General features: G+C 70.1%; 44 protein-coding genes and 1 pseudogene (1 of these 45 running past the window's edge). 39 read left to right on the top strand and 6 right to left on the bottom strand.

Going from position 1 to position 43,693, the window contains the following annotated elements:
- From L6E10_RS04035 to L6E10_RS04015, 5 genes and pseudogenes are all read left to right on the top strand, one after another.
- Positions 1 to 1,648, top strand: a pseudogene (locus L6E10_RS04035) (hypothetical protein); the annotation flags it as partial.
- Positions 1,648 to 2,067: a hypothetical protein gene (locus L6E10_RS04030; RefSeq protein WP_236216901.1), complete on the top strand. Its 420-nt coding sequence runs from the start codon at positions 1,648 to 1,650 to the stop codon at positions 2,065 to 2,067. The pseudogene L6E10_RS04035 and the gene L6E10_RS04030, both read left to right, overlap by 1 nt.
- Positions 2,064 to 3,047, top strand: coding sequence for a hypothetical protein (locus tag L6E10_RS04025; protein WP_236216899.1), 984 nt, complete (start codon positions 2,064 to 2,066; stop codon positions 3,045 to 3,047). The genes L6E10_RS04030 and L6E10_RS04025 overlap by 4 nt, the downstream gene beginning before the upstream one ends.
- Position 3,048: 1 nt before the next feature.
- Positions 3,049 to 3,501 (top strand): hypothetical protein, encoded by a 453-nt coding sequence (locus L6E10_RS04020; RefSeq protein WP_236216897.1) that lies wholly within the window; start codon positions 3,049 to 3,051, stop codon positions 3,499 to 3,501.
- Positions 3,501 to 3,902, top strand: a complete 402-nt coding sequence (locus L6E10_RS04015; protein WP_236216895.1) for a hypothetical protein — start codon at positions 3,501 to 3,503, stop codon at positions 3,900 to 3,902. Before L6E10_RS04020 ends, L6E10_RS04015 begins: the two co-directional genes overlap by 1 nt.
- Here the strand turns inward: L6E10_RS04015 and L6E10_RS04010 are convergent, their stop codons facing one another.
- Both L6E10_RS04010 and L6E10_RS04005 read right to left on the bottom strand, forming a co-directional pair.
- Positions 3,903 to 4,775 carry a 1,4-dihydroxy-2-naphthoate polyprenyltransferase gene (locus L6E10_RS04010; RefSeq protein WP_236216894.1) on the bottom strand — a complete coding sequence of 291 codons (873 nt, stop codon included), beginning with the start codon at positions 4,773 to 4,775 and terminating at the stop codon, positions 3,903 to 3,905.
- Positions 4,776 to 4,821: 46 nt separating this feature from the next.
- Positions 4,822 to 5,922, bottom strand: a complete 1,101-nt coding sequence (locus L6E10_RS04005) for a hypothetical protein (protein ID WP_236216892.1) — start codon at positions 5,920 to 5,922, stop codon at positions 4,822 to 4,824.
- Between the two features lie 150 nt (positions 5,923 to 6,072).
- Between L6E10_RS04005 and L6E10_RS04000 the strand changes: the two genes are divergently transcribed.
- The gene (locus L6E10_RS04000; RefSeq protein WP_236216890.1) at positions 6,073 to 7,296 is read left to right on the top strand and encodes a transposase; all 1,224 of its coding nucleotides are present in this window, start codon (positions 6,073 to 6,075) and stop codon (positions 7,294 to 7,296) included.
- 29 nt (positions 7,297 to 7,325) lie between these two features.
- On the opposite strand, the gene menE is transcribed toward L6E10_RS04000, so the two are convergent.
- Both menE and L6E10_RS03990 read right to left on the bottom strand, forming a co-directional pair.
- The gene (gene menE / locus L6E10_RS03995; RefSeq protein ID WP_236216888.1) at positions 7,326 to 8,360 is read right to left on the bottom strand and encodes an o-succinylbenzoate--CoA ligase; all 1,035 of its coding nucleotides are present in this window, start codon (positions 8,358 to 8,360) and stop codon (positions 7,326 to 7,328) included.
- A gap of 27 nt (positions 8,361 to 8,387) precedes the next feature.
- Positions 8,388 to 9,311, bottom strand: a complete 924-nt coding sequence (locus L6E10_RS03990; RefSeq protein WP_236216886.1) for a 1,4-dihydroxy-2-naphthoyl-CoA synthase — start codon at positions 9,309 to 9,311, stop codon at positions 8,388 to 8,390.
- Here L6E10_RS03990 and menD point away from each other — a divergent pair.
- The 6 genes from menD (at position 9,310) to L6E10_RS03960 (ending at position 14,844) form a co-directional block, all read left to right on the top strand.
- A complete protein-coding gene (gene menD / locus L6E10_RS03985) occupies positions 9,310 to 10,884 on the top strand; it encodes a 2-succinyl-5-enolpyruvyl-6-hydroxy-3-cyclohexene-1-carboxylic-acid synthase (RefSeq protein WP_236216884.1) in 1,575 nt (524 codons plus the stop codon). The two genes, L6E10_RS03990 and menD, sit on opposite strands and share 2 nt — an antisense overlap.
- A gap of 54 nt (positions 10,885 to 10,938) precedes the next feature.
- Complete coding sequence (locus L6E10_RS03980; RefSeq protein ID WP_236216882.1) at positions 10,939 to 12,438, top strand: M1 family metallopeptidase; 1,500 nt, start codon at positions 10,939 to 10,941, stop codon at positions 12,436 to 12,438.
- Between the two features lie 42 nt (positions 12,439 to 12,480).
- Positions 12,481 to 13,230, top strand: a complete 750-nt coding sequence (locus tag L6E10_RS03975; protein ID WP_236216880.1) for an SDR family NAD(P)-dependent oxidoreductase — start codon at positions 12,481 to 12,483, stop codon at positions 13,228 to 13,230.
- Positions 13,231 to 13,299: 69 nt separating this feature from the next.
- Entirely contained in the window at positions 13,300 to 14,148 is an 849-nt protein-coding gene (locus L6E10_RS03970; RefSeq protein WP_236216878.1) for a helix-turn-helix transcriptional regulator, read from the top strand.
- Entirely contained in the window at positions 14,123 to 14,299 is a 177-nt protein-coding gene (locus L6E10_RS03965; RefSeq protein ID WP_236216877.1) for a DUF397 domain-containing protein, read from the top strand. The genes L6E10_RS03970 and L6E10_RS03965 overlap by 26 nt, the downstream gene beginning before the upstream one ends.
- The gene (locus L6E10_RS03960) at positions 14,296 to 14,844 is read left to right on the top strand and encodes a GrpB family protein (RefSeq protein WP_236216875.1); all 549 of its coding nucleotides are present in this window, start codon (positions 14,296 to 14,298) and stop codon (positions 14,842 to 14,844) included. The genes L6E10_RS03965 and L6E10_RS03960 overlap by 4 nt, the downstream gene beginning before the upstream one ends.
- Here the strand turns inward: L6E10_RS03960 and L6E10_RS03955 are convergent.
- Complete coding sequence (locus tag L6E10_RS03955; protein ID WP_236216873.1) at positions 14,816 to 16,048, bottom strand: isochorismate synthase MenF; 1,233 nt, start codon at positions 16,046 to 16,048, stop codon at positions 14,816 to 14,818. The genes L6E10_RS03960 and L6E10_RS03955 overlap by 29 nt on opposite strands.
- Positions 16,049 to 16,111: 63 nt before the next feature.
- Here L6E10_RS03955 and L6E10_RS03950 point away from each other — a divergent pair, with 63 nt between their 5' ends.
- The 8 genes from L6E10_RS03950 (at position 16,112) to L6E10_RS03915 (ending at position 21,569) form a co-directional block, all read left to right on the top strand.
- Complete coding sequence (locus L6E10_RS03950) at positions 16,112 to 16,558, top strand: DUF3592 domain-containing protein (RefSeq protein ID WP_374235759.1); 447 nt, start codon at positions 16,112 to 16,114, stop codon at positions 16,556 to 16,558.
- A 9-nt stretch (positions 16,559 to 16,567) separates the two neighbouring features.
- Complete coding sequence (gene paaA, locus L6E10_RS03945; RefSeq protein ID WP_236216869.1) at positions 16,568 to 17,509, top strand: 1,2-phenylacetyl-CoA epoxidase subunit PaaA; 942 nt, start codon at positions 16,568 to 16,570, stop codon at positions 17,507 to 17,509.
- On the top strand, positions 17,506 to 17,790 hold the full coding sequence (gene paaB, locus L6E10_RS03940) for a 1,2-phenylacetyl-CoA epoxidase subunit PaaB (RefSeq protein WP_089915556.1): 285 nt from the start codon (positions 17,506 to 17,508) through the stop codon (positions 17,788 to 17,790). Before paaA ends, paaB begins: the two co-directional genes overlap by 4 nt.
- Positions 17,787 to 18,671: a 1,2-phenylacetyl-CoA epoxidase subunit PaaC gene (gene paaC / locus L6E10_RS03935; RefSeq protein ID WP_236216867.1), complete on the top strand. Its 885-nt coding sequence runs from the start codon at positions 17,787 to 17,789 to the stop codon at positions 18,669 to 18,671. Before paaB ends, paaC begins: the two co-directional genes overlap by 4 nt.
- Entirely contained in the window at positions 18,668 to 19,159 is a 492-nt protein-coding gene (gene paaD / locus L6E10_RS03930) for a 1,2-phenylacetyl-CoA epoxidase subunit PaaD (protein WP_236216865.1), read from the top strand. Before paaC ends, paaD begins: the two co-directional genes overlap by 4 nt.
- Position 19,160: 1 nt before the next feature.
- Positions 19,161 to 20,216, top strand: coding sequence for a 1,2-phenylacetyl-CoA epoxidase subunit PaaE (gene paaE / locus L6E10_RS03925; protein WP_236216864.1), 1,056 nt, complete (start codon positions 19,161 to 19,163; stop codon positions 20,214 to 20,216).
- 53 nt (positions 20,217 to 20,269) lie between these two features.
- A complete protein-coding gene (locus L6E10_RS03920) occupies positions 20,270 to 20,821 on the top strand; it encodes a hypothetical protein (RefSeq protein ID WP_236216862.1) in 552 nt (183 codons plus the stop codon).
- A 118-nt stretch (positions 20,822 to 20,939) separates the two neighbouring features.
- Positions 20,940 to 21,569, top strand: coding sequence for a hypothetical protein (locus tag L6E10_RS03915; RefSeq protein WP_236216860.1), 630 nt, complete (start codon positions 20,940 to 20,942; stop codon positions 21,567 to 21,569).
- Here L6E10_RS03915 and L6E10_RS03910 read toward each other — a convergent pair.
- Entirely contained in the window at positions 21,554 to 22,387 is an 834-nt protein-coding gene (locus L6E10_RS03910) for an inositol monophosphatase (RefSeq protein WP_236216858.1), read from the bottom strand. The genes L6E10_RS03915 and L6E10_RS03910 overlap by 16 nt on opposite strands.
- A gap of 144 nt (positions 22,388 to 22,531) precedes the next feature.
- On the opposite strand from L6E10_RS03910, the gene L6E10_RS03905 reads away from it, so the two are divergent.
- The 19 genes from L6E10_RS03905 to nuoN all read left to right on the top strand — a co-directional run.
- Positions 22,532 to 23,605, top strand: a complete 1,074-nt coding sequence (locus tag L6E10_RS03905) for a glycosyltransferase family 1 protein (protein ID WP_236216856.1) — start codon at positions 22,532 to 22,534, stop codon at positions 23,603 to 23,605.
- Complete coding sequence (locus L6E10_RS03900; protein ID WP_236216854.1) at positions 23,602 to 24,705, top strand: glycosyltransferase; 1,104 nt, start codon at positions 23,602 to 23,604, stop codon at positions 24,703 to 24,705. Before L6E10_RS03905 ends, L6E10_RS03900 begins: the two co-directional genes overlap by 4 nt.
- Before the next feature lie 29 nt (positions 24,706 to 24,734).
- The gene (locus tag L6E10_RS03895) at positions 24,735 to 25,442 is read left to right on the top strand and encodes a demethylmenaquinone methyltransferase (protein WP_236216852.1); all 708 of its coding nucleotides are present in this window, start codon (positions 24,735 to 24,737) and stop codon (positions 25,440 to 25,442) included.
- A gap of 32 nt (positions 25,443 to 25,474) precedes the next feature.
- A complete protein-coding gene (locus L6E10_RS03890) occupies positions 25,475 to 27,556 on the top strand; it encodes an AAA family ATPase (RefSeq protein WP_236216850.1) in 2,082 nt (693 codons plus the stop codon).
- Positions 27,557 to 27,594: 38 nt separating this feature from the next.
- The gene (locus tag L6E10_RS03885; RefSeq protein ID WP_090094636.1) at positions 27,595 to 28,860 is read left to right on the top strand and encodes a geranylgeranyl reductase family protein; all 1,266 of its coding nucleotides are present in this window, start codon (positions 27,595 to 27,597) and stop codon (positions 28,858 to 28,860) included.
- Between the two features lie 267 nt (positions 28,861 to 29,127).
- Entirely contained in the window at positions 29,128 to 29,493 is a 366-nt protein-coding gene (locus tag L6E10_RS03880; protein WP_030478224.1) for an NADH-quinone oxidoreductase subunit A, read from the top strand.
- A 7-nt stretch (positions 29,494 to 29,500) separates the two neighbouring features.
- Positions 29,501 to 30,052, top strand: coding sequence for an NADH-quinone oxidoreductase subunit B family protein (locus L6E10_RS03875; RefSeq protein ID WP_090094637.1), 552 nt, complete (start codon positions 29,501 to 29,503; stop codon positions 30,050 to 30,052).
- A complete protein-coding gene (locus tag L6E10_RS03870) occupies positions 30,049 to 30,801 on the top strand; it encodes an NADH-quinone oxidoreductase subunit C (protein WP_236216848.1) in 753 nt (250 codons plus the stop codon). Before L6E10_RS03875 ends, L6E10_RS03870 begins: the two co-directional genes overlap by 4 nt.
- Positions 30,798 to 32,240 (top strand): NADH-quinone oxidoreductase subunit D, encoded by a 1,443-nt coding sequence (locus tag L6E10_RS03865; protein WP_236216846.1) that lies wholly within the window; start codon positions 30,798 to 30,800, stop codon positions 32,238 to 32,240. The genes L6E10_RS03870 and L6E10_RS03865 overlap by 4 nt, the downstream gene beginning before the upstream one ends.
- A complete protein-coding gene (nuoE, locus tag L6E10_RS03860) occupies positions 32,237 to 32,956 on the top strand; it encodes an NADH-quinone oxidoreductase subunit NuoE (RefSeq protein WP_236216844.1) in 720 nt (239 codons plus the stop codon). The genes L6E10_RS03865 and nuoE overlap by 4 nt, the downstream gene beginning before the upstream one ends.
- Positions 32,957 to 32,966: 10 nt before the next feature.
- On the top strand, positions 32,967 to 34,247 hold the full coding sequence (gene nuoF, locus L6E10_RS03855) for an NADH-quinone oxidoreductase subunit NuoF (RefSeq protein WP_236216842.1): 1,281 nt from the start codon (positions 32,967 to 32,969) through the stop codon (positions 34,245 to 34,247).
- Positions 34,244 to 36,691, top strand: a complete 2,448-nt coding sequence (locus tag L6E10_RS03850) for an NADH-quinone oxidoreductase subunit G (RefSeq protein ID WP_236216840.1) — start codon at positions 34,244 to 34,246, stop codon at positions 36,689 to 36,691. The genes nuoF and L6E10_RS03850 overlap by 4 nt, the downstream gene beginning before the upstream one ends.
- Before the next feature lie 23 nt (positions 36,692 to 36,714).
- Complete coding sequence (nuoH, locus tag L6E10_RS03845; RefSeq protein ID WP_236216907.1) at positions 36,715 to 38,010, top strand: NADH-quinone oxidoreductase subunit NuoH; 1,296 nt, start codon at positions 36,715 to 36,717, stop codon at positions 38,008 to 38,010.
- A gap of 2 nt (positions 38,011 to 38,012) precedes the next feature.
- The gene (gene nuoI / locus L6E10_RS03840; RefSeq protein WP_090094643.1) at positions 38,013 to 38,528 is read left to right on the top strand and encodes an NADH-quinone oxidoreductase subunit NuoI; all 516 of its coding nucleotides are present in this window, start codon (positions 38,013 to 38,015) and stop codon (positions 38,526 to 38,528) included.
- Positions 38,525 to 39,373 carry an NADH-quinone oxidoreductase subunit J gene (locus L6E10_RS03835; RefSeq protein WP_236216838.1) on the top strand — a complete coding sequence of 283 codons (849 nt, stop codon included), beginning with the start codon at positions 38,525 to 38,527 and terminating at the stop codon, positions 39,371 to 39,373. Before nuoI ends, L6E10_RS03835 begins: the two co-directional genes overlap by 4 nt.
- Positions 39,370 to 39,669, top strand: a complete 300-nt coding sequence (gene nuoK, locus L6E10_RS03830) for an NADH-quinone oxidoreductase subunit NuoK (RefSeq protein WP_030473209.1) — start codon at positions 39,370 to 39,372, stop codon at positions 39,667 to 39,669. Before L6E10_RS03835 ends, nuoK begins: the two co-directional genes overlap by 4 nt.
- Positions 39,670 to 39,679: 10 nt before the next feature.
- Positions 39,680 to 41,617 (top strand): NADH-quinone oxidoreductase subunit L, encoded by a 1,938-nt coding sequence (gene nuoL, locus L6E10_RS03825; protein ID WP_236216836.1) that lies wholly within the window; start codon positions 39,680 to 39,682, stop codon positions 41,615 to 41,617.
- The gene (locus tag L6E10_RS03820; protein WP_236216834.1) at positions 41,614 to 43,182 is read left to right on the top strand and encodes an NADH-quinone oxidoreductase subunit M; all 1,569 of its coding nucleotides are present in this window, start codon (positions 41,614 to 41,616) and stop codon (positions 43,180 to 43,182) included. The genes nuoL and L6E10_RS03820 overlap by 4 nt, the downstream gene beginning before the upstream one ends.
- Before the next feature lies 1 nt (position 43,183).
- Positions 43,184 to 43,693 carry the 5' end (the start) of an NADH-quinone oxidoreductase subunit NuoN gene (gene nuoN / locus L6E10_RS03815; protein WP_236216832.1) on the top strand. 1,068 nt of this gene lie beyond the right edge of the window, so 510 of the gene's 1,578 nt are visible here — the first part of the coding sequence; its start codon is at positions 43,184 to 43,186; the stop codon falls past the right edge of the window.

The following is a 43,693-nucleotide window of genomic DNA, read 5'->3' as shown; positions in this document are numbered from 1 at the left end:
CTCCGGCGCGCACCCGTCAGGCACCGGCGGCACGCACCCGACGCCGCCGAACCCCGGTTCGCACCCGTCGCCCGGTTCGGGCTTGCCGACGCCGCCGAACCCCGGTTCGCACCCGTCGCCCGGGTCCGGCCTGCCCACGCCTCCCGACCACCCGAGCGCGAGCTCCGGAACGGCGACCGCCCCGGCCCCGTCCGGCGCGGGCGGTGGCCTGCCGTCGCCTCCCGGGCACCCGGCCCCGAGCGCGGGCGGCGGTCTGCCCTCGCCTCCCGGACACCCGAGCCCCGGCACGGACCACCCGGCCCCGTCCGGCAGCACGCCGCACGACGGCGGAACGCGCCCGCACGACCCGACCCCGTCCGGCACGACCCCGGGCGACCAGTCGGGCCCGCGTCCGCACGACACCACGCCTCACGACGGCGGCACCAAGTCCCACGACACGACGCCGTCCGACGGCGGCACGCGCCCGCACGACCCGACCCCGTCTGGCACGACCCCAGGCGACCAGTCGGGCCCGCGTCCGCACGACACCACCCCCGGCGGGACGACGGACACCAAGCCCCACGACACCGACCCGCGGCCCCACGACACCGACCCGCGGCCCCACGACACCGACACCAGGCCGCACGACGGCGACCCCAAGCCGCACGACACCGACACCCGTCCCGACGACGGCAAGCCCCACGACACCGACACCAGCGGTGCCGAGGACGCGAAGCCGCACGACCCCACCCCGGACACCGACCCGACCCCGCCGGTCGACCGCGACCCCGGCACCAGGCCGTCCGACGAGGTCACCACGGGCAACAACGGCGACGGCGACGGGGGCGGCACCCCGCCGCCCGCCGGGCCCGACCTCAAGGGCCACTTCGACGCGGCGGCGATGGCCGCGCAGGGCCAGGGCTACCAGCACCAGCTGGAGCAGATCCTGCCCAGTCAGGCCGACCGGGACCGCTACGTCGAGCTGAGCCAGAAGCTGTCCACCGACCTCAGCGCGGACGAGGCCCAGCACGTCGCCGACGTCCGCAACCAGATCAAGGTCGACACCGGCGACATCGTCACCAAGGCGCTCAGCCCGAGCGCGGTCAGCACCTACCTGCCCGACCAGCCGCACGCCCCGGGCAGCAAGGGGGAGACCTGGCAGAACCAGATGGCGGGCTCCGTCGCCCGCGGCCAGGACGTGGTGGACGTCAACACCCCGCAGGGCCTGCGTGACGGCCTCGCCCTCGACGACAAGGGCAAGGGCTGGACGCCGATCCCCGAGGGCGCGCCGTCGGCCATGCAGCTGCGGTACGAGCTGACCGACCAGAACGCCGGCGCGCACAACGTGCCGTTCGGCGGGCCGAAGATGGACACGCCGGACTTCACGCAGCCCGGGCCGTACCCGGAGGGCCACTACCAGTCGCCGCAGGAGAAGGCGCACTACGAGGCGTCGCAGAAGCAGATGGCGGCGGCCGGTGGCAGCGCGAAGGTCTACGACGGCTACGACCCGTTCACCGGTACGGGCTCCACGATGGGCGGCATGCCGGAGTGGCGCGTCGACGCCGGCACACCGTTGCCCGATCGTGCCGAGATCTGGCAGGTGAACGAGGACGGCTCTGAGAAACTGCACGCCGTGTACGACCGCAAGTTCGGCTGGACGAAGCTCTGATGACCCAGTACTCCCAGGAGATGGCCGAGTACCGGGGCGAGGTGTACTTCGCCGGTGCCGAGGACACCGACCACGTCTGGATCCGCAAGGTCCCGGGCGTGGCGTACGTCCACGCCGACGGTTTCCAGACGTACGGCAACCGCGAGTTCAAGACGGTCGCGGTCACCGAGCTCGACGCCTGGTACCGCGAGACCTGCACGGCGACGTGGCGCGGGCAGCCGTTCAACGTCGTCGCCGTCCACGACGGCAAGGCCGAGGCGGGGTACGCGGGCGGCGAGTACGGCTGGGCGGCGGACAACGGCCTCGAAGGTGACCAGTACAACGGCTACCGGGCCACGCTCGACGTCGGCGAGCTCGCGGACGTGCAGGTCGACCGCACCGACTTCCTGGCGCGGTGGAAGGAGAAGAACCCGGGATGAGCACCCCTCAGGCCGTGCGCAAGGCGGCCGGCATCGGGCCGGAGACGATCCTGCAGAAGATCGTCCACCCGGCGATCGCGCAGCTCTACCTGGGCAACGTCGTCGTGACGGGCAAGTTCGAGCCGCACCGCGCGGCCGGGTTCGTGACGCGCGGGCAGGACTTCCCGCAGGGCACGTCCGAGCAGTTCGCCGAGGCGTTCGGCGTCGACAGGGTCGCCGACTGGCCGCGGGGAACCCAGTACCTGCTGCGCTTCCTCGCGCACACCACGGAGCTGTTCGACACGAGCTTCGGCGGCCCGACGCTCGAGGGCGCGCGGAAGATGGGCACCTCGCGCGTCTACCCGGTCCCGTTCACCGGCACCGGCTACACGCCGAGCGCGAACCCGATCCCCGAGTACGTCATGGAGCTCGCCGAGCTCCCGGCGGGCACGGAGCTGTGGCGCTTCGAACCGGACGGCACCGGCCGCAGCGTCGGCAAGTACCTGAACCGCCAGGTCGGCTGGATCCCCACGGGTGACGTCGGCTTCGGGCCCGCGAGGTTCTGGCAGGCACCGGTTCCGCACCGGCCCACCGTCCGCCGCGGGCTGATCGGCCGGTACCGCGGTCAGGACTTCGACGTCGACTTCGGACCGGCGCCCGGCTCCGTCCTGCTGCACCCGCTCGCCGGGCAGCCCGCGCCGCCGGACTTCACCGTCGAGCACGGTGCCGCGTTCCTCGAGGTGCCGGACGCGCTCGTCGAGGACCTGCAGCTGGTCCGCACGGTCTGCACGTACCGGGGCGCGGAGTTCGAGATCGTCGGTGTGCTGGGCGACCAGGCCGTGCTGCACTTCCTCGGCGAGAACTACGAGGTCGCCCAAGAGCTCGGGTTGTCCGAAGTGGACTTCCGGCAGTGGCGCACGGTCGCGCGGCGCGACGAGGTGAGCGACATCCGCGGGGACGCGAGGCCGGTCCAGCGGGGTCTCTTCGCGAGGGAGAACTGAGATGACCACGCCGAACGACAGCTGGAAGTCACCGGAGCTGCGCGCCGCCGAGGCGCAGGTCGACGCGCGCTTCAAGGAGGCGCAGGACCTCGCGAACCGCCTCAAGGACACGCCGCTGCCGCCCGTGCCGCCGGTCGACTACAAGGCGATCGCGCAGCAGGTCGAGCGGGCCGCGCAGGAACGCGACGCGCCCGAGCAGCTCAAGGCGTTGAAGCGCAAGGTCGACGCGGGCCAGTTCACGTGGGAGGACGTCGTCGCGGGCAAGGCGGCGCAGGACCCCGACGTGCAGGCCATGCAGCAGGAGAACGTCAAGAAGATGAAGCAGGCGTTCCAGATGCTGCAGGAGGGCCTGACGCCGGAAGAGATCATGAACGCCCAGGACCCGCGCAGGAACCGCGGCGGCGACGACGGCGACGAGAACGCGCCCGACATCTTCACGGAGGACAAGTGGTGATGACGGCCTGGCGGACACCGGACATCCTCGCGGCGGAGGACTTCCTCACGAACGCCGTCGCCGAGGCGGACCGCGCGATGCGGACCGCCCAGCAGGGTCTCAGGGGCAGGGAACCGTCCACTGAGGACATCCGCAGGGTGATGCAGTTCGCGAAGTCCGGCGAGGCCTCACCGGCGATGCGGCAGCTCGCGGACCGCATCGCGCGGGGCGCCGGCCTGAGCTGGCGTCAGGTGCTCACCGGCGAGGCGGGCCACGACCCGCTGGTGCGCCAGGCGCTCGAAGCCGACCGGGCCCGCCTCGACGAGCTGATCCGGGGCGAGACGGCCCCTCCGCCGCCTCCCCGCAGGCCCGCGCGCATCGACGACGACGAGCCCGTGCAGTTCACCGAGGACGCCTGGTGATCAGTCCAGGACGAGGGCGACGCTGACCAGAACGGCCCAGGCCAGCATGGCGATCCCGGTGAACTGCAGCACCGGGATCAGGTCCTTGCCGCCGCGCCCGGCGGCCACCCGGCGCACGGCGGGCAGCAGGACCGGCGCCGCGAGGAACCCGAGCAGCGCGTACGGCACCCGCACGACCATGCCCAGCGCGATCAGGAACGGCACCACGACCAGCGCCAGGTAGAGGCGGCGGGTGTCCTTGTCGCCCAGCACCACGGCCACCGTGCGCTTGCCCGACACGGCGTCCGTCGGGATGTCCCGCAGGTTGTTGGCCACCAGCACCGCGGCTGAGATCGCTCCCATGGCGATGGACGCCCCGATGCCGATGCCGGTGATCTCACCGGTCTGCACGTACAGCGTGCCCAGCACCGCGGCCGGGCCGAAGAAGAGGAACACCGCGATCTCGCCGAGGCCCGCGTAGCCGTACGGACGCTTGCCGCCCGTGTAGAACCACGCCCCGAGAACGCACACCGCACCGAACGCGAGCAGCCACCAGTAGCCGGACAACGCCACCAGCACGAGCCCGGCGACCGCGCCGAGGCCGAGCGAGATGAACGCGGCCAGCCGCACCTTCGCGGGCTCGGCCGCACCCGAGCCGGTCAGGCGGAACGGCCCCACGCGGTTGTCGTCCGTGCCGCGGATGCCGTCCGAGTAGTCGTTGGCGTAGTTCACACCGATCTGGAACGCCACCGACACGACGAGCGCGAGCACGGTGTAGAGCGCGTTGAACTCGTCGATGTGGTGCGCCGCGGCCGCACCCACGACCACGGGCGCGATCGAGTTCGGCAGCGTGCGCGGGCGGGTCCCCTGGATCCACTGGACGACTGAGGCCATGCCTCCATCCTCCGGTATGCCCGCTGAGGACCCGCCGACGGGTGTATCAGCAGGCAGTGGCGCCGGAGACGCCTGCCACGTAGGCCTTCGCGACGTGCTTGCCGGACGCGATGCGGTACCAGACGTTCGACGTGCCCTGCGTGCCCGACACCGACTCACCTGTGAGCTGGCAGGTCACCCTGACCTGGGCGTAGTTCGCGGCCAGACCGACCTGCGCGCTGGAGGAGCTCGCCCCGCCGCGGACGTTCACGGTGCCGTTGGCCGCCGCCGTGCGGACCGTCCCCACAGGACCGGAGCCGGTCCACAGGTACGTGACGGTCACCCACGCGTTGTTGGTGAGCTTCAGGCCGTCCCAGAACGTGCCGTCGGCGAGGTCGATGCCCGCCGGGTTCGCGACCTCGCGCCCGAACTGGTCCTTGCCGCCGTTGTAGTTGTTCTCGTACGCGGCCTGCGCCTGCGGCTTGCCCTGCGGCAGGTCCTTCCACATCTCCCGGGTCGCGGACGGGTTCCAGTAGTCGTCCTTGGTGTTCCACGGGCCGACGTCCCACACCGGCGCCCACTCGCAGCGGCCGTTCGACGCGCACACCTGCACGCTGTAGTTGCCGGAGTTCCTGCCCGCCAGGCCACGCCGCGACGGCAGCGCGACGAAGTGGTCGCGCGACCGGATCACGTGCCCGTTCGCCGTCGTGCCGCCGACGAGACCCTCGCGCGTCGCGTAGACCCGGTACGAACGTCCCGCCGCCGCGGCGGTGACGTCGTCCGCGGACGGTCCGGCCGGCACCTGCCCCGCCGAGAGCTGGACCTTCTTCGCCTTGCCGCTGCTGAGAACCAGGCGCGTCTCGACCGTGGACGTGGTCACCGGCAACGTCGCCGGCGCCTCCAGCCACTCCGTCCACTGACCGTCCGGGCGCAGGCCGCGCACGTCGACCACGCCGTCGCCGGTCACCACCGCCGCGACCGCGTTGGCGGGCCGGGCGAGTCTGTGCGAGCCGAGCTCGACCAGGCCCAGGCGCGGGGAGCCACCCCACGAGGCGGAACGGCCGCTGACGTCCGCGGTCCACTCGTTCGACGCGGGAGCCGCCTGAGCGGGAGACGCGAGTCCGGCCACCAACGCGGCGCCGGTGACCAGCGGTAACAGGTAGCGCATGAGAAACCCCCATCGCTGACGCGCACGGCGAGGGTGCCGGGCGCTTCGCGGCGAGGGTTGTCCTCAGCGGTAAAGGTTCACCTAAATCAGCGATCGTCGGGAGCGTTCATCGCCCCTTTGGCAGCTTCGACCAATGCCATGCTTCACCCCGTGAAGCAGTCGGTGCAGGTCCGGCTATTGCCGACGTCCGCGCAAGCGGGTGCGCTGCTGGCGACGCTGCAGGCCTGCAACGCTGCTGCTTCGTGGTTGTCCGAGTGGATGCACGGCGCCCGTGTGTTCAAGAAATTCGATGTGCAGAAACAGTGCTACGCCGAGCTGCGGGAGCGGTTCGGGCTCGCGGCTCAGCCGACCATCAGAGTGATCAGCAAGACTGTTGACGCATATACGACGTTGCATTCCAACCTCGCTGCGGGGAACTACGGGCCTCCGAGGTCCAAGCGGCGTCGTGCGGTCGAGTCCAGGCCGATCAGGTTCCGCTCGACAGCGGCACAACCGTTCGACGCGCGCTGCCTGTCGTGGAAGATCGAAGTCGCCGGACGCGCGAGCTCCGTGTCGATCTGGAGTGTCGCCGGCCGGCTCCGTGACGTGCGAATGATCGGGAAGCCGGCACATCTCAAGGCGTTGAGCTCTCGACCTGTCAAGGAAACCGACCTGGTCCACCGTGACGGCATGTGGTTGTTGCACGTGGCTGTCGACGTTCCCGAAGCGCCCAGACGGGAACCCGTGAACGGTTTCCTCGGTGTCGACATGGGAATCGTGAACCTCGCCACCACTTCCGACGGCGTTCGGATGTCAGGGACCTGCCTCAACCGCTACCGCAAGCGCCAGCAGCGCCTTCGCGGGCGTCTGATGACCAGGAGAACCGCTTCCGCACGAAGGTTGCTGAAACGTCGTCGTCGCAAGGAGCAGCGGTTCGCCGCCGACCTGAACCACCGGATCAGCAAACGCATCGTGGCCGAGGCTGAACGCACCGGACGAGGCATCGCCGTCGAGGAGTTGACGGGGATCCGCGAGCGGGTACGGCTTCGCAAGCCCCAACGGGTCGTGATGCACTCGTGGGCATTCGCCCAACTCGGGCGGTTCCTCGCGTACAAGGCCGAACGGGCGGGCGTGGTTCTCCTGAGGGTCGATCCCGCTCACACCTCTCAGCGGTGCAGCGGTTGCGGTGAGATCGACAAGAAGAACCGGCGCTCGCAAGCACTGTACGTCTGTGCTCGGTGTTGCTTCGTTGGGCACGCCGACCACAACGCGGCACGCAACATCGCGGCACGCGGTGTTGCGTGCTGGGGCGAAGTCATGCGTCCGCACGCAGCGCCCACCCCGTCAGCCAGCCGGGGCGGCAGCGGCAAGCCTGGTGGCGTCCCTGAATTCTAACGATCGCGCGGCGATCGATCGAACAGGGCTCATGACCTAAATGCTGCGGCCACCGCGGCCCGGTCGACCTTGCCCGGCCCGCGCAACGGCAGCTCGGACACGAACCGCACGAGCTTCGGCGCCGCCGCCCGGCCCACGGCCTCGGTGACGACGGCCTTGAGCTCGTCGACCGACGGCTGGACGCCGCGCGCGACGACGGCGGCGGCCACGGCCTGGCCCCACTCGTCGTCCGGCACGCCGACGACGCACGCCTCCAGCACGCCCTCGACGGTCGCCAGAGCCCGCTCCACCAGCACCGGGGGCACCTTCTCGCCGCCGGTGACGATCACGTCGTCCGCGCGTCCCAGCACCTCCAGCTGCCCGTCGCGCAGCCGCCCGAGGTCACCGGTGCGGAACCACTCGCCGAACGGCTCCGCGCTGCCGCGGTACCCGAGCGCCAGCACCGGCCCGCTGATCTCGATCAGGTCGTCGGTGCGCAACGAGACCCCGCGCAACGGGGAGCCGTCGTACACACATCCGCCGGCGGTCTCGCTCATGCCGTACGTCGTAACGACCCGCACGCCCAGAGCGCGCGCCTGCTCCAGCAGCTTCGGCGGGGTCGCGGCCCCGCCGATCAGCACGCCGTCGAACTGCCGCAGCGCCTCGAGCCCCGGCCCCTCGCCCACGACGAGCCGGGACAGCTGCGTGGGCACCAGCGCGGTGTAGTGGCGGCCCGGCCGGCCCAGCACCGGCCGGGCGGCCTGCGCGAACCCCATGGCGCGGAAGCCGCCGGCGAGGTCGAGCACGCCGGGCGTGGTGCCCGCCACGATCGACCGCACCAGCACCTGCGCCCCGGCGATGTGGTTCGTGGGCAGCGCCAGCAGCCACGTGCCGGGGCCGCCCAGCCGTTCGTGCGTCGCCTCCGCGGACGTGGTCAGCGCGTCCGCGTCGAGCAGCACGGTCTTCGGCTCGCCCGTCGACCCGGAGGTCGGCACGCCGAGCACGGCGCGCTTCTCCCAGCCGTCGAGCGGTCCGTCCACCAGCGGGTCGCCGCCTCGCAGCGCGGCGCGCAGTTCGTCCAGCATGGCCACCTGCCCAGGAGGAGTGCGGGCTCAGAAGTAGTACGGGTAGTTCGACCAGTCGGGGTCGCGCTTCTCCAGGAAGCTGTCGCGGCCCTCGACGGCCTCGTCGGTCATGTACGCGAGGCGGGTCGTCTCACCGGCGAACAGCTGCTGGCCCACCAGGCCGTCGTCGATCAGGTTGAACGCGTACTTGAGCATCCGCTGCGCCGTCGGCGACTTGCCGTTGATCTCCCGCGCCCACTGCAGCGCCGTGGTCTCCAGGTCGGCGTGCGGCACGACCTCGTTGACCGCGCCCATCTTGTACATGTCCTCGGCGGAGTACGTGCGGCCGAGGAAGAAGATCTCGCGGGCGAACTTCTGCCCGACCTGCCGCGCGAGGTACGCCGACCCGTAGCCGCCGTCGAACGAGCCGACGTCCGCGTCGGTCTGCTTGAACTTCGCGTGCTCGGCGCTCGCGATCGTGAGGTCGCACACCACGTGCAGGCTGTGCCCGCCCCCGGCCGCCCAGCCGGGCACGACGGCGATGACGACCTTCGGCATGAACCGGATCAGCCGCTGGCACTCCAGGATGTGCAACCGCCCCGCGCGCGCCGGGTCCACGGTCTCCGCCGTCTCACCGGAGGCGTACTGGTAGCCGCTGCGCCCGCGGATCCGCTGGTCACCGCCACTGCAGAAGGCCCAGCCGCCGTCCTTGGGACTCGGGCCGTTGCCGGTCAGCAGCACGCAGCCGACGTCGGAGGACATCCGCGCGTGGTCGAGCGCCCGGTACAGCTCGTCCACCGTGTGCGGCCGGAACGCGTTGCGCACCTCGGGCCGGTTGAACGCGATGCGGACGGTGCCCTGGTCGAGCGCACGGTGGTAGGTGATGTCGGTGAAGTCGAAGCCCTCAATCGGCTTCCACAGCGACGGGTCGAAGAGCTCCTGGTCTGCCACGGTCTGAGACTCTAGGCGCATGAATCCGTCCACGGCGCAGGCGAGGGTGATCGTCGACGAACTGGTCCGCAACGGCGTCCGGCACGCCGTGCTGAGCCCCGGTTCGCGCAACGCCCCGTTGTCGTTCGCCCTGCACCAGGCAGAACAGAACGGCCTGCTCACGCTGCACGTGCGCATCGACGAGCGCAGCGCGGGGTTCCTCGCGCTCGGCCTCGCCAAGACGGGCACCCCGGCCGTGGTCACCTGCACGAGTGGCACCGCCGTGGCGAACCTCCACCCGTCCGTGATCGAGGCGCAGCTCACGGGTGTGCCGTTGATCGCCCTGACGGCCGACCGCCCGGTCGACCTCTACCGCACCGGCGCGAGCCAGACGATCGACCAGTACGACGTGCTCGGCCTCCCGACGCTGCACATGCCCGAGGGTGCCGACGAGGCCACCACGCGCTCGCTGGTCTGCCGTGCCGTCGCCGCGGACGGCCCGTCGCACGTGAACGTGCCGTTCCGCCCGCCGCTGACGCCCGCCGACGCCGCCTGGCCCTCGTCGGACCGCGCCGGGGCGTGGACGGAGACGGACCGCGCGTTCACCGTCGAGACCCGGCCGTCCTCCCTGCCCGCGCGCACGCTGGTGCTGCTCGGGGACGACCGCCCCGAGCGGCTGCGGGAGGCCTCGCGGCTCGGCTGGCCGGTGATCGCCGAGCCGACCGCGCCCGGAGGCCTGCGCCACGGGTCGTTGCTGCTCAACGCGGGCCTGCCGGAGCACCTGCGACCCGAGGCGGTGCTGGTCGTGGGCCGTGTGACGCTCTCGCGCGGTCAGCAGTCGTTGTTGAAGGACACGCCGGTCGTGCACGCCGTGGGCGACCGGGCGCAGTGGCCGGACGTGCCGTTCACGGCCTCGCGCGCGTCGACCTGGTTGCCCGAGCCCGCCGCGCTCGACGACGACTGGACGCGGGTGTGGCAGGACGCGGTGAAGAGCGTCAGCGCGGCCGTCGACGACCTGCTGGACGCCGAGCCGTGGCCGACGGGCCTGCACGTCGCGCGCGACCTGGTGCAGGCCGTGCCGTCGGGGTCGCTGCTGTTCGTGGGCTCGTCCAACCCGATCCGCGACGTCGACTTCGCGGCCGAACGGCGCCCGGACGTGGTGGTGCACGCCAACCGGGGCGCCGCGGGCATCGATGGGAACGTGTCCACGGCGATCGGGCTGGCGTTGCAGCACGACGGGCCGTCGTACGCGCTGATGGGCGACCTGACGTTCCTGCACGACAGCAACGGCCTGCTCGCCGACCACCGGCCGGACCTCACGATCGTCGTGCTGAACGATGACGGAGGCGGGATCTTCTCCCTGCTGGAGCAGGGCTCACCCGAGCACGCGGCGAGTTTCGAGCGCGTTTTCGGCACCCCGCACGGGACCGATCTGAGTGCTTTGTGCGCGGGCTACCGAATTTCTCACTCCACAGTGGACGGACGGGAGGAGTTCCGCGGCGCGCTCGCCTCGCCGAAGGGCCTCCAGGTGGTCGAGGTGCCGGCGAAGCGCGACGACCTGCGCTCGTTGCACCGACGTCTCAAGGCGGCGGTGTCAACCGTTTTCAGCAGATAGGAAACATACGTAAGTCGGTAGGCGGTCCAGGGTGGTCTGGATAGCGTCCGCCGCATGGCGATCAGATCCAAGGCAACGGCCGCGGTGGCGTCCGCGGCCGCGATGACGCTCTTCGCGGGGACGGCCCTGGCGGCGTCTCCCGGTGCTCCCGGAGCCGGCGACCCGTACTTCCCGTTCTACGGCAACGGCGGGTACGACGTCTCCCACTACGACATCAGGCTCAACTACACCCCGTCCGGCGACCAGCTTTCGGGCACGACGACGATCCTGGCGAAGGCCACCCAGGACCTCACCCAGTTCAACCTGGACTTCCTGCTCAAGGTGAAGTCGGTCAGGGTCAACAACGCGCCGGCGTCGTTCGTCTCGGACGGCGGCGAGCTCACGCTCACCCCGCGCGGCGGCGTGCGCAAGGGCCAGGACCTCACGATCGTCGTCACCTACGCGGACAGCCCGTCGACCGTGAAGGACCGCAACGGCTTCACGGCGTGGACGAAGACCGCCGACGGCGCCCTCGCCATCGGTGAGCCGGAGATCGCCTCCTGGTGGTTCCCGTCCAACGACCACCCGACCGACAAGGCCACCTTCGACGTCAACGTCGCCGTCCCGAACGGCGTCGAGGCGATCTCGAACGGCACCTTCCTCGGCACCACCCGCCAGATCAACGGCTACACCCGCTGGAACTGGCGCAGCGCCAAGCCGCAGGCGACCTACCTGACGTTCCTCACCATCGGCCAGTTCGAGGTCCGCCAGTCGACCGCGCCGAACGGCCAGCCGGTCGTGAACGCCTACTCGGACCGCCTCGGCGCCAACGCCGACTCCGCACGTGCCAGCGTCGAGCGCACGCCCGAGGTCACCGAGTTCCTGGCGGACAACTTGGGCCCGTACCCGTTCGAGGCGCAGGGCGGCGTCGTCACGCCGGACCTCGGCTACGCGCTCGAGAACCAGACCCGCTCCACCTACGACGGCGGCTTCTTCCGCCGCGGCGCCAACACCTACGTCGTGGCGCACGAGATCGCCCACCAGTGGTTCGGCGACTCGGTGTCGGTGCACCACTGGCGCGACATCTGGCTGAACGAGGGCTTCGCCTCCTACGCGGAGTTCCTGTGGTCCGAGCACGTGGGTGAGGGCACCGCCCAGGAGAACGCCGACTTCGTCTACGACTCGTACCCGGCGGACAGCGAGTTCTGGAACGTCCTGCCCGGCGACCCCGGCGCCTCCAACGTGTTCCACGGGGCCGTCTACGACCGCGGCGCCCTGGCCGTGCACGCGCTGCGCGTCGCCGTGGGTGACGAGAAGTTCTTCGAGGTCCTGCGCACCTGGGTCGCCGAGAAGAAGTACTCGGACGCGACGATCGAGGAGTTCACCGCACTCGCGGAGCGGATCTCGGGTCAGCAGCTGGACCAGCTCTTCCAGACCTGGCTGTTCACCAAGGGCAAGCCCGCGGAGGCTCCCGGCCGTGCGGCCGACGCGTCGAGGTCGCTCTCCGTCGCGGCCGAGCCGAAGTCGCGCGCCAAGATCCAGCTGACGCACGAGCTGCTGGCCGCGCACAGGTAAACCCGGTGGCGTTCCGGACCCGGTGACGAGCACGATCGAGCCATGACCCCTCGTGTCGCGCTCGTCACCGGCGCCGGTTCCGGAATCGGCGCCGGAACGGCGAAAGCCCTTGCCGCCCAAGGCCACCACGTCGCCGTCGTGGACGTGTCCGACCGCGCCCGCGCCGTGGCCGAGCAGATCACGTCGTCCGGCGGGACGGCGTTGCCCGTGCTCGCCGACATCAGCGACCCCGACGCCGTGGCCGCCGCCGTGACCGAGGTGGCGGCGCGGCTCGGCCCGGTCGGCATCCTGGTCAACAACGCCGGCTTCGCGAGGGACAACATGGTCCTCGACATGCCGCTGGCCGACTGGGACGCCGTGGTGAACACCCACCTGCGCGGCGCGTTCCTGATGCTCAAGGCCACGGCACCGGCCATGCGCGAAGCGGGGTGGGGCCGCGTCGTGAACATCTCCAGCATCTCCGCACTCGTCGACAGCGACCGCGCCAACTACGTCGCCGCCAAGGCGGGCGTCGAGGGCTTCACCCGGGCCACCGCCCTTGACCTCGCCCCGTTCGGCATCACCGTGAACGCCATCGGCCCCGGCGTCATCGTCACGGAGATGACCAAGGTCTCCGCGGCCCGCGCCGGCCGCACCCTCGACGAACACGTCGAGGTGCAACGCAACTCGATCCCACGGGGCCGCGTGGGCACACCGCACGACATCGCCCGCGCCGTCCTGTTCTTCACCGCCGAGGACGCCGACTACGTGACGGGCCAGGTCATCTACGTCAGCGGAGGCCCCCACGGCTGACCCCGGCGTCCGTTTTCACCCGAACGAGCCCGTATCGTGGAACAGGTCCAAGTCATAGCGTCGAAGGCTATGGCACCAAGCACCCCCTCCACCGCGTACAGCCGCGATCTGGGCGACGAACTGCGGCGGTTGCGCGAGACCTGCACGAACCTCAAAGGCCACGAGGTGGCCGCCCGCCTCGGCTGGGACCCGAGCAAGGTCTCGACGATCGAGCGCGGCAAGGCGCGGCCGAGCGAGATCGACCTCGTGCAGTTCCTGACGATGTGCGGCAAGGACCTCGACTTCTTCGAGGACTTCAAACGGCGCTACCGCAACGCATTCGACGAGTACATCGTTCAGGTCCCCGACAACGTGCGCACGCTAGCGATGGCCGAGTCCACGGCCCGAACAATGCTCAACTACGACACGCTCACGGTGCCTGGTTTGCTGCAGACCGAGCTGTACGCGGAGGCGTTGTTCCGAGCGGCCGGAATCGCCGTCGAGGAGCGGATTCCCGCGCTCGTGCGGTCGCGCATGGAACGTCAGGCGGTCCTGCGCCGCCACGACCGGCCGGACTGCCTCTTTTACATCCACGAGTTGGCTCTGCGGCAGCAGGTTGGCGACGCCCAGATCATGGAGGACCAGTACCTCCAATTGCTGTTCAACGCGCACATCGTCCGGGTCGTGCCGGAGAACATGATCGTCAACTCGGCCGGCGTGCGTTTGTGGGAGTACGAGAAGGCGATGCCGATCGCCTACACCGAGACCGACCTGACGCAAGTCTTCGTGCAGGACCGAGGAGCTATCGCGCGGACGCGGTTGATCTTCAACCGCTTGGCTGAAGTCGCTTTGGATGAGGAACAATCGCGGAGGAAGCTGGCGGAGTACGTCAGCCCTCTGCGAGAGGATCTCGATGGCCGAGGATCGCGTTTGGCATAAGAGCACCTACAGCAACGGCACGCCGGAAGGTGATTGCGTCGAGGTGTCGCTCCAGCACGACGCGCATGTCCGCGACTCGAAGAACGCGGCCGGAGAGGTGCTGATGTTCAGCACCTCGGCCTGGCGCGCGTTCGTCGGCCACGTGCGGTGAGCGGCGACACCCCTGTCTGGGCCCACGAACGAGCCGAGGTCCGTCCGCACGACCCGCAGTGGCAGGCGCGTGCGACGGCGGAGTCCGGCAGGCTGACCGAACTCCTGGCCCCCTGGCTGGTCGACGGCGTCGAACACGTCGGATCGACATCCGTCCCCGGCCTGGCCGCCAAACCGGTCGTCGACCTGATGGCGTCCGTGACCGACCTGGACACCGTCGTGGACCAGGCAGCGGACCGGCTGGCAGCGGACGGCTGGGCCTACGTGCCACCGGAGCTCGACAACCGCCCGTGGCGCCGCTTCTTCGTCAAGCCCGACGCCACGCGGCAGCACCGAGAAGCCCACCTGCACCTGATCGAAGCGGGCCACCACAGGTGGACCGACCAGCTCAGCTTCCGCGACGCGCTCAGGAACGACCCGGAACTCGCTCAGCGGTACGAAGACCTGAAGCGGGAACTGGCGGGCCGCGAGGGCCACGACCGTGAGGCCTACACGGAGGGCAAGGCGGCGTTCGTGGCTAAAGCCCTTCGAGGGCCTCGCGCATAGGCCGCATCTTGGCGTGCGCCTCCTGCACCTCGATGTCCGGATCGGAGTCGGCCACCAGCCCGCACCCCGCGAACAACCGCGCCGTCGACCCGGAGATCTGCGCGCACCGCAGCGCGATCCCCAGTTCGCCGTCACCGTTGCCGTCGATCCACCCGACGGGTCCGGCGTACCGCCCGCGGTCCATCCCCTCCAGCTGCGCGATCAGCTGGGTGGCGTCCAGCCGGGGCGTTCCGCCGACGGCGGCGGTCGGGTGCACCGCGGAGCCGAGGTGCAGCAACGACGTCGGCGACTCCAGGGTGCCGATGACGTCCGACGACAGGTGCGAGACGTTCGGCAGCCGCAGAACGGACGGTCCCTCGACGGACATGGTCGTGCAAAAAGGGCGCAACGTCTCCGCGAGAGAGGTGATCGCGTAGTCGTGCTCTTCGAGGTTCTTCTCCGACGACATCAACGCCGCGGCGAGCTCCTCGTCCGAAACGCCGTCGTGCGGCCAGGTGGTGCCGGCGAGCACCCGTGAGTCGACCACGGAACCGGTCCGCCGCAACAACAACTCGGGCGTGGCGCCCACGAGGCCGTCCACGGCGTAGGCCCAGCACTCGGGGTACCGGCGCGCGAGCCCCTGCAGGACGAAGCGCTGGTCCAGACGGCGGTCGGTAGTGGCGACCAAGTCGTGCGCGAGCACGACCTTGTCCAGTTCGCCGGACCGCATCCGCCGGACGGCCGATCGCACTGCCTCGCGGTACTGCGTGACCGGCAGCTGACCGTTCGAGTAGCGGACGGAGGAGGGCCGCGAGAGAGGTGCGACCAGAGGTGCGGGGTCCGAGGCGCCGATGGTGGTGATCCACTGCTCGCCGTTGCGGCGGCCGACGACGACCTCGGGGACGATCAGCACCGAGTCGCCGGGGTCGTCGGCGAAGGCCATCGAGACGAACGCCACAGGTCCGCTACCGGGCACGCCCAGCGAGTCCTCGACGTCGAGGTGCGACACGAACTCCTGCCACCACCTGTCCGCCTGCGCGAACCGGTCGGGGCCGCTGACCTCGAACCGAGCGGCCTCGCCCCAGCCGACCAGGCCGGAACCGTCGCGCACCCAGGCGAGCGCGCGCTCCGGGTCCGGCAACAGTCCGAGCAGGTCGCCGGCGGTGTCGCGCCTGGACCGGACGCGGATTCGCTGCCGTGCTCTCGATGTCGGTGCAGAGGTCACAGTCCGACTGTATGGACCTCAACCTGAAAGTGCGGCACCCGCCCGGCTCTAGACTTCTCAGTTGTGGTGGAGGACGCAGTGACCAAGACGCCCCGCGGTGTTCGCGTCCGCCGTGCGGTCTGCAGGGTTTTGTTCGTCGTCGGGGGCGTGACCACGCTCGTCTGCGTGCTGCTGCCCATCGCGTGCTGGCGCGACGACGCGGCCATCGAGCGGTCGATGGGGCAGGCGGTCGCGCAGGTCGACTCCGTCGCCTTCAACAGGACCGTTGTGCGGTACGCCACACCGGACGGGCGCGTGATCATCCCGTCGCAGGGGGTGCTGTACCCGCAGGGGCTCAACGTCGGGGACAACGTGCGCGTCGAGTACGACCAGACGAACCCGGAACTCACCCGCGTGGCCGGCCGGACGGCCGTGCTCAGCCTGCTCCCCGTCGGCACCTTCCTCATGTCCGTCTGGATCGTCATCGCCGCGGTTGTGACAGTTCTACGCAGATTCGGCACTCAGGTGTAACATCGGAGCATGGCGGATGACCTGGAGCTGCGTTTCGAGCGCACCGTGCAGGCCGAATCGCGCATCGAGCCGCGCGACTGGATGCCCGACGGCTACCGCAAGACCCTGATCAGGCAGATCGCCCAGCACGCGCACTCCGAGATCATCGGGATGCAGCCGGAGGGCAACTGGATCAGCCGCGCGCCCTCGCTGCGGCGCAAGGCGATCCTGCTGGCGAAGGTGCAGGACGAGGCCGGCCACGGCCTGTACCTGTACTCGGCGACGGAGACGCTCGGCGCCGACCGCGAGGACCTGACGACCAAGCTCATCGAGGGCCACCAGAAGTACTCCTCGATCTTCAACTACCCGACGCTCACGTTCGCCGACGTCGGTGTCATCGGCTGGCTGGTCGACGGCGCCGCGATCTGCAACCAGGTGCCGCTGTGCCGCACGTCCTATGGGCCGTATGCGCGCGCGATGATCCGCATCTGCAAGGAAGAGTCGTTCCACCAGCGTCAGGGCTACGAGCTGCTCATGACGATGATGCGCGGCACGCAGCAGCAGCGCGACATGGTGCAGGACTCGGTGAACCGCTGGTGGTGGCCGGCGCTGATGATGTTCGGCCCGCCGGACGCGGAGTCCACGAACACCGAGCAGTCGATGGCGTGGCGGATCAAGCGCGACACCAACGACGAGCTGCGGCAGAAGTTCGTGAACATGAGCGTGCCGCAGGCCGAGGCGCTCGGCGTGACGTTCCCCGACCCCGAGCTCAGGTGGAACGAGGAGCGCGGTCAGTACGACTTCGGCTCGCCGGACTGGGACGAGTTCTGGCAGGTGGTCAAGGGTGGCGGCGTCTGCAACGAGCAGCGCATCGCCCACCGCCGCAAGGCGCACGAGGACGGCGCGTGGGTCCGCGAAGCCGCGGCCACCCACGCCGCCAAGCACGCCCCGTCGAAGGAAGGTGCCGCGTGAGCACGTCTTGGCCCCTGTGGGAAGTGTTCGTGCGCGGCAAGCGCGGGCTGAACCACGTGCACGTCGGTTCGCTGCACGCGCCGGACGCCGAGATGGCGCTGCGCAACGCCCGTGACGTCTACACGCGCCGCAACGAGGGCGTGTCGATCTGGGTCGTGCCCGCCACGGAGATCACGGCTTCCTCGCCGGATGAGAAGGACCCGTTCTTCGCGCCGTCCGGGGACAAGGTCTACCGGCACCCGACGTTCTACGCGATTCCCGAGGACGTGCCGCACCTATGAGCTTCGACAATGCCTACGAGTCCCTGCTGGGTGGTGAGGACGCGCACTGGGCGTTCGGAACGGGCTTCTCCGAGGCCCTGTCCGGCGTCGACCGCGAGTTCCCGGCCGGTGTCGACCGCGACGCCCTCGCCGCGTACTGCCTGATGCTGGGCGACGACGCGCTGATCTTCTCGCAGCGGCTCGCGGAGTGGTGCTCGCGCGCCCCCGAGCTCGAAGAGGACATCGCGCTCGCCAACATCGCGCTGGACCTCCTCGGTCAGGCCAGGATGCTGCTCACGCGCGCCGGCGAGGTGCTCGGCAAGACCGAGGACGAGCTGGCGTACCTGCGTGACGAGCGCGAGTTCCGCAACGTGCACCTCGCCGAGATCGACTGCGGTCCCGGCCCCGGCGGTGACTTCGCGACGACCATCGCGCGCCTGCTGGTGTTCTCGTCGTGGCGTCTCGCGCTCTTCTCGCGGTTGCGCGGCTCGGCCGACCCGGTGCTCGCCGCGATCGCCGAGAAGGGCCTGAAGGAGCTGGCGTACCACCGCGACCACGCCGCGCAGTGGACCGTCCGCCTCGGTGACGGCACCGACGAGTCGCACCGCCGCATGCAGGCGGGGCTGGAGCGCGTGTGGCCGTTCGTGGACGAGCTGTTCGCGCCGCACGCCGTCGAGGCGCGCCTGAGCGGTGTCGCTGTCGATCCGGCGTCGCTTCGGTCCGAAGTGGACGGTGTGCTGGAGGCGGTGCTGTCCGCCGCGGGCCTGACGCGTCCCACCGACACGAAGGCCGCCCGCGTCGCGGGCATGGCGGGTCGCGACGGCGTGCACACCGAGGCCATGGGCTACCTGCTCGCCGAGATGCAGCACCTGCACCGTTCGCTGCCGGGAGCGGTCTGGTGACGACGGCGCTGGAGGTCGCGTCGGCCGTGCGGGACCCGGAGCTCCCGGTCCTCACGCTGGCGGACCTCGGCGTGCTCCGCGAAGTGTCCGAAGTGGACGGTCGCGTTGTCGTCACCATCACCCCGACCTACTCGGGCTGTCCCGCGATCGACGAGATGGGCGCGGACCTGCGCCGGTCGTTGCTCGGCGCGGGGTTCTCCGAGGTCGAGGTGCGCCTGTCGCTGTCCCCGGCCTGGACCACGGACTGGATCAGCGCCGAAGGCCGCGAGAAGCTCGCCGCCGCGGGCATCGCACCGCCCGCGCGCATCGGCCCGTCGGTCGCGGGCCCGGTACCGCTGAACCTCGTGCCGCCGTCGAGGCAGGTCGCCTGCCCGCTGTGCGGCTCGCCGAACACCTCGGAGATTTCGCGGTTCGGCTCCACGGCGTGCAAGGCCCTGCGCCGCTGCAACGCCTGCTCCGAACCGTTCGAGCACGTCAAGGAGATCTGAGTTGTCGTCCAAGACCGGAAAACGCGCGGCTGCCTTCCACAAGCTCACCGTCGCCCGCGTCGACCGCCTCTGCGACGACGCCGTGGCGGTCACCTTCGACGTCCCCGGCGACCTGGCGGACGAGTTCGCCTTCACCGCGGGCCAGTACCTGACCCTGCGCCAGGGCGACGAACGCCGCTCGTACTCGATCTGCGCCCCGGCCGGCGCCGCCCCGCGCATCGGCGTCCGCCGCGTCGACGGCGGCCAGTTCTCGACCTGGCTCGTGGACCGCCTCGTCCCGGGCGACGTGGTCGAGGTCCTGCCGCCGCTGGGCAGGTTCACCCCGTCCGGCACCGGCACCCACCACGGCCTGGTCGTCGCCGGCTCCGGCATCACCCCGGCCCTGTCGATCGCCGCCACGGTCCTCGCCACCGGCGCCCGCGTGACCCTGCTGTACGGCAACCGCAGCACCAACACGGTGATGTTCGCCGACGAGCTCGCCGACCTGAAGGACCGCTACCCGGCGACGTTCCAGCTGATCCACGTCCTGTCCCGCGAACCGCGCGACGTGGAGCTCTTCACCGGCCGCCTGACCGCCGAGAAGCTGACGGCGCTGTTCGGCAGCGTCGTCCCGTTCGACGCCATCGACGAATGGTGGCTCTGCGGCCCGTACGAGATGGTCCAGGACGCCACAGCCGTGCTGCGCGACCGCGGCGTAGCTCCCGAACGCGTGCACCACGAGCTCTTCTACGTCGACGCGCCCCCGCCCCCTCCGCGCCGCGCGGAGACCGTCGTCGACGCCGCCTCGTCGGTGACGGTCGTCCTCGACGGCAGGTCGACAACCCTGCCGCTCCCGGCCGACGAACCGATCCTGGACGCCGCCCAGCGCGTGCGCGCCGACCTGCCGTTCGCCTGCAAGGGCGGTGTGTGCGGCACCTGTCGTGCGCTGGTAACGGAGGGCACGGTCGAGATGCGGCGCAACTACGCGCTCGACGAGTCCGAGGTGGCGGCCGGGTTCGTGCTCACCTGCCAGGCGGTGCCGACCAGCGAGTGCGTGACGGTCGACTTCGACGCCTGAACGGAGTAGTCCGTTACTCCTTTGAGACCATATGGTTCATGTGGCATGGGTTCTTGGACGAGTCGCGTCGCGGCACGACCTATTTGATCGTCGCTGTCGTGGTGCGACCGCGTGAACTGGACGTACTCCGCTCGTCCCTGCGACGGCTCGTGAGGCCCGGTCAGCGCCGTGTCCACTTCAAGAAGGAGAGCGACCCGCGCAGGCGAGAACTCGTTTCGCGGTTGCGTGAGCTGGGCGTCCGAGCAGCGGTGTGGACGGTTCGCGACTCCGACGACATCCGTGCTCGCGGGCTATGCCTGTCGGCCGCCGCGACCTGGCTCCAGGAACTCGGTGTCACCCGGCTGGCGATCGAAAGCTGCGCGCATCAGGACGTGCGTGACAGGCAGACGCTCGCCGCCGTGCTGGCGAAGGTGGACGAGCCGTTCACCTACGAGCACCTGCGACCCGCGGAAGACCCGGTCCTGTGGGTGAGCGACGCTCTCGCCTGGTGCTTCGGGGCGGGAGGTGACTGGCGGCAACGCGTGCAGCCGATGCTCGACGCGGTGGTCAGGCTCGACCAGTGCCCGGAAAGCGCGAAACCCGGCAACCGACCGTCCGGACGGTGAACCGGGTCCACTTCCGGCTCCTATTGGAACCGGCAAGAAGAACTATAGCAGCAACAGGATGCAATCCGTGGACCAGATGGCCCACGAACGGTCGAAGAACATGGCACGATCACGTGGCATGGGGGTTGTGGCCCGTTCAGCGCTCTGGGGTGCCGGCATCGGCACCCTGCTGATGGGCGCGCTCACCCTGGCGATCGACCTGGCCGTGCCGAACACGAGTGGTAAGCCGCCCGCGTCCGCCCTGGTCACGTTCGTCGCGATCGTGATGGTCGCCCTGCTGTTCGGCGGCATTCCCGGCACGGTCATCGGCACCGGTGTCGGTTTTCTGCGCCGCTCGGTGCAGCGGCCGCGCGCCGCGCCGCGCCCGATGTACCCGCCGATCCCGCAGCAGCCCTACGACATGTGGTCCGACCTGGTCGAACGCTGTGCCGAGTCGACGCGCCGGGTGGCGGCCGCGGTGCAGACCGTGCCGGACTCGCCCGCCAAGGAGTGGCTGCGGCGGATCAGCGAGCAGCTGGCCGGGGAGCTCGACGACGTGCGCGGCATCGCGCAGCTCGGGCGGGCGCTGGGGGCCGTCGACCGGCAGCACCCCGTCTACCAGCGGTTGCTCAAGGCCACGCACGACTTCCACCAGTTCGAGAACGAGGTCGGGCGCGTCGCCCTGCAGATGTTCGACCACCCCGAGCTGGACGAGGCCCGCACTCACCTCGAGTTCCTGGAGAAGCAGCTGCCTCAGCTGTCGGCCTGAAGCGCCGACTGCCACCAGGCGAGCACCTCGTCGGCCGCGTCCGGGGCCGCCACCAGTAAGCCGTCAACGGGCAGTTGAGCACCCTCGCCTCGTCTGTCGAGCACGACCGCCCCTGACTCCACGGCCAGTGACACCGCACCGGCGACGTCCCACTCGTGGTAGCCGTGCAGCACGGCTGCGGCCACGTGACCCAGCGCCACTTGTGCGACGGCGAGGCACTTCGAGCCGAGGACGCGCACGCCCGTGCCGGCTATCGCGGCCGTGGAGATGAATTCGCCCATGCCCGGCCACGGACCGGTACGCGTCATCTCGGTGCACACGACAAGAGAGTCGCCTTGGCGTTCGGTGAGGCGGACCGGGGTGCCGTTCGCGCGCATGCCACGGCCGCGCGCGGCGGCGTAGATCTGCGAGCGGTACGGGTCGGCGACGACGCCCACGACGGGGCCCCAGCGGTCCACCAGGGCGAGGCTGTAGGCGCACCACGGCATGCCCGCCGTGTAGTTCGCGGTGCCGTCCACGGGGTCGACGACCCAGCGGAACTCCGAGTCACCGGGGACGTCGGCGTCGGTGTTCTCGCAGAACACGGGGATCGAGGGGAACTCCGCCGTGAGCACGCGGCGGGTGTGGCGTTCCAGGGTGCGGTCGGTGTCGGTGACCCAGTCGAACGGGGACTCGCCGGAGTCCGGACGCACGCCGCGGCCGGCGGTGGCCATGATGACGTCCGAGGCGTCGTTCGCCAGGCGACCGGCCACTTCCAGCGCGATGGACACCAGGCCGGGGTCTACCGGGTGCGCGGGGCGGGACGACAAGACGGTCATGCTGGCCTAGTTTCACCGCGTCGTGTGTCCGGAAACCGAAGCGCAGATGACCAATCGACGATCACCTGGCCACGACGTGAGGTGTTCCGTCCGCGTCAAATCCCGCGTCACGCGGACTTCATGCGGGCACCTCAGGGTGGCGGTGTGCGAGTAGCGATCGTGACCGAGAGCTTCCTGCCCCAGGTGAACGGCGTCACCAACTCCGTGCTCCGCGTGCTGGAGCACCTGCGCCGAGGCGGCCACCAGGCGCTCGTCGTGGCGCCCGGCGCCGGCGCGGACGACCACCACGGCACGCCCGTCGTCAGGGTCCCCTCCGTCGACGTGCCGCTGGTGACCAGCCTTCCCATCGGCGTGCCGGGCCCGAGAGTGCTGCACGCCCTCGCCGGCTTCCAGCCCGACGTCGTGCACCTCGCGTCGCCGTTCGTGCTGGGCGCCTACGGCCTCAGAGCCGCGCGCAAGCTCGACGTGCCGACCGTGGCGGTCTACCAGACCGACGTGGCCGGGTTCGCGGGCAACTACGGCCTCGGCCTCACCAAGCGCGCCGCGTGGCGGTGGACCAAGCGCCTGCACACCCTCGCCGACCGCACCCTGGCACCGTCCAGCTCGGCGGTCGAGGCGCTGGAGCGGCACGGCGTGCCGCGGGTGCACCGCTGGGGCCGCGGCGTCGACGTCGACCTCTTCCACCCGCGGCCGAGGCACAACGACGAGCTGACCATCGGCTACGTCGGCCGCCTGGCCCCGGAGAAGCAGGTCCACCGGCTCAAGGAGCTGCACGGGCTGCCCGACGTGAAGCTGCGGATCGTCGGCGACGGCCCGGACCGCGAGCAGCTCGAGGCGGACATGCCGGACGCCGAGTTCCTGGGCTTCCGCACCGGCCAGGAGCTGGCGGAGGCCTACGCGTCGTTGGACGTCTTCATCCACACCGGTCCGCACGAGACGTTCTGCCAAGCCGTCCAGGAGGCCCTGGCCACCGGTCTGCCGGTGCTGGCCCCGAACGCGGGCGGCCCGCGCGACCTGGTGCGCCACGGCCGCACGGGGTACCTGTTCGAGGACGACATCGTCCGGTACGTCGACCTGCTGCGCGACCCGCTGCTGCGCAGGCGGTTCGGCGCCGCCGCCCGCAGGTCGGTGCTCACCCGCACGTGGCCCGCGGTCTGCGAGCAGCTGATGGGCCACTACGCGGCGGTCATGGGACTCACCCACCAGGCGGCCGCTTGAGGATCGTCCAGCTCGCCAACTTCTACGGACCGAAGTCCGGCGGCCTCCGCACAGCGCTGCACCACCTCGGCACCGGCTACGCGCAGCTGGGCCACGAGGTGGTGCTGGTCGTACCGGGTTCGCGCCACGCGGACGAGGAGCTCCCCGGCGGGGTCCGGCGCATCACCCTGCCCGCGGTCAAGATCCCGTGCACGGGCGGCTACCGCGTGGTCGACCCGTGGCGGGTGAAGACGCTGGTCGGCCACCTCCGCCCGGACCGCCTGGAGGTCTCCGACCGCCTGACCCTGCGCGGCATGGGGGCGTGGGCGGGCGAACGGGACATCCCGAACGTGGTCATCTCCCACGAACGCCTGGACCGCCTGCTCCGGTTCGTCCTCCCCGAACCGCAGGCCGTCACGGCCGCGGACTGGGCGAACCGCCGCATGGCCGCCTCCTACGACACCGTGGTCTGCACGACGGGCTTCGCTCGGGAGGAGTTCGACCGCATCGGCGCCACGAACGTCACCCGGGTCCCGCTCGGAGTGGACCTCGCCACGTTCACGCCGACCCGCCACTCCGCGGACCTGCGGCGAGACCTGTTGCAGGGCAGCGAGAACCTGCTGATCCACTGTGGACGGCTGTCACCGGAGAAGCACGTCGAACGCTCCGTCGACACCCTCGCCGAGCTCCACGAGCAGGGCCACTCCGCCCGCCTCGTGATCGCCGGCGACGGCCCCCGGCGCGCCGCCCTGGAGAAGCGCGCGGCCGGCCTGCCGGTGACGTTCCTGGGCTTCGTGAAGTCCCGTTCGGACGTGGCGACCCTCCTCGCCTCGGCCGACCTCTCCCTGGCGCCGGGCCCGCACGAGACGTTCGGCCTGGCCGCGCTGGAGGCATTGGCCAGCGGCACACCGGTGGTCGTCAGCAGGAGCAGCGCCCTGAAGGAGATCGTGCAGCCCTCGTGCGGCGCCGCCGTCCCCGACCACGCCGCGGCCTTCGCGACGGCGGCCCGGCACCTGCTGGCGACGGGCTCGCGGGAGGCCGCGAGGGCCCGCGCCGAGCAGTACCCGTGGCACACCGCCGTCACCGGCATGCTCGCCGCGCTGAAGGTGCCCTGGAGATGATCTCAGGGACGCTGACCTAGTCTGGGAGCATGTCGCGAGCCGGCCTGGACAAGAACCCCCGCGAGGTAGCCGAGATGTTCGACGGCGTGGCCAAGGGCTACGACCGCACGAACTCGGTCATGACGCTGGGCTTCGACCGCCGCTGGCGGGAGTGGAGCAGGCGGGTCCTCGACGCCCGCCCCGGCGAGAGGGTCCTCGACCTCGCCGCGGGCACCGCGGTCTCCACCGTCGAGTACGCCGCCTCGGGCGCCTGGTGCGTGGCGGCGGACTTCTCCGTGGGCATGCTCGCCTCGGGCTCCCACCGCCGCGTGCCGAAGGTGGCCGCGGACGCCCTCCGCCTGCCCTTCAAGGACGAGTCCTTCGACGCCGTCACCGTCTCCTTCGGCATCCGCAACTTCAACGACACCGTCGCCGCCCTGCGTGAGATGGCCCGCGTGACGAAGCCGGGCGGACGCATGGTCATCTGCGAGGTCTCCACCCCGGTGTGGAGGCCGTTCCGCTTCGTCTACATGCGCTACCTGCTCAAACTCCTCCCCCTCATCGCGAAGTTCGTGTCGTCGAACCCGGTCGCCTACTCCTACCTGGCCGAATCCATGGCCAGCTGGCCGGACCAGCGCGCGCTGGGCGAGCTGATCTCGCAGGCGGGCTGGGAGGACGTGGCCTGGTTCAACCTGACCGGCGGCATGGTGGCGCTGCACCGCGCCACGAAGCCGAAGGTCACCCGGAACGACGGCTGATCCGGCCGCCGCACCACGTCACACTGGGTCGTGTGCACACGAACGACCTCGGTGAGAACCACGGCAACGCCGTGCAGGCGGCGTACGTCGCGCACCTGTCCGTGGGTGCGGTGCCGGACCGGCCTGCGGTTCCGAGGCAGCTGCCGTTCGCCTCACCCGGCTTCGTCGGCCGCGCCGGGCACCTGGCCGTCCTCGACCGGCTGACCACCGCGCTCGACACCGGCACCACCGTGCTCGCCGCCGTGGTCGGCACCGCGGGGGTGGGCAAGACGTCCCTGGTGCTCAGGTGGGCGCGGGAGGCCCAGCGGCACTTCCCCGACGGCACCCTGTACGTGAACCTGCGCGGCTACGGACCCGGCGGACCGGTCGCCCCCGGCGACGTCCTGGCCGACTTCCTCGTCGCCCTCGGGATCCCGCCGGAACGGGTCCCGCCGCGCCAGGAGGCCCGTGCCGCGCTCTACCGGTCGCTGCTGGCCGACCGGCGCGTGCTGGTCGTGCTCGACAACGCCAACGGCGCGGGACAGCTGCGCCCGCTGCTGCCCGCCGGTCCCGGCTGCGTGGTGGTGACGAGCCGGTCCGACCTGGTGGGGCTGGAGATCGGCGAGGGAGCGGTGCGCATCCCGTTGCCGCTGCTCAGCGACTCCGAGGCGCGGGAGCTGGTCGGCGCGGTGCTGAAGCGGCCCGCCGAGACCGCCGCCGTCGCCGAACTGGTCGACGCGTGCGCACGGCTGCCGCTGGCGCTGCGGATCGCGGCCGGACGCGTCGCCACGACCCCGCACCTCACGGTCGCGCAGCTCGTGGCGGAACTGCGGGCGCAGCGGTGGGAGGTGCTGAGCGTCCCGGACGACGAGCAGCAGGCGGTGCGGACCGTCTTCGACTGGTCCTACCGGCGGCTGCGGCCGGAGGAGGCGCTGCTGTTCCGGCGGATCGGACTCCTGCCGGTGGAGAGCTTCGGCGTGCTCACCTCCGCCGTGCTGTGCGACGTCGAACCGCACACCGCGCGCACGCTGCTGGCCGGGCTCGCCGCCCAGCACCTGGTCGAACCGGCCGGCAAGGACCGGTACACCTGCCACGACCTGCTCCGGGCGTACGCCGCCGACCTCGCCGAGCGGGACGAGGACCGGGACGAGGCGGTGCACCGGCTGCTCGACTGGGTCGCCCACCACGCCAGGAAGGCGTTCCTGACGCTCTTCCCCGAGTACGCCGACCTGCACGCCGGCGCTCAGATCGTCACCAGTCCACGCCTGGAGCTGCGGTTCGACGGCAAGGCGGACGCGTGGGCCTGGGTGGAAGCCGAGTTCGGCAACGCCGCCACGTACGTGCGGGCCGCGGAGCGCCACAACCTGCCGATGATCGCGATGCTGCTCGGTGACGTCGCCTCCGCCCAGCTGGCCCTGGTCGGCCGGTTCGACGAGGCGCTGGAGGTGTGCGGCATCGGGGTGCGCGCCGCCGCGGCGCTCGGCGACCGGCGGGCGCAGTGCCTGATGGCGCAGAGCCTCGGCCAGCTGTGGTGCGTCGTCGGCGACTGGCGGCGTGCCGAAGAGGTGTACCGCGCCAACGCGGTGACCGCGCGAGAGCTCGGCGACACGGAGCTGATCGCGGAGGTGTGCGTACACCTCGGCTGGGTGGCGGTGGAGGTGGGATGGCACGCCGACGCGCTAACCCACCTCCACGAGGCGCTGGCCGTTCGTCCGCGCGGCGCCAAGAGGCGCAGCTTCATCGAGTTCTGCCTCAGCGCGGCGCACGCGGGCCTCGGTGATCACGAGCGGGCGCTCGCGCACGCGGAACGGAGCCTGCGCCTGCTCGGCGAGACGGACAGCCACCGGAGCTTCGCGTGGCAGGCGATGGCACGGGCGAGGCAGGTCGCGGGAGCCCACGCCGAAGCCGCCGAGCTGTGCGAACGGGCGCTGGCCTGCGAGGACCACCACGACAACCCCCGCAACCACGCGCTGCGGCTCGACCTCCTCGGCGAGTCCCTGCGGCACCTCGGCGACACCGCGCGGGCGCTGGAGTGCTGGCGGGAAGCGCTGCGGGTGCTGGAGGAACGCGGCGACCACCGCGCGCCCGACCTGCGGCAGCGACTGGCGGCGCTGGTCTCAGCGGACTCCGGTTAGAGTCGCGGAGGAGTCACGGCACACGTTAGGGAGTCTGGATGAGCAGGCGCGGGATCAACGAGGACGCCGACGTCATCGTGGTGGGCGCGGGACCCGCGGGCTCGACCGCGGCGACCTACCTGGCCAGGGCGGGCCTCGACGTCCTCCTGCTGGAGAAGAGCACCTTCCCCAGGGAGAAGGTCTGCGGCGACGGCCTGACCCCCCGAGGCGTCAAGCAGCTCATCGACCTGGGCATCGACACCCGCGAAAGCAACGGCTGGCTGCACAACAAGGGTCTGCGCGTGGTCGGCGGCGGCGTCACGATGGAGCTCGACTGGCCGGACCTGGCGACCTTCCCGAACTACGGCGTGGTCCGCCCGCGCATGGACTTCGACGAGATGCTCGCGAACGCCGCGAAGGCTGCCGGCGCGCGCATGCACGAGCACACGACCGTCACGAAGGCCATCGTCGAGAACGGCCGGGTCGTGGGCGTGGAGGGCAAGCAGGGGCCGGAGAGGAACCCGGTCACCTACCGGGCCCCGATCGTCGTGGGCTGCGACGGGGTGAGCGCCAGGCTGGCTCTCTCCGTCGGCCTGCAGAAGGACGACGCCAAGCCCATGGGCGTCGCGGTCCGCCGGTACTACAACAGCCCGCGCACCAAGGACGACTACCTCGAGTCGCACCTCGAGCTGTGGGCGCCGGACGGCCAGCTGCTGCCCGGCTACGGCTGGATCTTCGGCATGGGCGACGGCAGCGTGAACGTCGGCCTGGGCATCCTCAGCACCTCGAAGGCCTACGGCACCACCGACTACCGCCAGCTCCTGCGCAGCTGGCTCGACGCGACGCCGGAGGAGTGGGGCTTCCGCGAGGAGAACGCGACGAGCCGCATCGGGGGCGCCGCGCTGCCGATGGGCCTCAACCGCAAGCCGCACTACCGGGCCGGGCTCGTGCTCGTCGGCGACGCCGGCGGCATGGTCAACCCGTTCAACGGCGAGGGCATCGGCTACGCCATGGAGTCGGCCAAGATCGCGAGCGAGTCGATCGTCCAGGCCCTCGCGCGGACCGGCGTCAACCGTGAACGGGCGCTGCACGGCTACCCGGTCCGGATCGAGGAGGCGCTCGGCAGTTACTACCGGCTCGGGAACGTCTTCTCGAAGCTCATCGGCAACCCGGCGATCATGCGGACCGCAACGAAGTACGGAATGCCGCGGAAACGCCTGATGAAACTCGTGCTCAAGCTCCTGGCGGGCCTCTACGACCCCAAGGACGGCGACGCAATGGACAAGCTGATCGTGGCCGCGACGAAGCTCGCTCCGACCGCATAAATTACTCCGAATAGGTGACGGCACCGGCTCAATACGAGCCGGTGCCGTTTCGTTTGTGTCCATCACGTTAAAGGTCCTGGTCAGACCCTGTGACCTAGGTCATTTACAGGCGTTCTACACTGGCGATCGAGCTTGTGAATCACTTCACAACAGTGTGATCAAGCTTGTGAACTGTTTCACAAGCGTTTGTTAGGTCCGCCTAACAAACGACTGGCAGATCTACACCCTTAGGGTGCGCCTCGACACGCGAGGAAAGGACGACGGAGCGTGCTTGACCCTTACCTCCCCCTCGTATTGATGTTCGCGCTTGCCGGGGCGTTCGCACTGTTCTCGGTGACCGCAGCTCCCTACATCGGCCCCCGCCGCTACAACAAGGCGAAGCTCGACGCGTACGAGTGCGGCATCGAGCCGAGCCCGCAGCCGGTCGTGGGTGGAGGGCGCATGCCCGTCGCCTACTACCTGACGGCGATGCTGTTCATCCTGTTCGACATCGAAATGGTCTTCCTCTACCCGTTCGCCGTGGCCGCCGACAAGCTCGGCCTGTTCGGGCTGGTGGAGATCGTCCTGTTCGTCGCCACGGTCGGCTTCGCGTACGTCTACGTGTGGCGTCGCGGCGGCCTCGACTGGAACTGAGGAAGTCATGGGTCTCGAGGAGAAGCTCCCGAACGGCATCCTGCTGGTCAGCGTCGAGAAGCTGGTCAACTGGACCCGCAAGTCCTCGCTCTGGCCTGCCACCTTCGGCCTGGCCTGCTGCGCCATCGAGATGATGACGACGGGTGGTCCGCGCTACGACCTCGCCCGCTTCGGCATGGAGGTCTTCCGCGCCTCACCGCGCCAGGCGGACCTGATGATCGTCGCGGGTCGCGTCACCAACAAGATGGCGCCGGTCCTGCGGCAGATCTACGACCAGATGCCCGAGCCGCGCTGGGTGCTGGCCATGGGCGTGTGCGCCAGCAGCGGCGGCATGTTCAACAACTACGCGGTGGTGCAGGGCGTCGACCACGTCGTGCCCGTCGACATGTACCTGCCGGGCTGCCCGCCGCGGCCGGAGATGCTGATGGACGCGATCCTCAAGATCCACGCCAAGATCATGGACGAGCCGCTGGGCGCCGTGCGCGCCAAGGCGCTCGCCGACTCGGGCCACCGCACCGATCTCATCCCGTCGTCCGAGCGTTTTGCGAGGAAGAAGTGACCGAGCCAGGGGGAGAGCACTCCAGCGTCAACAACCGCGCGGGAGAGGACCTCGAGAAGACCAACGGGGACGAGGCGAAGGCCAAGGCGCCGATCCTCGCGGGCAAGGAGCGCAAGGGCCTGTTCGGCGTCACCGGCTCCGGTGACACGTCCGGCTTCGGCGGCCTGCGCCTGCCCGCCCACGTGGCGGCTCCGTCCGAGCGCCCGTTCGGCGGCTGGTTCGACGAGGTCGCGGACGAGCTGTTCGCCGCCATCGCCGACAAGGGCCTGCCCACCGACACGGTGCAGCAGGTGACGGTCGACCGCGGCGAGATCACCTTCTACCTCAGGCCGGAGACGCTGCTGGAGGTGGCGCGCATCTGCCGCGACACCCCGGCGCTGCGCTTCGAGCTCTGCAGCTCGGTGTCCGGTGTGGACTACGGCGCCGACGTGCCGCAGCGCCTGCACTCGGTCACGCACCTGACGTCGATGACGTACCGCCGCCGCATCCGGCTGGAGGTCGCGGTCGACGTCGAGCACCCGCACGTGCCGAGCCTCGTCGAGGTCTACCCGACGGCGGACTGGCAGGAGCGCGAGACCTGGGACATGTTCGGGATCATCTACGACGGTCACCCCGGACTGACCCGCATCCTCATGCCGGACGACTGGGACGGCCACCCGCAGCGCAAGGACTACCCGCTGGGCGGCATCCCGGTCGAGTACAAGGGCGCGGAGATCCCTCCGCCGGACCAGAGGCGGTCGTACTCATGACCGAGCGGCTTTCGGACTTCACCACCGGGACGAACACCAGCGCGACCGGTAGCGACAGCACGGACGACGTCAAGACCAGCACCGAGGCCCCGCAGGTCGCGGACTCCGGGAGGACCAACGGGACCCCCGAGGCCCCCGAGGTCGCGGACTCCCGGAAGACCACCGAGGGCACCGTCTACACGGTGACCGGCGGCGACTGGGACGAGGTCCTCGCGGACGCGGTCCACGACGAGCGCATCGTCATGAACCTCGGCCCGCAGCACCCCTCGACTCACGGCGTGCTCCGCCTGGTGCTGGAGCTCGAGGGCGAGACGGTGACCCACGCCCGCAGCGTCATCGGGTACCTGCACACGGGTATCGAGAAGAACTGCGAGTACCGGACCTGGGTCCAGGGCGTCACGTTCGTCACGCGCACCGACTACCTGGCGCCGCTGCACCACGAGGCCGCGTACTGCATGGGCGTCGAGAAGCTGCTCGGCATCACGGTGCCGGACAAGGCGCAGGCGATCCGCGTGCTGCTGATGGAGATCAACCGCATCAGCTCGCACCTCGTCGCGCTCGCCACCGGCGGCATGGAGCTCGGCGCCCTCACGGGCATGACCTCCGGCTTCCGCGAGCGTGAAGAGGCGCTGCACCTGCTGGAGCACCTCACCGGTCTGCGGATGAACCACGCGTTCATCCGGCCCGGCGGTCTCGCGCAGGACCTGCCGGACGACGCGGTCGAGAAGATCACCGCGTTCGTCAAGGTCATGGAGAAGCGCCTCCCGGACTACGACAAGCTGCTCACCGGCCAGCCGATCTGGCGCAACCGCCTCGCGGGCGTGGGCTACCTGCCCGTCGACGCGTGCCTCGCGCTCGGCATCACCGGCCCGATCCTGCGCTCCGCCGGCCTCGCCTGGGACCTGCGCAAGATCGAGCCGTACAGCGGCTACGAGAACTACAGCTTCGACGTGCCCACCTCGAACGCGGCGGACTGCTTCGCGCGGTACCTGCTGCGCCTCGAGGAGATGCACCAGTCGCTGAAGATCATCAAGCAGGTCGTGAAGAACCTGCCGACCGGTCCGGTGATGGTGGAAGACGCGAAGATCGCGTGGCCCGCGCAGCTCACGATCGGCAGCGACGGCATGGGCAACTCGCTCGAGCACGTCCGCAAGATCATGGGCCAGTCCATGGAGTCCCTGATCCACCACTTCAAGCTGGTGACCGAGGGCTTCAAGGTGCCGGCCGGCCAGGTGTACGTGCCGGTCGAGTCGCCGCGCGGCGAGCTGGGCTACCACCTCGTCTCCGACGGCGGCACGAGGCCGATGCGCGTGCACCTGCGCGAGCCCAGTTTCGTGAACCTCCAGTCGATGCCCGCGATGTGCGAGGGCGGCATGGTCGCCGACGTGATCGCCGCCGTCGCCTCGATCGACCCGGTGATGGGTGGTTGCGACCGATGACCCAGGCAGCTGAGAACACCACGTTCGACCAGACCGCCGTGGACCGCGCGCAGGCGATCATCGCCCGCTACCCGCAGGCCCGCAGCGCCCTGCTGCCGATGCTGCACCTGGTGCAGTCGGTGGAGGGCTACGTCTCCCAGGACGGCATCCGGTTCTGCGCCGGGCAGCTCGACCTGACCGAGGCCGAGGTCAGCGCGGTCGCGACGTTCTACACGATGTACAAGCGCCGCCCGTGCGGTGAGCACCTCGTGAGCGTCTGCACCAACACGCTGTGCGCGGCGCTGGGCGGCGACGAGATCTACTCGACGCTCAAGAGCCACCTCGGCGTGGGCCACGAGGAGACCGCGGGCGAGCCGGGCACGCCGGGCTCGATCACGCTGGAGCACGCCGAGTGCCTCGCCGCGTGCGACCTCGGCCCTGTGCTGCAGGTGAACTACGAGTTCTACGACAACCAGACGCCCGAGAAGGCGCTGGGACTCGTGAAGGCGTTGCAGGCGGGGGAGAAGCCCGACCCCACCCGCGGCGCCCCGCTCACCGACTTCAAGCAGGCCGAGCTGCAGCTCGCCGGGTTCTTCGAGGGCCGCGACGCGGACCTCGACGGCCCGTCGGCGGCTCCGGAGTCGCTGCGCGGCGCGAAGATCGCCCAGGAACGCGGCTGGGACGCGCCGGCCATGCCGGACAACGCCGAGTTCCCGGCCCTGCCGGAAAAGAAGTAGGGGGCACAAGATGGTCGACCCGCTGACTCCCGTCCTCACCAAGCGCTGGACCGAGCCCCGGTCCTGGACGATCGAGACCTACGAGCGCACCGGTGGCTACACCGCCCTGCCCAAGGCGCTGAAGGCCCACCCGGACCAGCTCATCCAGCAGTGCAAGGACTCCGGGCTGCGCGGCCGCGGCGGCGCGGGGTTCCCCACCGGCATGAAGTGGGGCTTCATCCCGCAGGGCGACGGCAAGCCGCACTACCTCGTCATCAACGCCGACGAGGGCGAGCCGGGAACCTGCAAGGACATCCCCACGATGATGGCGGACCCGCACTCGCTGATCGAGGGCGTGATCATCACGTCGTACGCGATCCGCGCGAACTTCGCGGCGATCTACGTCCGCGGCGAGGTCCTGCACTGCATCCGCCGCCTCAACGCGGCGGTGCGCGAGGCGTACGCCAAGGGCTACCTGGGCAAGGACATCCTCGGCAGCGGGTTCGACCTGGACGTCGTCGTCCACGCGGGCGCCGGCGCGTACATCTGCGGCGAGGAGACCGCGCTGCTCGACTCGCTGGAGGGCCGTCGCGGCCAGCCGCGGCTCAAGCCGCCGTTCCCCGCGACCTCGGGCCTCTACGCGTCGCCCACCGTGGTGAACAACGTCGAGACGATCGCGTCGGTTCCCTTCATCGTCAACGGCGGCGCCGACTGGTTCCGCGCGATGGGCCGCGACCGGTCGCCCGGTCCGAAGATCTACTCGCTGTCCGGCCACGTGACGAACCCCGGCCAGTACGAGGCGCCGATGGGCACGACCCTGCGGCAGCTGCTCGACATGGCCGGGGGCATGAAGGACGGCATCCCGCTGAAGTTCTGGACGCCGGGTGGCTCGTCCACCCCGCTGTTCACGGCGGAGCACCTCGACGTGCCGCTGGACTTCGAGGGCGCGGCCGAGGCGGGCTCGATGCTCGGCACGACCGCGATCCAGATCTTCAACGAGACCGTGTCCGTGCCGTGGGCCGTCATGAAGTGGACGGAGTTCTACAAGCACGAGTCGTGCGGCAAGTGCACGCCGTGCCGCGAGGGCACGTACTGGCTCGTGCAGATCCTGCAGCGGATGGTGGCGGGCAACGGCACGGCGAGCGACATCGACACGTTGCTCGACGTCTGCGACAACATCCTCGGCCGTTCCTTCTGCGCGCTCGGTGACGGTGCGGTCAGCCCGATCACCAGTGGCATCAAGTACTTCAAGGACGAGTTCCTGGCTCTGTGCGACCAGAACTCCAAGGTCCTGGCTGGAGCGAACGCATGACCATCGCGCCTGACAAGCCCAACGCAACCGAGCTCGTCGTGCCCGAGGGTCACGTCAAGCTCGTCATCGACGGTGTGGAGGTGGTCGCTCCCAAGGGAGAGCTGCTGATCCGCACCGCCGAGCGCCTCGGCACGGTCATCCCGCGCTTCTGCGACCACCCGCTGCTGGAGCCCGCGGGCGCCTGCCGCCAGTGCCTCGTCGAGGTCGAGATGGGCGGCCGGCCGATGCCGAAGCCGCAGGCCTCCTGCACGATGACGGTCGCGGACGGCATGGTCGTGAAGACCCAGCTGACCTCGCCGGTCGCGGACAAGGCCCAGCAGGGTGTGATGGAGCTGCTGCTCATCAACCACCCGCTGGACTGCCCGGTCTGCGACAAGGGCGGTGAGTGCCCGCTGCAGAACCAGGCGATCGCCCACGGCCGCAGCGACTCCCGCTTCCACGAGCGCAAGCGCACGTTCCCGAAGCCGATCAACATCTCCACGCAGGTGCTGCTCGACCGCGAACGCTGCGTGCTCTGCCAGCGCTGTACCCGGTTCTCCGCGCAGATCGCCGGCGACCCGTTCATCGAGCTGCTGGAGCGCGGTGCGCTGCAGCAGATCGGCACGGCGCCGGAGAAGCCGTTCCAGAGCTACTTCTCCGGCAACACCATCCAGATCTGCCCGGTCGGTGCCCTCACCAGTGCCGCCTACCGGTTCCGCGCCCGTCCGTTCGACCTCGTGTCGACGCCGAGCGTCTGCGAGCACTGCTCGTCGGGCTGCGCCGAGCGCACCGACTGGCGGCGCGGCAAGGTGCAGCGCAAGCTCGCCGGCGACGACCCGCAGGTCAACGAGGAGTGGATCTGCGACAAGGGCCGGTTCGCCTTCCGCTACGCCACGACGGCCGACCGCATCAAGCGGCCGCTGGTGCGCGACGCGGAGACCGGTGAGCTGCGCGAGTCGTCCTGGACCGAGGCGCTGCAGGTCGCGGCGGCCGGTCTGACGGCGGCCCGCGAGGCGAACGGCGTCGGTGTGCTGACCGGTGGCCGGCTGACCGTCGAGGACGCCTACGCGTACTCGAAGTTCGCCCGGATCGCGTTGCGCACCAACGACATCGACTTCCGCGCCCGGCCGCACAGCGCCGAGGAGCTGGAGTTCCTGTCCGGCACCACGGTGTTCACCAACCCGGACAACGGCGTCACGTTCGGGGGCATCGAGTCCGCACCGGCCGCGCTGCTGGTCGCGTTCGAGCCGGAGGAAGAGGCGCCGATCGTCTTCCTGCGCCTGCGCAAGGCCGCCCGCAAGGGCACCAAGGTCTTCCACCTCGGTCAGTTCACGACCCCGGCCGTGGAGAAGACGCTCGGCACGCTGCTCGCCTGCGTGCCCGGTGCCGAGGCGAACGCGATCAACGCGCTGCCGGACCACGCGGCCGACGTCGTCGAGCTGCTGTCCAAGCCCGGTGCGGTGATCCTCGTCGGCGAACGCGCCGCCGTGATCCCCGGCGCGTTCACCGCGGTCGCCCGGCTGGCCGAGCGCACCGGCGCGAAGGTCGCGTGGATCCCGCGCCGTGCCGGCGAGCGCGGTGCGCTCGCGGTCGGTGCCACGCCGAACCTGCTGCCCGGTGGCCGTCACGTCGCGAACGCCGCGGCACGCCTGGAGGTCGAGCGCACCTGGGGCGTCGAGGAGGGCTCGCTGCCCGCGACGCCCGGCCGCGACACCACCGGCATCCTCGAGGCCGCCGCGAGCGGTCAGCTGTCCGGCCTGGTGGTCGGTGGCGTCGACCCGTTCGACCTGCCCGACCCCGTGCTGGCCGAGCAGGCCCTGGCCGGCGCCGGCTTCATCGTGAGCCTGGAGCTGCGGCCGAGCGCGGTCACCGCGCACGCGGACGTCGTGCTCCCGATCGCCCCGGCGGTCGAGAAGGCCGGCAGCTACCTCAACTGGGAGGGCCGCCGCCGCGAGTTCGGCACCACGCTCGAGGGCACCGGCTCGCTGCCGGACTGCCGCGTGCTCGACACCCTCGCGGTGGAGATGGACGCGGACCTGTTCACGCAGACGCCCGCCGCCTCGGCCGCCGACCTGGCCCGCCTCGGCGAGGGCGCCGTCACCGGCTCCTCGCTGAACGTCGCCGCGCCGCTGGTGTCCCCGGCCGGTCCCGGCCAGGCCGTGCTCGCCACGTGGCACCGCCTGATCGGCAACGGCTCGCTGCAGGTCGACGAGCCGCACCTCGCCGGCACGGCCCGCCCGGTCGTCGCGAAGGTCGCGGAGACCACCGCGGCGCAGTTCGGCCTGGAGACCGGCGGCCACGTGACGGTCTCCACGGAGCGCGGCGCGATCACGCTCCCGGTCGAGACCGACGACCTGCCCGAGGGCGTCATCTGGCTGCCCACCAACTCGGGTGACGTGACCGTCCGCGCCACGCTCGGCGCGGGTCACGGCTCGATCGTCTCCGTCAGCGGAGGGAAGTCATGACCCAGCAGTTCGTCGCAGCGGAGATCGGCGAGACCGCCAAGCTCCTCGCGGACGACCCGATCTGGCTGATCCTGGTCAAGGTCGTCGCGATCTTCGCGTTCCTCGTGGTCATGACGCTGTTCATGATCAACTGGGAGCGCAAGGTCGTTGCCCGGATGCAGCACCGCCCCGGCCCCAACCGGGTCGGCCCGAACGGCTGGCTGCAGTCGCTCGCGGACGGTCTGAAGCTCGCGTTCAAGGAAGACATCCGCCCGGTCCTCGCGGACAAGTGGGTGTTCTTCCTCGCCCCGGTGATCTCCTGCATCCCCGCGTTCCTCGCGTTCTCGGTCATCCCGCTCGCGGGCGAGGTCAACCTGTTCGGCGAGCAGACCGCGCTGCAGCTCGTCGACCTCCCGGTCGGCGTGCTCGTGGTGCTCGCCTGCTCCTCGATCGGCGTCTACGGCATCGTGCTGTCCGGCTGGGCCTCCGGCTCGCCGTACCCGCTGCTGGGCGCGCTGCGGTCGGCCGCGCAGGTGATCTCCTACGAGATCGCGATGGGCCTGTCGATCGTCGCGGTGATCATGTTCACCGGCTCGATGTCGACCGGTGACATCGTCGGTGCGCAGGCGTCCACCGTGCTCGGGTTCGCGCCCGGCTGGTTCGGACTGCTGCTCTTCCCCAGCTTCGCGATCTACGTCGTGTCGATGGTCGGCGAGACCAACCGCGCCCCGTTCGACCTCCCCGAGGCCGAGTCGGAGCTCGTCGGTGGTTTCCACACGGAGTACAGCTCGCTGAAGTTCGCGCTGTTCTTCCTCGCCGAGTACGTGAACATGGTGACCGTCTCGGCGCTCGCGACGACGCTCTTCCTCGGCGGCTACCACGCCCCGTGGAGCGGCGACTTCATGAACACCGGCTGGTGGGGCCTGCTCTGGTTCATCATCAAGACGCTGGGCTTCCTGTTCATCTTCATCTGGCTGCGCGGCACGCTCCCCCGCATGCGCTACGACCAGTTCATGCGCCTGGGCTGGAAGGTGCTGGTCCCGACCAGCCTCGTCTGGATCATGGCCGTCGCGGTCATCCGCACCGGTGCGATCCAGCAGCTCTCCACGGCGCAGCGGCTCATCGCGCTGGGCGTGGTCGTCGGCCTCGTGCTGCTGGTCTCGTTCCTGCTGCCGGACAAGAAGGTCCAGGACTCCAAGGGCGTTCCGCTCGCGGGTTCGGGCTTCCCCGTCCCGCCGCTCGACCTCGCGGTCCCCAAGTCAGCGCCCAAGCGCAAGGTCAAGGTCGCCACCATCCCCGCGGAGAAGGCAGCCGTCACCACCGGTAAGGAGGCTGAGTAGGGATGTTCGAGTCCCTGAAAGGCTTCGGCGTCACCTTCGGCACCATGTTCAAGAAGGTGGTGACGGAGGAGTACCCCGAGGTCAAGAAGGTGACCGCGCCGCGGTTCCACGGTCGTCACCAGCTGAACCGGCACCCGGACGGGCTGGAGAAGTGCGTCGGCTGCGAGTTGTGCGCGTGGGCCTGCCCCGCGGACGCGATCTTCGTCGAAGGTGGCGACAACACCGAGGAGGCGCGCTACTCACCCGGTGAGCGCTTCGGTGCCGACTACCAGATCAACTACCTGCGCTGCATCGGCTGCGGCCTGTGCATCGAGGCCTGCCCGACCCGTTCGCTCACGATGACGAACGAGTACGAGCTGGCCGACGACAACCGCCAGGACCTGATCTTCACGAAGGAGGACCTGCTCGCCCCGCTGCTGCCCGGCATGGAGCAGCCGCCGCACCCGATGCGGCTCGGCGAGAACGAGCAGGACTACTACGTGAACGGCCCGCGGCTCGCCAAGGAGGCCCAGCAGTGAGCCTCCTCGCGTTCCTCGCCCAGCAGCCGGAACCGGTGCAGCGCGCGGTCGACACCGTGACGACCGGCGAGGCGATCTCGTTCTGGGTGCTCGGCCCGCTCGCGCTGGCCGGCGCGCTCGGCATGCTCTTCGCGCGCAATGCGGTGCACTCCGCGCTGTGGCTCGTCGTGACGATGCTCAGCCTCGGTGTGCTCTACATGGTCCAGCAGGCGCCGTTCCTCGGCTTCGTGCAGATCATCGTCTACACCGGCGCGATCATGATGCTGTTCCTGTTCGTGCTCATGATGGTCGGCCGCGACAGCTCGGACTCCGTGGTCGAGGTCATCCGCGGGCAGCGGCTCGCGGCCGCGTTGCTCGGCATCGGCTTCGCCGTGCTGATGGTCGCCTCGATCGCCCGCGCGCTCACCTCGGTGCAGTCCGCCGGCCTGGCCGAGGCGAACACCACCAACGGCGGCAACGTCGGCAACATCGGCACGAAGCTCTTCACGGAGTACCTCTTCGCGTTCGAGCTCACCTCGGCGCTGCTGATCACCGCCGCCCTCGGCGCGATGATCCTGGCGTTCGTCGGCCGCGACGGGAAGCCCGCCAAGAAGACGCAGAAGGAACTCGTCGAGGAGCGCTTCCAGGAGGGCAAGCGGGTCGGGTCCATCCCCGGCCCCGGTGTCTTCGCCACCGCGAACTCGGTGGCCACCCCCGCCCTGCTGCCCGACGGCAGCGTCGCGGAGGAGTCGCTGTTCGACGTCATCGAGACGACCGACAGGTCCGCCCTCTCCGACGACGTCTCCGAGGTCGCGGGCACCGGTCACCAGCCGGACTCGCACGCGCTCAAGGGAAGTGAGTCGTGACTCCCACGTACTACCTGCTGCTGTCGGCACTGCTGTTCAGCATCGGCGCCGTCGGTGTCCTGGTGCGGCGCAACGCCATCGTGGTCTTCATGTGCGTCGAGCTCATGCTCAACGCGGTCAACCTGAGCCTCGTGACGTTCGCGCGGATCAACGGCTCGCTCGACGGTCAGGTGATGGCGTTCTTCGTGATGGTCGTCGCCGCGGCGGAGGTCGTCGTCGGCCTCGCGATCATCATGTCCATCTTCCGGACGCGTCGCTCGGCCTCGGTCGACGACTCGAACCTGCTGAAGTACTGAGGGGTCACCGGTGACGGAACCTGTTGTCGCCAGCGGGGTCGCGAGCTTCGCCTGGTTGCTGTTGGCGCTGCCCGCGTTCGGCGCGGCGGTGCTGTTGGTCAGTGGTCGGCGCGCGGACAGGTGGGGCCACCTGCTCGGCAGCGCCACGCTGCTGGCGTCGTTCGGCTACGCGCTCGCGCTGTTCTTCTCGACGCTCGGTGTGTCGAACCCCGAGGAGCGGGTGCAGAACCTGCACCTGTTCAACTGGATCGACGTCAACGCGCTGACCGTCGAGTTCGGACTGCGGCTCGACCCGCTGTCGCTCACGTTCGTGCTGCTGATCACCGGTGTGGGCTCGCTGATCCACATCTACTCGATCGGCTACATGGCGCACGAGGAGGGCAGGCGCAAGTTCTTCGCCTACCTCAACCTCTTCGTCTCGGCGATGCTCCTGCTGGTGCTGGGCAACGGTTTCGTGACCCTGTACTTCGGCTGGGAGGGCGTCGGTCTCGCCTCGTACCTGCTGATCGGCTGGTACCAGTACAAGCCGGAAGCGGCGTCGGCGGCCAAGAAGGCCTTCCTGATGAACCGCGTCGGTGACCTGGGCCTCGCGATCGCGATCTTCCTGATGTTCAACCGCCTCGGCAGCACGCAGTACACCGAGGTCTTCGCGCGGGTGAGCGAGTTCTCCTCCGCCGAGGTCCTCGCGATCACGCTGCTGCTGCTCCTGGGCGCCTGCGGCAAGTCGGGCCAGTTCCCGCTCCAGGCCTGGTTGCCGGACGCGATGGCCGGCCCGACGCCGGTGTCCGCCCTGATCCACGCGGCGACGATGGTCACCGCGGGCGTGTACCTCATCGCCCGCTCGAACCCGCTCTACAACCTGAGCGCGGACGGCCGCCTGGTCGTGATGATCATCGGTGGCGTCACGCTGCTGATCGGCTGCATCATCGGTTGCGCCTACGACGACTTCAAAAAGGTCCTGGCGTACTCGACGGTCTCGCAGATCGGCTACATGATCCTCGCGGTGGGTCTCGGCCCGATCGGGTACGCGCTCGGCATCATGCACCTGCTGACGCACGGCTTCTTCAAGGCCGGGCTCTTCCTCGGTGCCGGTTCGGTCATGCACGGCATGAACGACGAGGGCAACATCCGCCGGATGGGCGGGCTCTACAAGTTCCTGCCGATCACCTTCGTCACCTGGACGCTCGGCTACCTCGCGCTGATCGGCATCCCGCCGTTCGCGGGCTACTTCTCGAAGGACGCCATCATCGCGGCGGCGTTCGGCGCGGAGGGCTGGCGCGGGTACGTCTTCGGCGGTGTCGCGCTGCTCGGTGCCCTGCTGACCGCGTTCTACATGACGCGCCTGCTGATCCTGGTCTTCCTGGGCAAGCCCCGCTGGAAGGACCTGAAGGCGGAGAACGGCAAGGACTACCACCCGCACGAGTCCCCGCTGACGATGACCGTTCCGATGATCGTCCTCGCGGTCGGCTCCGTCGCCGGTGGCTGGTTCCTCTCCTCCGGTGGCCGTCTCGCCGGGTGGCTCGAGCCCTCGCTGGGCGAGCTGCAGGAGTCGCACGGTGTGCTGTCGCACGGCATGGTCGGGATCCTGACCGTCGCCCTGTCGCTCGTCGGCGCCGGCCTCGCGTTCCTGCTCTTCGGCCGCGGCAAGCAGCCGGTCGAGCGGCCGGAGCGGGTGTCGTTCCCGGTGCGCGCGGCCCGTGCGGACCTCTACGGCAACGCACTGAACGAGGCCCTCTTCGCGCGGCCGGGCACCTGGCTCACCCGCGCGCTGGTGTACCTCGACCTCAAGGGCGTCGACGGTGTGGTCAACGGCACCGCGGCGCTGCTCGGCGGTAGCTCCGGCCGGTTGCGCAGGCTGCAGACCGGGTTCGTCCGCTCCTACGCACTGTCCATGCTGCTGGGCTCGATCTTCGTGCTCGGGGCGCTCCTGGTGGTGAGGTTCTCGTGAGCTGGGTTCTGATCGCACTCATGGTGGTGCCGCTCGTCGGCGCACTGGTGGTGGCGTTCCTGCGCAAGAACGACCGCACGGCCAAGCTCGTCGCACTGGCGATCTCGCTCGTGGAGCTCGTGCTCGCCGTTCTGCTGTGGACCGCCTACGACCCGGACGGCGAGCGCATCCAGCTCGCCTCGGGCGTCGACTGGATCCCGGCGTTCGGCGTGCGGCTGTCGTTCGGCATCGACGGCATCGCGCTGGTGATGATCGCGGTCATCGCGCTGCTGATCCCGCTGGTGATCGGCGCGGGCTGGACGGAGAAGCTGCCCGCCGGTCGTTCGCAGGGCGGCTACCTCGCGCTGATCCTTGTGCAGGAGGCCGTGACGGTCGCGGTGTTCGCCGCCACCGACGTCTTCCTGTTCTACGTGCTGTTCGAGGTCATGCTCATCCCGATGTACTTCCTGATCGGCGGCTACGGCGGCGCGCGCAGGCAGTACGCGGCGGTCAAGTTCTTCCTGTACTCGTTCCTCGGCGGCCTGATCATGCTGGCCTCCGCGATCGGCGCCTACGCGATGGCGTCGGACGAGCTGGGCAAGGGCACGTTCGACTGGGCGACGCTCGTGACCGTGGTCCGCGACGCCGACTCGACGACGCAGACCTGGCTGTTCCTCGGCTTCTTCCTCGCGTTCGCGATCAAGGCGCCGCTCGTGCCGTTCCACACCTGGCTGCCCGATGCCGCGGCCGAGGCGCCCATCGGCGTCACGGTGATCGTCGTCGGCATCCTCGACAAGGTCGGCACGTTCGGCATGCTGCGCTACCTGCTGCCGATGTTCCCGGAGGCGTCGAAGAACCTGGCGCCGTACGTGCTCGTGCTCGCGGTGGCCGGTGTCCTCTACGGATCGCTGCTCGCCACGGGCCAGCGGGACATGAAGCGGTTCCTGGCCTACGTCTCGATCGCGCACTTCGGCTTCATCGCGCTCGGCATCTTCTCGTTCACGTCGCAGGCCGGCGTGGGCTCGGTGTCGTACATGCTCAACCACTCGATCTCGACCGGCATGCTGATCCTGGTGATCGGCATGGTGATCGCGCGCGGTGGTTCGTCGCAGATCTCCGACTACGGCGGCATGTCGAAGGTGGCGCCGCTGCTCGCCGGCATGCTGCTGATCTCCGGTCTGACCACGCTGTCGCTGCCGGGCACGAACTCGTTCGTCTCGGAGTTCCTGGTGCTGATCGGCTCGTTCCCGACCCGTCCGGTGTTCACGATCATCGCGACGGTCGGCATGGTGCTCGCGGCGCTCTACGTGCTGTGGCTCTACCAGCGGATCATGACCGGCCCGCTGCGCGGCGACGCCCTCATCGGTGCCGCGGCCGGTCCGGGTGCCGTCGGTGACCCGGAGAAGAAGACCGCCATCGGCGACCTCACCAAGCGCGAGATCGCCGTGCTGGCACCGCTCGTTGTCATCGTGCTGGCACTCGGGTTCTACCCGCAGCCGGTGCTCGACGTCATCACCCCGACTGTCGGGGCGACGCTGACCGAGGTCGGCGTGACCGACCCGGTCACCGTGCAGGAAGGCAAGTGACGTGAACCTTCTCGTCGCTCAGGCGCAGACGATCGAGGCGCCGGAGATCGATTACGGCGCCATCGCGCCGCTGCTGGTCGTGCTCGGTGCCGCGTGCATCAGCGTGCTGCTGGAGGCGTTGCTGCCCAAGCACCAGCGCTGGGCCGTGCAGCTCGTCCTGACGCTCGTCACGATGGTCGGCGCGACCGGTGCGCTGATCCTCTACGCGACGTCGGAACGTCCCGAGCAGGGCGTGGCGACGCTGGCGGGCGCGATCGCGGTCGACTCGCCGTCGCTCTTCCTGTGGGCCACCCTGCTGGTGCTCGGGTTCGGCTCGGTGCTGCTGATGGCCGACCGCTCGGTGGAGCCGGGCGGCGCGTTCGTGGCGCAGGCCGCGATCCGTCCCGGCACGGTCCAGGACCGCGCGCAGGCGACGAAGACCGGCATGCAGACCGAGATCTTCCCGCTCACGCTGTTCGCGCTCGGCGGCATGATGACGTTCGTCGCCTCGAACGACCTGCTGACGATGTTC

The sequence above is a fragment of the Lentzea sp. CC55 genome (assembly GCF_021056325.1).
GTDB lineage: Bacteria > Actinomycetota > Actinomycetes > Mycobacteriales > Pseudonocardiaceae > Lentzea > Lentzea jiangxiensis.
This window is presented reverse-complemented; position numbering and strand designations above follow the sequence as displayed.

Excerpts from the sequence above, each read along its gene's own strand:
- L6E10_RS03910 (WP_236216858.1), bottom strand. The coding sequence starts at position 22,387 with ATGACCGTCTTGTCGTCCCGCCCCGCGCACCCGGTAGACCCCGGCCTG.
- L6E10_RS04010 (WP_236216894.1), bottom strand. The coding sequence starts at position 4,775 with ATGGCCTCAGTCGTCCAGTGGATCCAGGGGACCCGCCCGCGCACGCTG.
- L6E10_RS03990 (WP_236216886.1), bottom strand. The coding sequence starts at position 9,311 with ATGCGCCTAGAGTCTCAGACCGTGGCAGACCAGGAGCTCTTCGACCCG.
- L6E10_RS04025 (WP_236216899.1), top strand. The coding sequence starts at position 2,064 with ATGAGCACCCCTCAGGCCGTGCGCAAGGCGGCCGGCATCGGGCCGGAG.
- L6E10_RS04030 (WP_236216901.1), top strand. The coding sequence starts at position 1,648 with ATGACCCAGTACTCCCAGGAGATGGCCGAGTACCGGGGCGAGGTGTAC.
- L6E10_RS03875 (WP_090094637.1), top strand. The coding sequence starts at position 29,501 with ATGGGTCTCGAGGAGAAGCTCCCGAACGGCATCCTGCTGGTCAGCGTC.
- menE (WP_236216888.1), bottom strand. The coding sequence starts at position 8,360 with ATGCTGGACGAACTGCGCGCCGCGCTGCGAGGCGGCGACCCGCTGGTG.
- nuoI (WP_090094643.1), top strand. The coding sequence starts at position 38,013 with ATGTTCGAGTCCCTGAAAGGCTTCGGCGTCACCTTCGGCACCATGTTC.
- L6E10_RS03980 (WP_236216882.1), top strand. The coding sequence starts at position 10,939 with ATGGCGATCAGATCCAAGGCAACGGCCGCGGTGGCGTCCGCGGCCGCG.
- paaA (WP_236216869.1), top strand. The coding sequence starts at position 16,568 with ATGGCGGATGACCTGGAGCTGCGTTTCGAGCGCACCGTGCAGGCCGAA.
- L6E10_RS03865 (WP_236216846.1), top strand. The coding sequence starts at position 30,798 with ATGACCGAGCGGCTTTCGGACTTCACCACCGGGACGAACACCAGCGCG.
- L6E10_RS03965 (WP_236216877.1), top strand. The coding sequence starts at position 14,123 with ATGGCCGAGGATCGCGTTTGGCATAAGAGCACCTACAGCAACGGCACG.
- L6E10_RS03970 (WP_236216878.1), top strand. The coding sequence starts at position 13,300 with ATGGCACCAAGCACCCCCTCCACCGCGTACAGCCGCGATCTGGGCGAC.
- L6E10_RS04015 (WP_236216895.1), top strand. The coding sequence starts at position 3,501 with ATGACGGCCTGGCGGACACCGGACATCCTCGCGGCGGAGGACTTCCTC.
- L6E10_RS03885 (WP_090094636.1), top strand. The coding sequence starts at position 27,595 with ATGAGCAGGCGCGGGATCAACGAGGACGCCGACGTCATCGTGGTGGGC.
- L6E10_RS03895 (WP_236216852.1), top strand. The coding sequence starts at position 24,735 with ATGTCGCGAGCCGGCCTGGACAAGAACCCCCGCGAGGTAGCCGAGATG.
- L6E10_RS04020 (WP_236216897.1), top strand. The coding sequence starts at position 3,049 with ATGACCACGCCGAACGACAGCTGGAAGTCACCGGAGCTGCGCGCCGCC.
- paaC (WP_236216867.1), top strand. The coding sequence starts at position 17,787 with ATGAGCTTCGACAATGCCTACGAGTCCCTGCTGGGTGGTGAGGACGCG.
- L6E10_RS03975 (WP_236216880.1), top strand. The coding sequence starts at position 12,481 with ATGACCCCTCGTGTCGCGCTCGTCACCGGCGCCGGTTCCGGAATCGGC.
- nuoE (WP_236216844.1), top strand. The coding sequence starts at position 32,237 with ATGACCCAGGCAGCTGAGAACACCACGTTCGACCAGACCGCCGTGGAC.
- L6E10_RS03850 (WP_236216840.1), top strand. The coding sequence starts at position 34,244 with ATGACCATCGCGCCTGACAAGCCCAACGCAACCGAGCTCGTCGTGCCC.
- L6E10_RS04005 (WP_236216892.1), bottom strand. The coding sequence starts at position 5,922 with ATGCGCTACCTGTTACCGCTGGTCACCGGCGCCGCGTTGGTGGCCGGA.
- nuoF (WP_236216842.1), top strand. The coding sequence starts at position 32,967 with ATGGTCGACCCGCTGACTCCCGTCCTCACCAAGCGCTGGACCGAGCCC.
- L6E10_RS03915 (WP_236216860.1), top strand. The coding sequence starts at position 20,940 with ATGGGGGTTGTGGCCCGTTCAGCGCTCTGGGGTGCCGGCATCGGCACC.
- menD (WP_236216884.1), top strand. The coding sequence starts at position 9,310 with ATGAATCCGTCCACGGCGCAGGCGAGGGTGATCGTCGACGAACTGGTC.